The sequence below is a fragment of the Arthrobacter sp. SAFR-044 genome (assembly GCF_059414985.1).
This window is the reverse complement of the sequence record NZ_JBPFDN010000004.1, coordinates 357,212-400,041: the sequence shown is the minus strand read 5'-3', so window position 1 is coordinate 400,041 and position 42,830 is coordinate 357,212. Positions and strand designations below refer to the sequence as shown.

Genomic DNA, 42,830 nt, shown 5'->3' with positions numbered 1-42,830 from the left:
GCAAGATGCAACCGCCGAATAAGCGCCCAATCCTCCACTGTGATCACCCACCCAATCGTTTGGAACAGGTGGCTCAGTTTTCAACCGTCACAATGGCTCAGTTTTCGACCGTCACCGACAAAGCCGCGAATCTTTTGATCACCAGTGGGAAGACGCTAGGCCCTGGCTTTTCGGCATAGCCACAAATTTGCTTCGTCGTCACCATCGCACCGAGGCCAGAAGGCTCAAAGCCTTCGCCAAAGCGGTCGGCCGTGACAGCTACAACGATGGAACAGACCGAGTAGCAGAACGGCTGCCGCCGGCGTAGTTGGGTGCCCACATCATCGCCGAACCCGGCGCCCCCGAGTGCACGGCATCCGCGACCCGGCTGAACGCGGCCTTGTACTCGGTCGGCTGTTGGGACCAGGGGTACCAGGAGCCGTTCATTTCGTGCGCGAAGCGGACGATCACGGGGACGCCCTGGTTGTTGATGGAGACCAGGTCGCTGACCAGCCCGGCGACGACCTGCCCGGAGATCGCGGCCAGGCCCTGCTTGGGTTCAAGGGTCAGCAGCATCATCTGACCGCTCTCCCGGATCTGGGCGGCCGCTTGCAGGAGATGTTTCTGTTCCTGCGGCGTGCAGGGGAAGTCCGCGAAGGAGACGCTGACCGCCGGCTTGTGCCCGAGGTCAGCTGCGTACCCGGAGAGGGGTTTGGCGTCCAGGTTCAGGTTGACCCCGAACAGCGCCCCCGTGGCCGGGACGAGGTCCTTCCGGGAAACCAGCTCGCAGACCGGGATCGCGGCAGCGCTTTGGTTCGCCGCTGCCTCCTTGCTGGCGCGGTCACGCCCGGCCAACCCTCCCGAGATGCTCGCCGCGCCAAACCCGGCCGCCACCACGGCCACAACCACCGGAAGCGCCCACGCCTTGAATCGGCTCCAGACCAGCTCGCGCCGGCTCGGCTCCAGGTCCTCCGATACATCATCAGGCAAAGCGGTACCCCCTGTTGGCCTGCGGTTTTACTCCTCATCCTAGATGTAGCGCCACAAGGGCTTCCATCGGTCACCACCGGCCACTTGCTTGACCCCTGTAGCCTCAAATAGGCCAAATAAGACAGCTCGGGTCTGAGCGATGCGGTGCCCGGCTAGGGATCCTGCTGAGTTCATGTTCTGCCAGTGCGACGAAGACATGGAAGATCAGTCGGCCGTACTGCTGCGCTCGAGCGGGAATTGCGGTGCGTCGCGAACCTCTACTACATCGAGGCTGTGGCCCGCAGCTCCAGCCTCGCGGCCGCGAGGGGTTGTGTTGAGAGGGCGAAAGGTTCGGTACTCGTGGCGGACATGAACAGGTTGATGAATCAAACGTTGAAGGCAGGGCCACGTATAACCGTCGCTGCCCGGTGAACTACGAAGTGTGTAGCCCGGAATGGCCGTTCTACTCTGCCACCCAACCTGTCATAGTCAAACCATGGCAGAGATTCGGAGAGACACGTACAAGGACGGAACGCTGATGGGCGAAGGCATGATCCTTGACGGAAAGAAGCACGGCAAGTGGCGCAATTGGTACCGCAACGGCCAACTCAAGGCCGAAGGCGCCTTTGTTCACGGCGAGTTTGACGGAAGCTGGACGTGGTGGCGAGAAAACGGGGAGCTGCTCCAAAAGGGCAATTTTGTGGACGGCAAGCAGGATGGACGGTGGCAACGCTGGCACGACAACGGTGCTCTTATGGATGAGGGCATTTGGTGCGCTGGTAAGCGCAGAGGCGACTGGGTGTTCCACAACTCTGACGGATCCATCAGGAAGCGCCAAACATTCAGGTAGCCGGAGTATTCGCAAAGTGGAAGGCTCCGCCCAGAAGCCGATTCCAGAAGTCGCGGACCATTCCTGCATTGGGTCATCGGGTCTCCTGCCCCTGGAGGGACCTCCGACGTCAAGAACAGGGGTTCAGAAGGCGTCATCGCCGAGCGAAGCTTGTCCACGCTGGCCCGAGCCAACGTACAGGGCCGCCCAAAACGGGCAAGTGAACAACGACCTCGGAGCCGTCCCGTGAAGGATCCCCAACCGGGCGGCAGTGAGTAGTGCTGCGCTACGTTCCTACAGTTCCTTCTGTGCACCCCAGAAAGCGCGAAAGTCGTCGCCAACCCCATACTCCTGTACATGCTTCATTTGAAGCATGCTGTCCGGTCGACGATCAGGTGAGGGCATCGGCGCCGGGTCCGCGACTCGTCTGCGCCTGGTGCGAGCCAAATTCCTTGGTGCCCCCTCCCGCACATACACGGCAGCAGCGGCGCAAGCCTTCGCCATCATCATGCTTCCTCCCGAGGGCCGGCTCGGACCGCTGTACAGGAGCCACTCGGCCGCAGAGCACACCCTCACGAGTTCATCCTCCGAACACGTCAAGATCCAATCAGCAGTTTCGTCTTCGCCATACTCGCGTAAGTCCCGGGACATGTACGCCACTGGCGCATTCAACATACCGAAACGGTATCGGCGTACGTCGTCCAATTAGCAATCGAGGGATCAGCTGCCCTGCCCGTAACGGGATCGGCTTGTGCGACCCGGTACGCTTCACATCATGACGCCGGAGATCCCCCTAGCCTTCTGTACAGTGCTCGGCGTCCTTGCCGTGTTCCAGTTGCTGCTCATCATCGGGCTTCCCTTCGGCCGGTTCGCGTGGGGAGGCCAAAACCCGGTGCTTTCGGCGAGGCAGCGTGTCGGAAGTGCAGTCTCAATCGTGGTCTACGCGGCTTTTGCACTAGTTGCTCTGGAGCGTGGCGCGTTGATTTCGATCTTCCCGGCCCCCCTTGTTGCTGTGGTTGCGATGTGGGTGATTGCGGCCTATCTGTTGCTCAGCGTGCTGCCGAACCTGGCGTCAAAGAGCAAGTACGAACGGCGAGTTATGGTCCCGGTGTCGCTTGTGCTGGCTGGCCTCGCATTCGTTGTCGCCTTGAGTTGAGCTGGCCGCGACCCGCCTGAGGACTTCCCGCGGCGTTGGCATACGGATCCTCGCCGCCACACCGCCCTGGCAGGCCGGTCTTGGCGAATCGCCTTGCCGAACCAACCACATCAAAAGGCTTCGTAATGTTCCTCTGAGGATCCCTCACCGGACAACTCACGACTCCGTGTCGCCCTCCGCATGAGTTTGCAATGAGGGGGTCGGCCCGCCCGTCTGCTCCGGCACGTCGCTTCGGGCTTGACCGTCCTGAACGAAGGTGATCTGAATTTGGCTTCCCCGCGCAAGGACCGACCCTGCCGGAGGATCTTGGGAGATCACCCAGAATAGCCCTGGCCACGTGCGCGAGCGAAGGCCTGGACCATCAGGGTCCCCGGCTGCGAGACCGAACCCAAGGTTCGCCGCAGTCTCCTGTGCGATATGTACAGGCTGCCCAACCAGATCGGGAACATTTAGCATCTGGCGTTCGACCACCTCGGCATCTCCTTTTGCGCCCGAAAACTGGTACGGCAAACTGAACCGTCTATTCATCAGATTAACGCCGGTGTTCGGTGCGTCCCGTAAGGGATCCTTTAGCGGGCGGTGCAGTCAACCAGCCTTAGCCTGAGGGCGTCAACAAAAACGGGGTTATTCCCCTCATGTTGCTGTGGACTGGCTGGTGTCGGCGTGGTCGGTGGTCAGCGGCGTTGGCTTGAAACCTTTGACGATCAGCCAGATACCTAGGGACAATTCGAACACGGCGACGGGCAGTGCGGCAAGAACGGCGATCGGGGACACCGCGCCGTAGGCGTCGAAGTAGATTGCGATGTCAGAGGCCAGGAGCAGCGGGGCGCCGATGAATGCGATGATCGGCAGGATCCGGGGCACCAGGGCGGAGCGGTAGAGTACGTAGCCCAGGAGCAGGTCGCAGGCCACGGGCATCAGGCTTTGGGAGAGCAGGAATGTCCAGTTGTAGGTTGCCATGAGGCTATGACTGACTGTGACGAGCGAGGCGGAGTCCGTCCCGGCGGTCCCGGCAACGTCGTTCCGCAGGGTGAGGATCGTGAGCAGGCTGACGACGCTGACGAAAATGAGGCAGGTTTCCACGAGTCGAGCGGCCACGAACCCCAGGGCCGCGGTTTGGCTGACCCGCTTGGCCACCGGATAGAGCACCACGGCGGTGCCGATGCCGGCCAGACCGACAATGACCTCGGACAGGGCGCCCCACTGCACCCCGGCGGTGCTGCCGGCTCCCAGGACGAAAGCACCTGCGTCATCCTTCACCGCTTTGTAGAGGGCGAGGGTGGGGATGGAGACGAACGTGAGCACGTACAGGATGCCGGCGGCCAGGGAGATCCGCCTCGTCGGGTGCATGCGGCGCCGCGGGATGGGTGCTTTGATCGGCGGAGTGATGTGGGTGTTGGCGGCCATGGCGTGCTCCTTGGAAGGTGGATGGATCATTAGGTGCGTTGTGCCGGGCGGCAGGGATGGAACCGCATCGGATTTCTTGGCTGTAGATCCCGGCCGGGCCGGGTGGGCTATCCGCGGTGGCGGTTCGTTCTCTCCCAGATCGAGGTGGAACGGTGGGTAGAAACCGGCGGCGGTTTGTCTGCTCGTTTCCGGAGGGGCGGACAGTGCAAGGGGCTGTTAGGGCGTTACGGCGTATGGCTTGAGTTGCCCTCGAGGTGAGGGGGAGTTGAAGCCCTTGGCGATCAACCAGACCGGCAAGAGCACGACCTCGAAGAGTCCGCCGGGGAGCAGTATCAACTGTCCCGGTCCGGCATTCATGTCAACAACGCCGAGGAGGTCAAGGAGGACGCCCAGAGAGAGCAGAAGGTATCCGAAGAGGCCAGTGACAGCGATGCGTCGCGGAACCAGCCGGGAGACGTAGAGCAGGTAGCACAGGACCAGACCGCCGAGGCCCGTTGGAATGTAGACCCAGAGCATCTGGTTGGGGACTACGTGCAGCTGGGTCAAGAGGTAGATACCGCCCACGGTCGAGACGATGAACTCGACGATCCTCAGGATCGGGTACCAAAGGGCCAGTTCCCTGTTGACCGTTTTCAGGACCGGATACATCAGCAGCCCGATGCCGACCACGGCAAGGCCTGAACACAGCATGAGCAGCACGCCGATCGTTGGCGGTGCCGTTGCGGTACCGCCGTCCCCGAAGCTTTGTATCAAAGAATTTCCGATCACCGCAGTGATCATTTGAACGACAAACAAGGCCCCTACGATGATTGCGACCATCCTTCGCGACATGGCATTTACTTCCCTTTGGTTGGTTGACCCGGAGATCGATTGGTTATTCCGGGGATCCGGCGTGCGCCGGTCTTTGTCGCGATCAGGGTATTGGTGAGGGCGAGGCGCCCCGCTGGAGCGGTCTGGAGGGCGCGGCGCAGACGTGTTCAGCCTGATGTTCGCGGTGTTGTCCAGGATTGGATCCTGTGGCGTGCTGCCGTCGACGGACTCGTTCCGGTCGTTCTGGAGAAACCCAACCGGTGGACCATCGATCGTGACTGCTCGCTCTGGGGCATGGATAGAGGCGAGATCGACTCCTTCTGTGCCGCTGACCTTTACCGCAGCTACCTTGAGTCGGGTCAGGAGGGCCGTGTTCATTGCTTGGAAGCCCGCCTCGGTCCTCTGCAGGAGTTTCCCGGTGAAGGGGATGAGGGCTCCGGAAAAGGTCTCCGCTTGCACCAGGCGGGTGCGGCCTTGTTCGAGCGGAATCAGTGTGAATGAGTGCCGGCCGTCGAAGAGTCCGGGGATGCCCATGGTTCCGAGCCACTCCAGGCGCTGATCGGGCTGGACAATAGTGACCCGCGGCTTGAACGTCAACGCTCTGCCCCCTGCCGGGGCGATGCGCACCTGGAGACGTTCTCCGACCGCGAGGACCCCGGACATGGAGGTAATGAAGGGGTTCCAGCTTGCCATCGATGCTGTGTCTATCAGTTGTTTCCAGACCACCGACGGTTCTGCCGGAAGGTCAATCCTTGCCTCTATGTGTTCCATGGCTACTCCTGGACGGTGCTGTTAGTGAGCTGGTTCAGGTTCGGATGAGAGCCCGGCAGCTGTGGTGCGGGGCGTCTTCACGCCGCGGATGAGTAGATAGGCCAACAGCGAGACCTCGCAAATGATCTCCGGCAGGATGAAGATGGCAGCTGATGTGTCCGCTAATGAGGGGGGAGGAACGTGTCAGGGCGTCGACGATGTAGCAAACGGTGGCGAGCATGAGCACGAATGAAAGCCATTTGGGGAACAGGCCGGATCGGTAACCGAGCAGGCCAAGAGCGAATAGCCACAGCCAAGTGAATTGGGCGATCAGGTAGCCGTAGTGTTGTAGGTCCATCAGGAGCAGGACCAGCGCGTGGGAGCCGTCCGCTCCCAAAGCGGTGAGGTAGGAGGTCTGCGTCGCGACGAGCAGTGCCCCAAGCTGATGTCCCCTGGCGCGTACAGATTCACTCGCACAACCTGTACGAACGCACCGAGGATCGCGACCACAAGGTAAAGCAGACCCGCCATCCGCGCCAGCCGCACAGGCGACGCCGGTGGCCCGGATGTTGGCTGGAGGAAGCGTTCGGTGGTAGTCATGGGGTGCTCCGTGTGTACTTGCGGTGATGAGTTCGGATCAGTGGCGCGCGACGTACTCCGGGCGTTGGGTACCGGCGTCATGGGATGACCGGTGCGGGCATCATTGGGGCGTCGTCAGAGGCGATAGCGGATGGTGGTGGTTCACTGCTGCCCAGGTCGAGGCGCAGCGGCGGGTATTGGTCGGTCATCAGCGCTGCGTAGGCGGTCACGCGGAACACCCAGCGGTTCATGCCCATGAGGAGGTCGAACACCCCGCGGGGGTAGCGGCCGGCAAACAGCAGGACGAGACCGGCGATGCAGACCAGCAGGCCGATCAGTCCGCTGCCGTAGGCCCAGGCGTTGCCATCACGCACCTGGTTATAGCCGGCGAAGGCGGCTCCAGTGAACACACCAATGATCAGGTAATGCGGGAGCGCGAGCAGCCACCATTTCACCAGCACGAGTCCGCGGGAAAGCGACTGCGGGTATTCAACGGACAGCCGTGCCGGATAGCCCGGATCGTCGGCCAGCGTGAACGGCGGATAGACGTCGGTGCCCAGGGCGCTGTAGGAGTAGAAGCTGACCCGCCACGTCCAGCGCAGCACGCCGACGTTGAAGTCAAAAATTGCACGCGGATACCTTCCGGTGAACAGGATTGCGAAGAACGCCACCACCGAGAGCACCAGGAAAGCGATCCACAGGAAGAACAGAACAATGATATGCGGGATGATCAGCAGCCATTTGACGAGCCACAGCCAACGGCTCAGCTTTGGGGATTGCCCGCCGTCGAGAGCGAGCGGGTATGAAGTTTGTTGTCCCATGAGAAGCCCTTCCTTGAGCTGTAAACGCTTGCCCAATCGGGGCGTTGGCGTTACAGCGGCGGGCGGGGTCTCTCCAGTTCGGCCAGGTCCGCGAGTCTGTCGGCGGTAGGAGATTCTGCGCCGATACCTGCAACGGTAGGCCGTTATGCCGGACAGGTCAATGAATACATGTCTTTAATGACAGTATAATTGGAGGCATGGCTGAATGGAGTTTCCTGACTAATCACCTGCACGCGCTCTACTGCGTCGCGCGCCACCCCGGGATTCGCATACGTGAGATCGCCGAAAGCGTGGGGGTCCAAGAGCGGGCGGCGCACCGTATCGTTTCGGATCTGGTCGAGGGCGGTTACTTGACCCGCCGTCGGGTCGGGAGCCGCAACTTCTATGAGCTGCATCCGAACCAGCCGATCCGACGGGAAGGTCTGGACGAGGTCGCGGTCGGTGAGATCCTCGACGTACTCCTCAGACGGGAGTAAGAAGCGGCCCACACCGAACGCCTGCCTACAACGCGTCCCGTTGGACGGCAGCGTTGCTCAACTGCGGACTGATCTCTTTGTGGCGTCATTCTGTGATCACGTTATTTTGCACCGGCGCCCGTAAGCCGGTCCTTCAGCGTACATAGGGGAGGCAACAGACAAACCCGGGTGTGACTTCAGCGATAAATGGCTGCTTTTTCGCAGCTCTATTTGGCACACACCCGCAAGGGGAAACCTGAACGCGTGTGATTTCTGGACAACCCTGGATGCGTGCTCATTCCTCATGCTGTTACCGCCTCCGATGCAGCAAGCTGCAGCGGAGGCGGTCCAGAATCGATGGGCACGGACAGATGGTCCTCAGGGCGTGTCTCCTAAAGCTGTCAGACAGATGCTGATGGCCCGAAGGACTGCTCCGCCGCGGTAGGTGAGTGCGAGTTTGTCGCAGCGTGTGGCCAGGGCTCGCCATTGCTTGAAGGTGTTGAAGTTCCGTTCGACGACGTTGCGGCCCTTGTAATCTTCCCTGTCAAAGGCCGGAGGTCGGCCGCCGGTGGAGCCTCGTCGTTTTCGATGACCGATCTGATCGGATGGTTGCGGGATGACTTGCGACGATGCCGCGGTCGCGCAGGTGAGTTCGGATTGCTCTGGAGGAGTATGCCTTGTCACCGCGGACACGGTCCGGGCGGGTTCGCGGTCTGCCCGGGGGGACCGGCGCGGTTGATCTTCAGCTGCCCCATCAGGTGGGTGAACATCGGCGCGTCCCCACCCTGGCCGGGAGCAACGAGCAGGACCAGCGGCCTGCCTTTACCGTCCACCAGGGCGTGGATCTTGGTGCTTAGCCCGCCGCGGGAGCGCCCAATGGCGTGGTCGTCGGGCTCAAGAAACAGATTCATGTAATTCGAGCAGGCCCCCTGTGGTGCGGGGAAGGTTGGTGCCGTGCTGGTGGGCACGGTTCACCGTAGAGTCGACCGAAACCGACCAATCCACTTCACCGCGGGCATCGGCGGTCGTCAGCAGCGCCGCCAGGATGGGTCCCACGTGCCGTCTCCACTGTAGCGGCGGTGCCGCTTCCAGATGGTCTGCCAGGGACCAAACTCCGCAGGGCACATCCCGCCAGGCGATCCCGCACCGATACCGGTAAATGATGCCCTCGACCACGCGGCGGTCGTCGCGGAAAGGACGACCCCGGCGGCCAACTGAGGACGGCAACAACGGCTGAATGCGGGACCATTGCCCGTCAGCCAAAACAGAAGTACGAGACACCCATCCAGCATTCCGGCTAAAGGGTCCCGGGTTTAGGAGACACGCCCTAGGCGTGAAGTGGCCTGGATTTCATTGGGGCAAAGGGAACAGGCGTGGGCGCACATCACCCCCGCGGCCAATTCCAGTTTTTCGATTCGCTGTCCGCGCTGCGGGGCTTACCCGGTTCTGAGGCGCGGTTTTTTAGGCGGTCAGTTTACGAGGATTTCCCTGACTGGTGTTCCCCGGCGTGCGGCCGGGTACGGGCAGCGGCAAGTGCATCAGAAAGCCGCATGGCGTCCAGTAGCAGCATGCTGTCGGCCGGCGGCGCGCTGCCGGCCTCGCTGGTGCAGATAACCAGTGCAGCGGTGACCTCCGCGATCAACTCCGGGTCACGACTGCGCCGGTACTCCTGTGCGAGGTCTCCTGTGTCTTCAAGTTCTCCGGCGACGAAGATCGCGACCTCGGTCCTGTGTGCCATCTCAAATTTCATCAGCACGGATGAGACCATGTTCTTCACGGTCTTTTCGGCCAGAAACATTTCCTGTCCGATCTGGCTGTTGGTCAACCCTCGGGCAACCCTGACCGCTACCTTCATTTCCTGCTTTGAGAGCATCCCGAACCGTCCGTTGGGCCCGTTCTTCCCGTCGGCCTGGATGGGAGCCAGGATGCCGGTCTGGAAACGACGGCTATAAGCGGTGTACCCACGCATTGCGCGCCGGATCAGCCTGAGCAGCTCCTGGTTGTCATCCTGTTGGGACAAGCACCCCCAGGCACCGGCCAAGATAGCCCCAATCAGCACCGCTTCGTCGGTTTCACCTGTCATCAGCACACATCGAATGGTGGCATCAGCAGCTGCGATTGTCCGACACAGCCCGTCACCGGAACCATCGGGAAGATCATCATCAATGATGGCCAAGTCCGGACGTAGCGCAGGGATCCGCCGGGTCGCCTGGCGAACAGACGCGGACTCCCCGGAAACGCTGAACCCGTCAGCCTCCAGCAATCCCCGCAGCCCCTGCCTGACGAGCTCTTCGCCACTCACGATGTACACGCTCCGAGAGGAGGACGCCCACCCGGGGCTAGCATCAGCCGCCATATTCGTTTCCGTTCATCCGCCCCTGAAACCCTGATGGCGTTTGCTGGTTTCCCGCTGCCAATCTGGCCCCACCCTGAAAAGGAGAACAGATACCCAATCCCCTATATATGGGTATCTGTTGAAAACACGAATGAAAATGCAGCCTCACTTACGAGGCTAGCCCTATATGCAGGTTCCCGACACCCCAACGCCTAGTAAAACCTGACGCATGCCGGATTTCAGCGCAGGATTCCCGACCACATCGCTTTGCCGATTTCAGACCGTCGGGACCCAGGTCACCGATACGACGCCGGTTGGAGGATTCCATATGCTGCGTTCGTTCGACCCACCAACCTTCGTAAACTGCGAAGATGGGAGTGTGCGTGCCGGGCCGCTGTATGACGTCTTGCGTCACGGTCACACCGGTCAACCGCGGCCCTGCTGCCGGAAGTGACATCGGCGAACACATCACGCTTCTGAACCCCGGCCGGCCCGGGATGAAGAAGCTCCTCGAATACGCGGAGCAGGGCGACACCGTCGTGGTGTGGCGAGTCGACCGGCTGGGCCGGTCGCTGATCGACGTCCTCAAGACCGTTAACCTGCTGCGGGAACGAGGGATCCACGTGCGGTCCATCTCTGACGGAATTGATCCGGCAACATCAACCGGCCGGTTGATGTTGAATATGCTCGCGCCCTTGCGGAGTATGAACGTGAGCTGATCGTTGAGCGCGTCAATGCCGGCATTGTCGCGGCGAGACAGAACGGACGCGCTTTGGCAGGCCGGCTTCGGATCCGATTGTTATCGCAGACAAGCTGGCCGTCGCGCAGGACGCCAGAGCGAAGGGGCGCACGGCCGAAGACGCGGCACGCCTGGTGGGCTGGAGTCGGGCGACGTTGTACCGGCATCAGCAGGCTCTCGCCACCCGCCAAAGTACCCCACATAGGCCTGCTGGTGAGCGGCGAAGAACGCTGGAAGATCCTACGACTTCACGTCGAGGACCAGATTCCACTCGCCACTCTCGCCCGCGACACAGGCATCAGTGCCCGAACCCTTGTCCTTGTCGCCGAGTCTACGTGGGCATGTGCGTTCCGGGCCTCTGCTGTCCTGCGCTCCGGGAACCCCGGCTTGGTAATCTGTCCCACATGCCCATCAAACTCGAGAATGTTGGTATCGCCGTCAGCGACCTGGAAGCGGCCATCGCGTTCTTTACCGACCTCGGGCTGACCGTCCTGGGCCGCCAGACGGTCAGCGGGGAGTGGGCGGACACCGCCGTCGGACTTGACGGCAATCACGCCAAAATCGCCATGCTGCAAACGCCGGACGGCCGCGGCCGCCTCGAACTCTTCGAATACATCCACCCCGACGCGATCGAGACAGAGCCCACCCTGCCTAACGAGATCGGCATGCACCGTGTCGCCTTCTCCGTTGACGATATCGACGACGCCCTTGAGATTGCAGCGAAACACGGCTGCCACCCGCTACGGGGCGTCGCAACCTACGAAGACGTTTACAAACTCACCTATGTCCGAGGCCCCAGCGGGATCATCGTGATGCTCGCCCAGGAACTGAACAAGAGCTGATACCCGTCCTGCCATATACTCCGAACATGCCAGTCTCGCACCCAGCCATTCTTGCCCGACCGACCGTCCGCAAGCGCGGGGGCCACCTATGAGCGGCGGACTCGTAGCCCTGCTGGATGACGTTGCAGCCCTGGCCCGCATCGCGGCGGCATCCGTGGATGACGTCGCAGCCGGCGCCGCCAAGGCAGGGGCCAAGGCCGCCGGGGTAGTCGTCGATGATGCCGCCGTCACCCCGCAGTACGTGTCCGGCGCCGACCCGTCACGAGAACTGCCGATGATCAAGAAGATCTTCTGGGGCTCCATCCGGAACAAGCTCCTGATCATCCTGCCCGCTCTGCTGCTCATCAGCGCCTTCATCCCCTGGATCATTCCGTTCATCCTCATGCTCGGCGGCACCTACCTCTGCTACGAGGGCGCCGAGAAGGTTTGGCACAAGCTCCGCGGCGGCCACCACGAGGAGGAAGAAGCCCCCGCGGTGGAACGCGGGCATGATGCGGAGGCCAAGGTAGTCAAAGGCGCGATCACCACCGACTTCATTCTGTCCTGCGAGATCATGGTCATCTCCATGAACGAGGTGGCCACAGAGTCCATCTGGGTCCGGGCGTTCATCCTGGTCCTGGTGGCATTCGCCATCACCGTACTCGTGTACGGCGCCGTCGCACTCATCGTCAAGATGGATGACATCGGCGTGCACCTTGCCGCCAAGGACTCTCCCCGCTCCAAGCGCTTCGGGAGGTTGCTGGTCACGGGAATGCCCGCCGTGCTTGCCACCATCACCTTCGTCGGAACGATCGCCATGCTCTGGGTTGGTGGCCACATCATGCTGCAGGGCGCCCATGACCTCGGCTGGCATGCACCCTATGACCTTGTCCACGCGATTGAGCACCCGGTGGCCGGGGTCGCGGTTGTCGGCGGTCTTTTGTCCTGGCTCGTCGACACGCTGTGCTCCACGGTCGTCGGGCTCGCCTGGGGCCTCGTTGTCATGGCCGTCGTTGGCCCCCTGCTGAAGGTACTGCCGTTCGGCAAGGCGAAAGGCGGGCACAACGAGGCCACCGCTCAGGCCGGAAATGGCGGCCACGGGCCCGACCAGCACAAAGACTGACAGATGCCGGGACCGCTGCGCATTTCAGAACGCGTAGCGGATGCGGCAGTAGGGCGCGATCTCCTCAATGAGCGCGGTCAACTGCCGCACATACCCGGCCTTGGCCCGTGATCTGTAGCGGACGTTGTTGAAACCGTTGGACGAGGTCTTCGACTCCTGGAGGTCGGGTCGCCAGAGGACCTTCTCAGCCTGCGGATGCCAGCCCAGGTTGACCTCGTGCAGCTGCTCGTTGTGGGTGAGGAAAATGACTTCCGCCGCGAGCTGCTCCTTGGCGGCCGGTGTCAGCGTGGCATCGAGCTGGCGCAGCAGTGCCTCCCAGTCGTCGAGCCAGGTGTCGGTGATGATGACGGGGGAGAAGTTCACATGCACTTCGTAGCCGGCATCCACGAATTCATTGATGGCTGCCATCCGCTCCGCCACGGGCGACGTCCGGACGTCAATGGACTTCGCCAGGTCCGCGGGCATGAGGGAAAATCGGACCCTGGTGTGGCCGCCGTGGTCCCACGCCAGCATCTCCCGGTTGACGAACTTGGTGGCGAAGGACAGCTTGGCGTTCGGCAGTTCCCGGTAGAGCGCCACAAGCTCCTCCACGTTGGGGCTGATCAGCGCATCCACCGAACAGTCGCTGTTCTCGCCGATGTCGTAGACCCACAGTTCCGGGTCGCACTGGTTGGGCTCCAGCTTGAGCCCCTGGCGTCTAGCGTGCCGCTCGAGCGTCGCAGCTATCTGGTCGATATTGGCGAACACCGTAATTGGATTGCTGTAGCCCTTGTGCCTCGGAACGTAGCAGTAGGCGCACGCCATGGCGCAGCCGTTCGCAGTGGAAGGTGCAATGAAGTCCGCCGAGCGGCCATTGGGTTTGACGGTCAGGGACTTCTTGACGCCAAGCACCAGCGCCTCCGTCTTGATCCGAGACCAGCGCGGCACGTTGGTTTCGTCACCGTGCAGGTCCGGGATGTTCCAATGGCTGTCCACCAGGACGACGTCGGCCCCCGGCCAGCGTGCGACGATCTGCCGGCCACGGGGCAGCTCCAGGGCGGCAGGCTGGGCGTAGATGCGCCGGATCTGGAGCAGCCGATCGAATTCCATCACCCCATTCTGCTTGAACCTCCCCGGCGCACCCGGCAGTTAAGCCCACGGCGCCAACACCGGAATGCCGGAAGTTTCTGCTGCTGAAACTGGCTTGGTCCGGCGGACGGTAGACTGGATTGTGCCGTTCTCCGGCCACTCTGCCCCAGCGTCCCCTCGCACACAGTGCACGGACCGTGGCGTTCCCTGTTGTGAAAGGCCTTACCTGCTGTGATTACTGTCCAGGATCTTGAACTGCGCGCCGGTGCCCGGCTCCTCATGGACCAGGTGAGCTTCCGCATCGACAAAGGGGACAAGATCGGCCTGGTGGGCCGGAACGGCGCGGGCAAGACCACGCTGACCCGTGTCCTCGCGGGCGAAGGCCTGCCCGCCGCCGGCAAGGTGAGCCGCAGCGGCGAAATCGGGTACCTGCCCCAGGACCCGCGGACCCCCGACATGGAACAGTTGGCGCGGGACCGCATCCTTTCCGCCCGCGGCCTGGACATCGTCGTCGGCAAACTGCGCAAGGCGCACGACGAAATGGCGAGCGAGGACGCCGACGTCCAGCGCAAAGCCATGAACCGGTACGACCGGCTGGAATCCGAGTTCCTCGCCGCGGGCGGTTATGCGGCCGAGGCCGAAGCGGCGTCGATCTGTTCGAACCTTGCCCTCCCTGACCGGCTGCTGAACCAGCCGCTCAAGACGCTCTCCGGCGGTCAGCGGCGCCGCGTGGAGCTTGCCCGCATCCTGTACTCGGATGCCGAGACCATGCTCCTGGACGAACCCACCAACCACCTCGACGCCGATTCCATCGCCTGGCTGCGTGACTTCCTGAAGAACCACCAGGGCGGCCTGATTGTGATCAGCCACGACACCGACCTGCTGGAAGCCACGGTCAACAAGGTGTTCCTGCTGGACGCCAACCGCGCGCAGATCGACTTCTACAACATGGACTGGAAGCGCTACCTCCTGCAGCGGGAAACGGACGAGCGTGCCCGGAAGCGTGAACGGGCCAACGCCGAAAAGAAGGCACAGGTCCTCATGGACCAGGCCAACAAGATGCGGGCCAAGGCAACCAAGGCTGTTGCCGCCCAGAACATGGCCAAGCGCGCCGAGCGGCTGCTCAGCGGGCTGGAAGCTGTCCGCGAGCAGGACCGCGTGGCAGCCCTGCGGTTCCCGGACCCCTCACCCTGCGGCAAGACCCCCCTCACCGCGGACGGGCTCAGCAAGTCTTACGGGTCGCTGGAGATTTTCACCGACGTGGACCTGGCCATCGACCGTGGCTCCAAGGTGGTCATCCTGGGCCTCAACGGTGCCGGCAAGACCACCCTGCTACGCATGCTCGCCGGCGTGGATACCCCCGACACCGGCGAGGTCATCCCCGGCCACGGCCTCAAAGTGGGCTACTACGCCCAGGAACACGAAACCCTGGACCACAACCGCACCGTGCTGGAGAACATGCGCTCCTCCGCGCCGGACATGAAGGACGCCGAGGTCCGCGGCATCCTGGGCTCTTTCCTCTTCTCCGGCGACGACGTCGACAAACCCGCCGGCGTGCTCTCCGGCGGTGAGAAGACCCGGCTGGCCCTCGCCACCATCGTGGCCTCAAGCGCCAACGTTCTCCTCCTCGACGAGCCCACCAACAACCTGGACCCTGCCAGCCGCGCGGAGATCCTCGGCGCCCTCCGCAACTACACCGGCGCCGTCGTCCTGGTCAGCCACGATGAAGGTGCTGTCGAAGCGCTGAACCCCGAACGGGTGGTCATGCTTCCCGACGGCGTGGAAGACCTCTGGAACGAGGACTACCTGGACCTGATCACCCTGGCCTAGCGCACCGCCAGTTCCAGGGCCCCGGTTATGCGGAGCAGCTCCTGGTAGGTGATGCTGAACATCGAGTTGTGGTCACCCGCTCCAGCCCACAGCAGCCCGTGGGCCTGCAGGGTTTGGTCCAGCAGGGTCCGGATTCTCTGCGGGTGGCCCACAGGGGCGACCCCGCCCACTTCCTGCCCGGTATGGTCCAGGACGAAAGCGGGGGAGGCGCGGCGGATTTTCCCGGTGCCGAGCTGGGCCGCCACCAGCGCAGTGTCCACCCTGGCCGCTCCGCTGGCGAGGATCAGCAGGGGTTCGCCGCCGACGTCGAAGATAAGGCTGTTGGTGACGGCGGCCAGATCGCATTCCAGCGCCTGCGCTGCTGCCGCCGCCGTGGGGACCCCGGCCGGAAAGGTCCGCACAGTATCGCCGACACCGGCCTCAACCAGGGCCGTGCGCACCAGGGCGACCGGGCCGCCGTTGTACGTTGCCATGCTTTAGTACCCCTGCGCGTCCAGCAGGGCGTCTTCTTCTTCCTCTGCCGTCGCCTTCCTGCGTTTGCGCGGCGGTGCCGGCTGGCGGCGGGCCGCAGGGACAGCCGAGTGGACCGCCCCGTCCAGGACCGTCTCGTCCTGGTCCTCGGCATCAATCTCTGCGTTGCGCGCCTGCTGCCGGGCGGCATAGCCGAAGCCGACGAACATCAGGACACCGAAGGCGAACCACTGGAGCGAGTAGGACAGGTGGGTCCCCTCATCCGTGGACGGCTTGGGGAAGGCCACCGGCATTTCCGCCGGCGTCGGTGTTTCCGAGGCCAGCTGGCCATACGCGCCAGTCATCAGGGGATAGCCCAGCTGCGCGGAGTAGGTGGGAAGGTCGATGGATGCGAGCTGCCCTTCAGGCGCCCCGCGCTGCAGTTCCGGCTCACCATGCTTCAAACGTACGACGGCGGTCACGTCGCCGGAGGGAGGGGCCGGCACGGAGTCCGGACTGCCCGGGTTCTTGTTGCCGATGGGCAGCCAGCCGCGGTCGATGACAACGGTTTCGCCGCTGGTGAGGCGGAAGGGGACCACCACTTCGTACCCGGGCTGCCCGTTGAGCGGCCGGTTGCGGACAACCCGCTGCCCGGCGGCGTCGTAGGAGCCCTTCAGCTCAACCTGGGTCCACTCCTTGGCGGGGTCCAACTGGGCGAACTGGTCCCGTGCCTGGGCAAAGGGAGTAGGAGTCGCCGAGTAGTTGCTGACCACGCGGTTGATCTCGGCCAGGGTCTCGGCACGCCGGTCCATCTGCCAGCGGCCCAGGAAAACGCAGGCGGTGGCAAAGATGGCGGCCAGCAGGAGATAGCCCAGCCACTTGCTGGAAAAGAGGAAACGGTACATTCAGATGTCCTGCTCCAGTGCGGCGTCGCCGGCAGCTTCCAGCGGGAGCGTTTCCTTCCACAGGCCACGCGTCTGCAGGTAGTCCTCCAGCCAGTCCCGGTGGTCCCCGCAGGCCAGCCAGGTCTTGCGGCGCTCGGGGGCATGGATTTTCGGGTTGTTCCAGAGAAGCTGCCAGGACGCCTGGGCCCTGCACGCCTTCCGTGAGCAGACGGCGCCGGCCTCCGATGCCACGTCCGATCCTGCTGCGAAATCGAAAATACTCATGATGCCTGCCGCTCCTCCCCGTGCTCCGGGTCCTCGTCCTTCACCAGTTCGCCCTGCAGTACGGCGCTTCCCGGTTCATCGTCCTCCACTTGAGCGGCAGGGCTTTCCAGCTCGGCCAGCGGCGCGGAATCCAACAACAGGTCACTGGGCGTCTCGGCTTTGTCGCTGCCGTTGGCGATCACCACCGCAATCCAGGGCAGGAACACTGCTCCCGCCACCGCAATGATCTTGAACCAGCCGTCCACCACGAATATCAGGATCAGGCAGACCATGCGGATGCCCATGGCCAAGGCGTACTTGATCATCCGCTGGCGCATATCCTCCGAATGCGCGGCGGCGGCATCCGTAATGCTGTGGACTTCGCTGTCGCCGGAGAACCGGCCCGGTTCTTCGGGCGCGGAGTGTCCCGCATGGTTTTCAAGGGTCACAGTGAATGATCACGCTCCAAAGGCTTCCCTTAATTCTCGCACCATCGGCAGTGCTGCCCAAACCCGCTGGGAGCCTGCCGCTAAGATCGGAGGCAGCCTAAACCACACCCCACTACCGCGGCGCAGCCTGCCGCAGAATTCCGGAGCCCCTTTATGACTGAAACAGCTTCCGCACCCCGCAGCGTCCTGGTGACCGGCGGCAACCGCGGTATCGGCCTGGCCATCGCCCAGGCGTTCCTCGCCAACGGCGACAAGGTGGCTGTGACCTACCGCAGCGAAACGCAGCTGCCGGAGGGCATCCTCGGCGTCAAGGCAGACGTCACCGATGAGGCTTCCGTGGACGCTGCCTTCAAGGAAGTGGAAGCTGCCCACGGTCCGGTGGAAGTCCTGGTGGCCAACGCCGGCATCACCAAGGACACCCTGCTGCTGCGCATGAGCGAAGATGACTTCACCTCAGTGATCGACACCAACCTCACCGGCGCCTTCCGCGTGATCAAGCGGGCGTCCAAGGGCATGATCCGGCTGCGCAAGGGCCGCGTGGTCCTCATCTCCTCGGTCTCGGGCCTGTACGGCGCGCCGGGGCAGATCAACTACTCCGCCTCCAAGGCCGGACTGGTGGGCATCGCCCGCTCCCTCACCCGCGAACTCGGGTCCCGCGGCATCACCGCCAACGTGGTGGCGCCCGGGTTCATCAACACGGACATGACGGCCGAGCTCCCCGAGGCCACCCAGAAGGATTACCTGGCCAGCATCCCGGCAGGGCGTTTCGCCGAAGCTGCCGAGGTGGCCAACGTGGTCCGCTGGATCGCAAGCGACGAGGCCGCCTACATCTCCGGTGCGGTTATCCCGGTGGACGGCGGCCTGGGCATGGGCCACTGACCCCCTCGGCCTCCCGCCGCTGCAGGAAACTACCCCCGGGGTCGTTATTTGTCGAAGTCAGACAACGGATCTTGGCATTGGCCGCTGGCATGATGGACTGCAGGCCACAACGATTTAGATGTTTCGAACAAAGGAAGCTCGTATGGGACTGCTGGACAACAAAACGGCGATCGTCACCGGATCATCGCGGGGCATTGGCGCCGACGTAGCCAAGATCCTCGCGTCGGAGGGCGCCGCCGTCGTGGTCAACTACCGCCAGAAGGCGCCCCGCGCCAACAAAGTGGTGCAGGGCATTGAAGCCGAGGGCGGCCGGGCCGTCGCCATCGGCGCGGACCTGACCACCCAGGAAGGTGTGCAGGCCCTGGCCAGCGCCGCCATGGAGAACTTCGGCTCCCTGGACATCCTGGTCCTGAACGCCTCCGGCGGCATGGAAACCGGGATGGGGGAGGACTACGCCCTCAAGCTGAACCGCGACGCCCAGGTGAACATGCTCAACGCGGCAGTGCCCCTGATGAAGGAAGGCTCCCGGGTGGTCTTCGTGACGAGCCACCAGGCCCACTTCATCAACACCGTCCCCACCATGCCGGCCTACGAGCCGGTGGCCCGCAGCAAGCGTGCCGGCGAGGACGCACTCCGGGACCTGATCCCCAACCTCGCGGAGAAAGGCATCTCCCTGGTGGTGGTCTCCGGCGACATGATCGAAGGGACCGTCACCGCCACGCTCCTGGACCGCTCCACCCCGGGCGCCATCGAGGCCCGCCGCGCCGAAGCCGGCAAGCTGTACTCGGTGGAGGAATTCGCGCAGGTTGTTGCAGGGATGGCAACGGCCGACGTCGAGTCGGGCCACACCGAGTACGCCGGCGGAGCGGATTACTTCGGCAAGGGCGCAGGGCAGGCTTCCAGCTAAAACGCCCTTTACGCGAGATGGCAGGTCGCGGCAATGTTCACGTTGGACACTGCCGCGACCTGCCATCTCGCGTTGGGGTGGAGAGGGATCAGACCCCGGCGATGTGGCGGACGGCGTCCAGGTAGGGCATGTTCAGGGCTGCGTCGGCCACGGCGCGGACGGCCGGCTTGGCGTTGAAGGCCACCCCGATGCCGGCGGCGCCGAGCATGTCAAGGTCGTTGGCGCCGTCGCCCACGGCAATGGTGTGCTCCAGCGCGATGTCTTCGGCGGCGGCCCACTCGCGCAGATACTTTTCCTTGGCCGCCCGGTCAACCACCGCGCCCAGCACCTTGCCGGTCAGCGCGCCGTCGACGATTTCCAGTTCGTTGGCCTGCCAGTAGTCCAGGCCCAGGTCTGCGGCGATCGGCTCAAGGATCTGGTTGAAGCCGCCGGATACGACAGCCACCGTGTGGCCGGCAGCTTGGAAAGCGGCCACGAGCTGATCGGCACCTTCGCTGAGCTTCACTTCCTTGCGCACGGAATGGACGACGTCGGCGGGCAGCCCCGCGAGCACCGCCACCCGTGCGTGGAGGCTTTGGGCGAAGTCGAGTTCGCCGCGCATGGCAGCTTCCGTCACAGCCGCCACCTCCTCGCGCTTGCCTGCATACGCCGCCAGGAGTTCGATGACCTCCTGCTGGATCAGGGTGGAGTCCACGTCCATGATCAGCAGCTTTCGGGCCGCAGAGCGGAGCCCGGCAGGCACCAGGGCCGTGTCAAAACCATTGATGGCGGCGTCCGCCACGGCGCGGCGGAGGGATGACAGGCCGGCCGCGGTCGAATCAGGAAGGGCCAGGTCATGGACCTGCACCTGGTACCGGCTGTCACCGGCGGAGGACTCGGACAGCACGTCGGCGCCGTCGAGGGCAAGGACGGAACGCAGCTGCTCCAGCCCGGCGGGGGTCATATTCAGGCCATAGCTGACCGCAGTCACGTTCGAAGTCATGCCTGCAATCTTAGCCAGCGGGGACCGGGCGGCTGAATTCGTTGCGGGGCGCCGGAGGCGAACCTTTAGGGTGCCTTCACACCGGTTATCAGTCGTCTTCTGTTTTGTCCTAGTGTCTACTCCTATGAGTGATGTTCTGGAACTGGACTCCGTCAGCGTTGTCCGAGGTAAGAAGACCCTGCTGGACAAGGTCGACTGGCAGGTCAACGAGGGCGAACGCTGGGTCATCCTGGGACCCAACGGGGCCGGGAAGACCACCCTTCTCCAGATCGCCGCCGCCCGCCTGCACCCCAGCAGCGGCACTGCCGGAATCCTCGACGAAACGTTGGGCCGCACCGACGTCTTCGAACTCCGCCCCCGCATCGGGCTTTCCTCGGCTGCGCTGGCCACCCAGATCCCGGAGCATGAGAACGTCCTCAACGTGGTGGTCACCGCCGCGTACGGCGTGACCGGCCGCTGGCGCGAAGGCTACGAGCGCGACGACGAACGGCGCGCCTTCCGGCTCCTGAACGACTGGGGCATGGGACCGCTGCTGAACCGGACGTTCGCCACCCTGTCCGAGGGCGAGCGCAAGCGGGTCCAGATCGCCCGGGCGCTCATGACGGACCCCGAGCTGCTGCTCCTGGATGAGCCGGGCGCCGGGCTGGACCTGGGCGGCCGGGAGGAACTGGTCCACAAGCTGGGCGAGCTGGCCCAGGATGAGTCGGCTCCGGCCATGGTCCTGGTCACGCATCACCTTGAAGAAGTCCCGCCCGGCTTCACGCACGCCATGCTGCTGCGCGATGGCGGCGTGGTGGCCGCCGGACCCATCACCGAGGTCCTGACGGAAGAGCACCTGAGCACCACCTTCGGGCTGCCTTTGGATGTCTCCGAGAACGCGGGACGCTACACTGCAACAGCACGCCGCTAGAACAGGCCTGCGCTAACTACCTTGGAACTCTTCAGCAGCATCATTGTGTTCATCGCCGGCCTGTGGGCCGGCACCATCAACGCGGTGGTGGGCTCCGGCACCCTTGTCACCTTCCCGGTGCTCATCGCCCTCGGTGTTGCACCCGTAACCGCCTCCATGAGCAATGCCATGGGCCTGGTCTTCGGCACGGGCGCCGGGGCCTTCGGCTACCGCCGGGAGCTGGCCGGCCGGGGACGGCAGGTGCTCCGTCTCCTTCCCGCCTCGGTCCTGGGCGGCGTCACCGGCGCCTGGCTCCTGCTGCACCTGCCGGAGAAAGTCTTCCACTACGTCGCCCCTGTCCTCCTGGTCCTTGCCCTGCTGATGGTGGTGTTCCAGCCCCGGCTCCAGGACTGGGTCCGCAACCGCGAGGCCAACCCCGAACACGCAGTCCGGGACAAGCGCCACGGGTTCCTCCTGGTGGTCTTGGTCTACCTGGCCGGCGTCTATGGTGGCTACTTTGTCGCGGCGCAGGGAATCCTGCTGGTGGGCATCCTGGGCGTGTTCCTCACCGGCACCATCCAGAACGCCAACGCCATGAAGAACATCCTGGTCCTCGGCGTGAACATGGTGGCCGCGATCTCCTACCTGCTGTTCGCCTTCGACCGGATCAACTGGCTGGTGGTCCTGCTGATCGCCATCAGCTCCACCATCGGCGGCCTCCTGGGCTCAAAGGTAGGGCGGAAGCTCTCGCCCCGCGTCCTGCGCGCCGTGATCTTCAGCCTCGGCATCGTGGCCCTCGGCGTCATGATCGCCAACCTGCTGAAATAATCACCCGGTGACCTTCCACCACCTCGAATCCGCCGATGACCCGCGCGTCAGCGACTACACCACCCTGACCGACGTGCACCTGCGCAAGCTCCGTGAACCCGCAGAGGGGATGTACATCGCCGAGTCCTCGCGGGTGCTTCGCCGGGCCCTTGCGGCCGGCCACCAGCCCCGGTCATTCTTCCTGGCTGAGAAGTGGATGGCGGACCTCGACGACGTCTTCAAGGCGTACCCGGACGTTCCGGTGTTCGTCGGCTCGGCTGCCCTGCTGGAGGAGATCACCGGGTTCCACCTGCACCGCGGCGCCATGGCGGCCATGCAGCGGCCGGCTCCGGTCCCGCTGCCGGACCTCCTCGCCGGAGCGAGGCGCGTGGCCGTGCTGGAGGACATCGTGGACCACACGAACGTGGGCGCCATTTTCCGTTCCGCGGCGGCGCTGGACATCGACGCCGTGCTGGTCTCGCCACGCTGCGGCGACCCGCTGTACCGCCGCAGCGTGCGGGTCAGCATGGGCACCGTATTCCAGGTTCCCTGGGCACGCCTGCAGGACTGGCCTTCGGACCTCCAGGTCCTCAAGGACCACGGCTTCACCGTCGCGGCCCTGGAACTGACACCCGATGCAGAGGATGTCGACGCCGTCGCCTCGCGTAACGTGGACAAACTTGCCCTGGTGCTCGGCACCGAAGGCGCAGGCATGAGCCGGGAGACTCTCGCCGCCGTCGACCTCGCTGTCAAAATCCCCATGCGCAACGGCGTGGATTCACTGAACGTGGCCGCTGCCTCTGCCGTCGCCTTTTGGGAGTTGCGCGCCCGGGACTGACCTGCGGCGTCACCCTGTGCCGCCAGGGGAGCCGGTTCGTCAGCCCCACCGGCATCGGCTATGATTGATAGCTGGTTGTCCTGCTTTTTCAGCTTCGGCTGATCCGACAGATCCCAGCCATCCCATTCATACCTGGCAGCTGGCAAAATCCAGTTGCGCGAACAAAGGTCCCATTATGAAGTCTGATACCCACCCGAAGTACGAAGCTGTTGTCTTCAACGACCTGGCCTCCGGCACCAAGTTCCTGACCCGCTCCACCGTGTCTTCCTCGAAGACCATCGAGTGGGAAGACGGCAACACCTACCCGGTCATCGACGTCGAAATCTCTTCCGAGTCCCACCCGTTCTACACGGGCAAGCAGCGCATCATGGACTCTGCAGGCCGCGTCGAGCGCTTCAACGCTCGCTTCAAGGGCTTCGGCGGCAAGAAGTAATTCCTTCGCCAAGCTTGTTTGCAGAAGGCCCGCACCGGAAACGGTGCGGGCCTTCCGCGTTAACCGCACACCTGCTTTCTGGGGCAGGATGGGACGCATGACCCAGTCTGTATTTCCTGCCAATAACGCCGCCAGCAACCAGCGCCTGCATGGGGAGTACAAGGTTCCCGGCGGCAAGCTGGTGGTGGTGGACCTGGCGGTGGTGGACGGCGCATTGGCAGACGTCTCCGTCAGCGGCGACTTCTTCCTGGAGCCGGACGAGGCCCTGACGGACATCAACCGCGCGCTGACCGGGCGTCCGGACACTACGCCTGCCGCAGACCTCGCGGCCGCCGTCACAGCAGCCCTGCCTGCCGGAGCCGTGCTGTTCGGCTTCTCTGCGGACGCCGTGGCCGTGACCGTCCGGCGGGCCCTGGCCAAAGCCACCTCCTGGGCAGACCACGAATGGAACGTCATCGCGCCCACCGTGCTACCCACGGAAATCAACGTTGCCCTTGATGAGGTGCTCACCGAGGCCGTGGGTGCGGGGGAGCGCACGCCCACCCTCCGGTTCTGGGACTGGCAGGAACCGTCGGTGGTCATCGGCAGCTTCCAGTCCGTTCAGAACGAGGTGGATCCCGAGGGCGTCGCCAGGCACGGCATCAATGTGGTCCGCCGGATCAGCGGTGGCGGCGCGATGTTCATGGAGGCCGGCAACTGCATCACCTACTCGCTCTACCTGCCCCAGACCCTGGTGGACGGGCTGAGCTTCGCCGACTCCTACCCGTTCCTTGACGCCTGGGTGATGGCCGCGCTGGAAAAACTCGGCATCAACGCCTTCTACATCCCGTTGAACGACATCGCCACAGACCAGGGAAAGATCGGCGGCGCAGCACAGAAGCGCCTTGCCAATGGCGGCATGCTGCACCACGTCACCATGAGCTACGACATCGACGCCGACAAGATGGTCGAGGTCCTCCGGATCGGCAAGGAGAAGCTGTCGGACAAGGGCACCCGCAGCGCCAAGAAGCGGGTGGATCCGCTGCGCCGCCAGACAGGCCTTGCCCGCACGGCCATCATCGAGGCAATGATCGAAGTGTTCAGCGAGCGTTACGGGGCCACGCCCTCAGAACTGGCCGTTCACGAGCTGGCGGCTGCCGAGGACCGGGTGGCGGCCAAGTTCGGCACCGAGGAGTGGCTCCACCGCGTCCCCTAGTGCCATCCATTGCTCCGTAATTGTCGTTTTGGCGCCCCAAAACGACAATTACCCAGCAACCGATGAGTGGGCCCACGCCGGCAGGGTACCCTAGCCGAGCGCAGCGATGTTAGGGGGCCGGTGGGGAACGACGGCGGCCTGTGCGGTGAGTGCCCGCAGCAGGTGGCTGCGCTGCTCGATGATGATCCGGCGCAGCGCGTGCGGCGCGTCCCGGTTGGCGTCCAGCCAGGCATCCGTCCGACGGACCACGGGGTGGTCTTTGGGCTCCACGCCGTCCGCGAGGTCCTGGGCGGCGGGGTAGAGGCCGCGGACAATCCGGCTGGCGATCTCGATACTCCGCGCGTCCCAAACAGCGCGCAGGCAGTCGAAATAGGGCTCCACGTAGGGCTCGAGCATGTCCGGGGACGCGGTGATGAAGCCGCTGATGGTAGCAGTCAGGAGCTGGTTGGACAGCCCGGTCCCGTGGACGGCCGCATCCCAGGCAGCAACCTTGACGTCGCGGTCGGGACGGGACGCCATGGCTGTTGCGTGCCCCGCCCGGCCGGAGGCAGTGGTGTCGCGCGCCAGCTCGGCGTCGAGCTCGGCTGCGGAGGCCTGGCCATTGGCTGCCAGGGCATGCCAGAGGTGCCAGCGCAGGTCCGCGTCCACCGCCAGCCCCTCCACCGGTGAGCTGCCTTCGAGCAGGCCACGGAGGCGGGGGAGGAGGGCGCCGTCATGCCTGCTGAGCGTGCCGACGGTGCGGGCCCAGGCGAGCTGCTGGTCCGACCCCGGGGCGGCGTGGTCCAGCTGGCCAGCGGCAGCTGTAAGGAAGGACGCGCGCACCCTGCCACGGGCGCCGGCGGGCGTATAGCGTTCGACGGCGGTGGCAGCGTTCTCGAGGATGTTCAGCAGGACGCCGATCCCCGTCTCAGCCGGGGCGAAGGCGGTAACGGCGTCAACGTACAAAGAGGCGGGGCTTTCGCCGTCCCGGGCTGAGTTCCACAACGCCGTCCAGCACAGGGCCCGGGCCATGGGATCGGTGATCCGGTCCAGCGAGGAACGGACCGTCGCCAGTGAGGCCGGATCCAGCCGCACCTTGGCGTAGGTGAGGTCGTCATCATTGACCAGCAGGAGCGCGGGCCGCGGCTTGCCTGCAAGCTGGGGGAGTTCCGTCCAGGCACCGGCCACGTCGGTTTCGATGGTTCCGGTCCGCACCAGGGCACCGTCGGCGTCAAAGTCGTAGGAACCCACGCGGAGGCGGTGCGGGCGCAGCTCCTCCCGTCCCGTGACCGGGTCCACCGCCTCCTGGACGATCGTCACCTGTCCCAGCAGGCCGTCGTCGCCTGTTGCCCCACCCTGCAAGCCGGGGTCCTTGGACGAACCGTCCGTGGAAGAAATGTCGAGCGACAGCGTGGAAATACCGGACGTCTGCAGCCACCGCCTGGCCCAGCCGGACAGTTCCCGTCCGGATGCGGCGTCAAGGGCAGCCAGCAGGTCTGCCAACGACGTGTTCCCGTACGCGTGTTTGCGGAAGTACTCCCGCGAACCCGCGATGAAGGAGTCAAAACCCACGTACGCCACCAGCTGTTTGAGGACCGAGGCGCCCTTGGCGTAGGTGATGCCGTCGAAGTTCTGCTTCGCCGCTTCAAGATCGGGGATGTCAGCCACGATGGGATGCGTAGTGGGCAGCTGGTCCTGCACGTAGGCCCATGCTTTGCGTTTGTTGGCGAAGTTGACCCAGGCGGTGTCCCAGTCCGTCGCCCGGTCAACGCCAAGGGTTCCCATGTAGTCGGCGAAGGATTCCTTGAGCCAGAGATCGTCCCACCACTGCATGGTCACCAGGTCGCCGAACCACATGTGCGCCATCTCGTGCATCAGGGTGTTGGCCCGCGCCTGGTACTGGGCGTCGGTGGCGCGGGAGGTGAACACGTAGCTCTCGGTGAACGTGACCAGTCCCGGATTCTCCATGGCACCCAGGTTGTACTCGGGCACGAACGCCTGGTCGTACTTGCCCCACGGGTACGGGTAGTCGAAGAGGCGGTTGAAGAAGTCCAGGCCTTTCTTGGTCAGGCCGAAGAGATGGCCAGTGTCAAAGGAGTCCGCCATGGAGGCGCGGCAGTAGAGGGCAAGCGGGACGTCCAGGCGGGCGCCGTCGTCGAGCGTTGCCTGCCAGCGGTCCTCGGCCCTGAAGTAGGGCCCGGCCAGGATGCCGGTGATGTAGGTGGACATCGGCAGGGTGGGGGCGAAGTCCCAGCGCGCGGTGGCAGGATCGCTGGTCAACAGGGTGCGGTTCACCTCTGCGCCGTTCGAGGCCACGTTCCACTCCGCCGGAGCCATCACGTGGAACGTGTAGGTTGCCTTGAGGTCGGGCTGTTCGAAGTTGGCGAAGACCCGGCGCGCGTCAGCCGGCTCGTACTGGGTGTAGAGGTAGCACTGGCCATCGGCGGGGTCCACGAACCGGTGCATGCCCTCGCCGGAGCGGCTGTACAGCGCGGTGCCGGTCACCGTCACCTGGTTCTCCGCTCGCAGGTTGTCCAGCATGATCCGTGCGCCGTCCACCACGTCCCCCACGGGCAGGCTCTTGCCGTTGAGGATCACGCTGTGGACGCTGCTGCCGATGAAGTCCAGGAAGGTGCCGGTGCCGGGAACGGCCGTGAAGGTGATGACACTGCGGCTGGTGTAGCCGGGAACGGCTGGATCTGCTGCCTGCCGCACATCGAGCGAGACGTCGTAACTGGTGGTGCTGATCAGGGCTGACCGTTCGGCGGCTTCGCTGCGCTGCAGATTCTCATGTGACACCCGGCTATCTAATCACGCTGCCGGCGCGTCCGCTCAGCCCGCGATCAGGAAGGCAGCTGCCAGGCCCAGGACGGCAATCAGGAGCCAGGATGCCAGGGCCGCCAGGAGCGCCTGCCCGCCGGTATGGAGCAGCGTCCGGATCCTCACGGCCGAGCCCAGCCCGAACAGGGCCGCGCCCAGGAGGATGTCCTGCAGTGTGGCACCGGCGTCGAGCCAGGCCGGGGCCAGCCAGCCGGTGGAGCGCAGGGCCACCATGGCCACGAAGCCCACCACGAACAACGGCACCACCGGCGGCATTTTCGATGTGGTGCCGTTGGCGGCGCCCAGGGCGCGCGCACCGTTCCGGTGGTGCGCGCCGGCCGCGGCAACAACAGGCGCCAGCAGCAGCACCCGGGTGAGTTTGACGACGACGGCGATCGCCAGGGCAGCGGACCCGGCAGTCTGCGCCGTGGCCACCACCTGGCCGACGTCGTGCACGGACGCCCCGGTCCAGGCGCCGAACACCGTGGCCGTCAGGCCCAGGGGGTGGGCGAGGAGGGGCAGTACGCCGATGGCGAGCGTTCCGCAGAGCGTCACGAGGGCTACCGGCAGGACGGTTTCCGCGTGCCGGATGCGGCGGACGGCGGCCATGGCGCCGATGGCCGATGCGCCGCAGATGGAGAAGCCGGTGGCTACCAGGAGCGAGGTCACCGGCGGGAGGCGGAACAGCCGCGAGATTGCATAGGTGCCGCCGAAGCTGGCCGCCACGACGCCCACGATCAAGACCAGGGCCGGCCACCCCAGGTCGAGGACATCCATGACGCTGACTTTCAGGCCCAGGAGCACGATCCCGCCGCGCATCAGGTGCTTGCCCGCGAAGTCCAGTCCGGGCCGGGCCCGGCCCCCGGTCCAGCTGCCGGCGCCGGGCAGGTTGGCCGCAAGCACGCCCAGGACCACTGCCATGGTCATCGCCGGCAGCGCCGGTACCAGGCCGTGCACCATGAAGGCCACGGCCACAGCGGCCGCTGCCGTCAACAGGCCCGGAACCAACCGCGCCACACGGCGCCGGAAACTGCCATGGCCCGGCACTGGGAGGCTTCTGCTGCTTGGCACTCACCTACTCTGCCCGACGAGGCCAGTAAAGTACGAACCGGGCTGCCGGCGACAACACGCCAGAATGGATGGCAGTAATGAACTCGAAACAAAAAGATGGTTGGCTATTGGACATGTCAGACCTATTCCAGGATTACTCCGAGGCCGCCGGCCGCACCGGAGCCTACGACGAGATGTTTGCCCCCGGGCAACAGGCCAGGGACTCGTACGGGCAGGTGGCGGAGGCGCTCCGGAAGCTCTCCCTGGCGGACGTCAGCGCACGCGCCGACTCCATGGCCCGCACCTTCCTGGACCGCGGGGTAACGTTCGACTACGCGGGCGAGGAACGGCCCTTCCCCCTCGACATCGTGCCCCGTGTTATCCCCGCGGCTGAGTGGGATGTCCTGGAACGCGGTGTGGCGCAGCGCGTCCGCGCCCTGGAAGCGTTCCTGAACGACGTCTACGACAAAATGACGGTGGTCTCCGACGGCGTGATTCCCCGCCAGCTCGTGACCACCAGCGCCCACTTCCACCGGCAAGTCCACGGCTTTGAACCTGCGGGCGGGGTCCGGGTCCACATCTCCGGAATCGACGTGGTCCGCGACGCCGCAGGCACTTTCCGCGTCCTGGAGGACAACGTCCGCGTCCCCTCCGGCGTGAGCTACGTCCTGGAAAACCGGCGCGCCATGGCCAAGGGCCTGCCCGAGGCATTCGGCCAGCAGCTCATCCGGCCCGTGGAGGAGTACCCGCGCCGGTTGCTCTCGGCCCTTCGCAAAACCGCACCGGCCGGCGTGGACGATCCCACCGTCGTGGTCCTCACCCCCGGCGTCTTCAACAGCGCCTACTTCGAGCACACCCTCCTGGCCGGCCTCATGGGCGTGGAACTGGTGGAGGGCCGCGACTTGATCTGCCGCGGCAACCGCGTCTACATGCGCACCACGGCGGGCGAACAGCGCGTGGACGTGATCTACAAGCGGATCGACGACGACTTCCTGGACCCGCTGCAGTTCCGCTCGGACTCCATGCTCGGCTGCCCCGGGCTGGTCAATGCTGCCCGCGCCGGCGGCGTGACGATCGCCAACGCCGTGGGCAATGGCGTGGCCGACGACAAACTGGTTTACAGTTACGTGCCTGACCTGATCCGCTACTACCTCAGCGAGGAGCCCATCATCGCCAACGTGGACACCTTCCGCCTCGAGGAAAAAGAAGCCCGGGAGTACACCCTGGACAACCTGGCGGAGCTGGTGGTCAAGCCGGTGGACGGCTCCGGCGGCAAGGGCCTGGTCATCGGTCCCGATGCCTCCAAGGACGAGCTCGACGCCCTCCGCCAGCGGATCATTTCCGATCCCCGCGGCTGGATCGCCCAGCCGGTGCTGCAGCTCTCCACCGTTCCCACCCTGGGCGGTGACAAGTTCGGTCCCCGCCACGTGGACCTGCGGCCCTTTGCGGTCAACGACGGCGACGACGTCTGGGTCCTCCCGGGCGGCCTGACCCGCGTTGCGCTGAAGGAAGGGTCGCTGATCGTGAACTCCAGCCAGGGCGGCGGATCCAAGGACACCTGGGTCCTTGCCGACTCACCCCAGATGCCCGTGGAAACCGTTCCACGCCAGTCCGTCACGGTCCGTGAACGCGTCTCGGTGTGGCCCGTGGAAAGCAACTGGCGCGACCGCCAGTCGGAGCAGCAGCAGTGAGCCGGGCACTCGGACACGTGGCCGCCGTCGGGCGTTTCTTTTTGACCATTCCGGGCGCGCAGGAGGTAGCCGCGAATGCTTAGCCGTATTGCCGAGTCCCTTTTTTGGATCGGCCGCTACGTGGAGCGGGCTGACGGTACCGCCCGCATCCTGGACGTCCACCTGGAACGCCTGAACCACCTCCCCATGGAGGAGCGGAAGAGCGTGGCCCAGGAGCTCCTGGCTGTCATGGGCGCCAAGCCGCAAAGCGAGGATTTCGGCCTGCCGGAACTGCTCCATGCGCTGGCGTATGACAAGACCAGTGCCACGTCCATTGCCGGTTCGTTGGGTGCTGCCCGGGAGAACGCCCGCCGCGCACGCGAGACCGTGTCCTCGGGGCTGTGGGAGAGCCTGAACACCACCTACTATGGGCTGAGCCAGCACCGCAAGGACGTGGTGGGCACGTACCGGTTCTGCAACTGGACCTTGGAGCGCACGGCCATGGTCAGCGGCCTTGCCGACACTACGGTGAGCCATGACGAAAGCTGGCTCTTCCTGGTCCTGGGCCGTTCGCTGGAGCGAGCGGACATGACGGCGCGGATGCTCTCCACGCGTGACGTCCTCTCCGCAGGCATGTCCTGGGTGAACATGCTGCGCTGTGCCGGCGCCTACGAGTCCTTCCTCCGCACCCGCCGCGCTGCGTTTGGAGACCAGCACGCTGCTGAGTTCCTGCTCCTGGACCGGCTGTTCCCGCGGTCCATTGTCTACGCGCTGCGGGACGCCGACGAGTGCCTGGCCAAGCTGGACCCATCCGCACAGCGCGTCGGCTTCATCAACGACGCCCGGCGGATCGTGGGCCAGGCCCGGACCTTCCTTGAGTTCCACCGCACGGACGACCTCATGTCCGAACTGCCCGAGCACATGGAACGTGTGCAGAAGGCGGTGTCGCAGGCTTCGGACGCCATTTCCCGTAAGTACTTCAATCAGGCGGACGAACTCGCCTGGGTGGGAGAAGTGTCATGACCCGGTTGAGCATCGTCCACAGGACGGCGTACAAGTACAACAAGCGGGTGACGCTGTCCTACAACGAGGCCCGGATGACGCCGCTGACGGACTCGCAGCAGGTGGTGCTGGAGTCCGTGGTGAAAGTTTCCCCGTCGCAGGCGGCGGTCAGCACCTACCGTGACTACTGGGGGACCAGGGTTACGGCCTTCGACATGCAGATGCCGCACGAAAACCTCGAGGTGGTCTCCAACATCACGGTGGAGGTGCACAGGGCGGAAAAGATCCCCGCGGAAGCGGACATCGTGGGCTGGGATGAGCTGGCGTCGGCGGAGACCCTCGACGCGTTCAGCGACTGGCTGCCGCAGTCCCGGCTCAGCGGCCCGGGCGACGAGGTCCTGGGCATCATCCCCGGCGTCGTGGCCGGAAAGAATCCGCATGAGGCCGCCATGGCTGTCTTCGCCTGGATGCGCGGGGAGATGACCTACATGTCCGGCTCCACTGCCGTCACCACCAACGCCGAGGAAGCCTGGGGCCAGCGCCAGGGTGTGTGCCAGGACCTGGCGCACCTGGCCATCGGTGCGCTGCGCAGCTGCGGCATTCCGGCGCGCTACGTCTCCGGCTACCTGCACCCGCGCTCCAGCGCCGGGATCGGCGAGACGGTGGCCGGGCAGTCGCACGCATGGCTGGAATGGTGGGACGGGGACTGGCGCAGCTGGGACCCCACCAACCACAAACCGGCCGGTGACTTCCACGTCACCGTGGCCAGGGGCCGCGATTACCGGGACGTGCCCCCGCTGAAGGGCATCCTGTCAGGCGGCGGCGGCTCCGCCCTGAAGGTCAGCGTGGAGATCACCCAGCTCGCCTGACGCGCAGGGTTCCCCGGCCTTCATGGCCGGGGAACCCGCCGTCGGCCTATTCCTGCGAAGCCTTGGCGGAGCCGCTGATCTGTGTCCACCATGTCATTGGATCGGTGACCTTGAAGCGGCGGCCCGTGACACTGTCCGGGGTGATGCGGACGAAAGCGTCCTTCCGCCCGGCCTGCCAAGGGAAGAGATACAGGCGGGAAGTCTCCAGCACTTCCTCCGTGCTTTTGACCAGGGCGGCCGTGCCCTTGATGACCACGCTCCACGCCAGGCCGGTATCGGGGTCCACACCGTCCGCTTCCACTGCCACGGGGGCATCGCCTGAGGCTGCCGACAATTTGGTGCCCTGGCTGGTGCGGAAGACCAGCGTGCCGCCGTCCACAGTGAAGTTGACCGGGAAAATGTCCGGCCGGCCATCAACGAGGACCGCCAGCCTGCCCACGGACACCGTCCGCAGCAGTGCCCAGCATTCGTGGTGTTCGAGATTCTGCACTTGGGTGGATGACTCGTTGCTCATGCCGTGAGCATACCCGCTCACCAGGGGCTGGGCTTGTAATCCTTCAGGAAGACGCCGTACTGGTCCTCGCCCTTTTCACCCATGACAATCGGGTCGTAGACCCGGGCCGCGCCGTCCACCAGGTCCAGGGGCGCGTGGAAGCCTTCCTCCATGAGCCGGACCTTGGTGAAATGCGGACGCTCGTCCGTGATCCAGCCGGTGTCCACGGCCGTCATCAGGATGCCGTCCGTATCCAGCATCTCCTGCGCGCTGGTGCGCGTCATCATGTTGAGCGCGGCCTTGGCCATGTTGGTGTGCGGGTGTCCAGGGCCCTTGTAGGCGCGGGAGAACTGTCCTTCCATGGCGGAGACGTTCACGATGTATTTGCGCCGCGCGGTGGACCTCTTCATGGCGCCCCGGAGCCGGCTGACCAGCAGGAACGGCGCGGTGACGTTGCAGAGCTGCACTTCGAGCATCTCCAGGGGATCCACTTCGTCCACCACCTGCGTCCAGCTGTTGATGGTTGCGAGGTCCGGGACCAGGCCGCCGGCGTCGATGGCGGTCCCTGTGGCGATGCGCTCCAGCGAGGCAGAGCCGGTGGAGAGGGCCAGCGAGGTGATCGCATCGCCGGCCAGGACCGGGTGTTCGGTGACGCTGCCTGCGAGGGCGAGCGGGTGCTTGTCGTGGGCATGGCCGAACGTCAGCAGTTCCGGGCCGCCGTTGGCCGGCTCCAGCGATGCCGGGAGCGGCTCGTCCTCGGCATCCACCAGCGGCTTGTAGGCGTTGCCTGAACGGCGCACGGTCTGGGCCGCGTTGTTGATGATGATGTCCAGGGGGCCGGCCTCGTTGAGCGAATCGGTCAGGGCCATGACCTGGGCGGGATCGCGCAGGTCGATGCCCACGATACGGAGCCGGTGCAGCCATTCGCCGCTGTCTTCCATGGCTGCGAACCGGCGTGCGGCGTCTTTGGGGAACCTGGTGGTGATGGTGGTGTGGGCTCCGTCGCGCAGCAGCCTTAGCGCGATGTACATCCCGATCTTGGCCCGTCCTCCGGTGAGCAGGGCGCGCCGTCCGGTCAGGTCAGTCCGGGCATCGCGTTTGCTGTGGCTGAAGGCCGCGCATTCCGGGCACAGCTGGTGGTAGAAGGCATCCACCTGGGTGTAGTGCTGCTTGCAGATGTAGCAGGGCCGGGACCGGAGGAGGTGCCCCGCGACCTTGCCGGCGGCCGATGGTGCCAGCTTGTTGCCACGGGTTTCGTCATCGATGCGGTCCGGGGCGGCGGTGGCGGTCTGGGCGATCACGGCACGGTCGGCATCGGCGATGGAATCACGTTTGGTGACCCTGCGGTGGCGCTTGACGGCCTTGAACATCTTCCCCGTGGCGCGGCGCACCGAGATGTAGTCCGGGTGCTCCTCGTCGTACGCATGGATGGTGTTCAGGACCTTGAGGCAGGCCTGGATGTCCTCAGGGGTCAGATCGGGGGAGCTCATTAGGAAAATTTTACAGCGTACGCCGCAGGCCGCGGCACCACCGGTGGTGCCGCGGCCTGCGGATGCCTTGGAGAGTGCGGTGCCCGGGTCAGGAGACCCGCGCGCCGGGTGCGGCCTCCGCCGCTGCGGCAGCGTGCGTGCCTGCCACCTTGTCCGCCGCCTCACGCATATCGGGATACTGCTCCGCTGCCGCCTTCACGGCACTGGGCAGCTCTCCCAGGTGCCGTGCGGCGAGCTGGCGTTCTTCGTCCGTGGGCTCCGGGACTTCCTGGCCTTTGGAGAGGACAGTGATGCCGGATTCGGTGACCTTGAAGCCGCGTGCACGGTCAAGGTCGGGGTCCAGCCCGATGGCGGCACCGGCGGGGACCTTGACGTTCTTGTCCAGGATGGCGCGTTTGATCACGGCACCTTCGCCCACCTGCACCTTGTCCATCAGGACCGAGTCGATGACCCGGCTGCTGGTGGCCACGTAGACGTCGTTGGACAGCACCGAGCCCTCCACCACGCCGCCGGAGATCACTACTCCGTTGGCAACGATGGAGTCCAGGGCCGTGCCCACGGTGTTGTTCTTGCCCCGGACGAACTTGGCCGGCGGCGAGATGCTCTGCCGCGTGTAGATGGGCCACTCGGAGTTGTAGAGGTTGAACACCGGCAGCGGGGAGATGAGGTCCATGTGGGCGTCATAGAAGGAATCGATGGTGCCTACGTCGCGCCAGTAGGTGCGGTCGCGCTCCGTGGAGCCGGGAATGTCGTTAAGCGTGAAGTCGTAGACCCCCGCCTCCCCGCGGTTGACGAAGTAGGGAATGATGTCCCCGCCCATGTCGTGTTTGGTGTCCAGGCGCTCAGCGTCCACGTGCAGCGCCGCGACCAGGGCGTCGGCGTTGAAGACGTAGTTGCCCATGGAGGCAAGGAACTGTGACGGGTCGGCTGCAAGCCCGGGGGTGCTCGAGGGCTTCTCCACGAAGGCCGCGATCTTCTGCGGATCGTTCTGGTCCACCTCGATGACGCCGAACTGGTCGGCCATGTGCAGCGGCTGCCGCACCGCAGCCACGGTGGCTTTGGCCCCGCTGAGTACGTGTTGCTCCACCATCTGGGCGAAGTCCATACGGTACACGTGGTCTGCGCCAACAACGACGACGATGTCGGGGTTGGCGTCGTGGATCAGGTTCAGGGACTGGTAAATGGCATTTGCGCTGCCCAGGAACCAGCTCTTGCCTACACGCTGCTGTGCGGGAACGGAGGCGACATAGTTTCCCAGCTGGGTGGACATCCGCCACGCTTCGGATATATGCCGGTCGAGGCTGTGGGACTTGTATTGCGTGAGGACCACGATTTGCAGATAGCGTGAATTCACCAGGTTGGAAATGGCGAAATCGATAAGGCGGTAACTGCCGGCAAAAGGCACGGCAGGCTTGGCCCGGTCTGCCGTCAGTGGCATCAGTCTGTTTCCCTCGCCACCTGCGAGGACAATGGCCAGGACTTTTTTGGTCAACGGCATAATGGTCGCTCCTGTACGCCTTCGTAACTCCCCAAGACAGTCCGGTAGGCCCGGACTCCTTCACACTAGAACAGTTATCCGTGAACGACTACCTTGGGTCTTGTGCGAATAGACATTGTGACTAAAGAGTTCCCGCCGGAGATCTATGGTGGCGCCGGGGTACACGTGGCCGAATTGAGCAGGGTGCTTAGTAAGCACGTTGACCTGCAGGTTCGTGCTTTCGGCGCTCCCCGCGACGCCGACTACCACGGCGCCACCGTGACGTCGTACCAGGTACCCGAAGACCTGGGCGGGGCCAACGCGGCGGTTCAGACCCTGGGTGTGGACCTGCGCATTGTGCCGGATGTGCAGGGGGCCGACCTGGTCCATTCGCATACCTGGTACGCCAACATGGCCGGGCATCTGGCCTCGCTGCTGCACGGAATCCCGCACGTTCTCAGCGCCCACAGCCTCGAGCCGCTGCGGCCGTGGAAGGCTGAGCAACTGGGCGGCGGCTACGCCCTTTCCTCCTGGGTGGAGAAGACGGCTTATGAAGCGGCGGCGGCGATCATCGCCGTTTCCGAGGGCATGCGGCAGGACATCCTGCGCAGCTACCCCAACGTTGACCCGGAAAAAGTACGGGTGGTCCACAACGGCATCGACGTGGAGCTGTGGCAGCGTGACGAAAACGACGACGCCGTCCGTGCCCTGGGCATCGATCCCGCCAAGCCAAGCGTCGTCTTTGTGGGGAGAAACACACGCCAGAAGGGCGTTCCCTACCTCCTCCGGGCGGCAGCGAAACTTCCGGCCGATGTCCAGTTGGTGCTGTGCCTGGGCGCGGCCGACACTCCGGAACTGGCTGCGGAAACCGCAGCGCTGATCGAGGAGCTGCAGAAGCAGCGCACGGGCGTGGTGCTCATTGAACGAATGCTGCCGCGCCACGAGCTGATCCAGGTGCTCAGCCACGCCACCGCCTTCGCGTGCCCCTCGATCTATGAGCCGCTGGGCATCGTCAACCTCGAAGCCATGGCGTGCGGCGCCGCAGTGGTGGCCAGCGCCACCGGCGGTATCCCGGAGGTGGTCGAGCATGGCCGGACCGGGCTGCTGGTGGACCTGGAACAGGTCACCGACGGTACCGGCACACCGCTGGACCCGGAGAAGTTCGTCAGCGAGTTCGCCGCCGCACTCACCGAGGTGGTGTCAGATCCCGACCGCGCCCGCGCCATGGGACAGGCCGGACGGGAGCGCGCAGAAAAGCACTTCTCCTGGGAATCGATCACTGAGACCACCCTTGAGGTCTACCGCTCGGTGCTGCCGGCGCAGAGCTAGCCCCGCTCAGGCAAGAACAGACGACGGCGCCGCGCCCCTCGCAAGGGGAGCGGCGCCGTCGTTGGTTTCCCGCTTTGCAGTGCTTGCCTGGCTATGCCTTCCGGGCCGCCGTCCTGGCAATCAGCACCTTCTCGTCCACCGGGGCCTGCCCGCTGGCCCGCTGGCTGCGGAAGTGGGCACGGGCTTCGTCCTGGCGGGCCCGCTCGGCGCCGGTGGCGACGGCCGCCCGGACGTGTTCCTCGCCGTACCCGAAGGCGTCCACGAGATCCAGGGCATGCGGGCGGATCTTCTCCAGCAGCCTGTTGATGTACCCGCCAACGGTGCGTGCCCGCTGCATGGAGAGGCGGCCGTTCATGAGGTACCAGGAGAGGTTCTTCTCGATCAAGGACAGGCCGAAGAGGTCACGGAGCCAGGTGAGGACCTTCCTGGTTCCGGGATCCTCGACATGCTGCAGGGCGTCCGTGAACGCTTCCCACTGCAGCAGCTCCGCGTGGGCCTGGGCGGCGTCGATGAGTTCATTCTGGTGCCGGTTGAACAGGGCGGCACCCTTGTCCTGGGGGAGCCGTTTGCTGCCCTTCAAAGCGGTGCCGGCTTCAGCCACCATGGTCTGGACCCGGTCCGTGAGCAGGGCGCGCTGGCCTTCCTCGTCACGGAGGGCGATCGCGGCCTTCTGGACCGAACCGGTGTCAGCCATGAACTGGGCCACCTGGCGCAGGCCCGTGCGGTGGACGGCAGCGCCGGCGGCCTGGTTGACCACGTACCGGGCCAGCACGCCGAAGTCCACGTTACGGAATTCCTTTGCGTAGTCGGCCAGCAGGCGCTTGGCTACCAACTGCAGCAGCACGGTGTTGTCGCCTTCAAACGTGGCGTAGACGTCCAGGTCGGCGCGCAACGAGGCGAACCGGTTTTCGATCAGGAAACCGGCGCCGCCGCAGGCTTCCCGGCATTCCTGCAGGGTGTCCAGGGCGTGCCAGGTGCTAAGCGGCTTCAGGGCTGCCGCCAGGGTCTCCAGGTCCTGGCGGTCTGCGTCGGTGTCGTGGGCGCCGGAGAAGACGTCGTCGAACTTCTGCAGCAGCTGCTCGTGGGCGAAGCCTGCCGCGTAAGTAGCGGCCAGCCGGGTGAACAGGCGCCGCTGGTGCCGCTGGTAGTCCAGCAGGACTTCCTCGTCCGTGTGGGAGGAAGCGTTGAACTGGCGGCGTTCGGTGGCGTACTGGATGGCGGCTTTCAGGGCCACCTTGGAGGCGGCCACGGCGGCGCCGTCCAGTGACACGCGGCCCTGGACCAGCGTTCCCAGCATGGTGAAGAAGCGCCGGCCGGGGCTGGCAATCGGCGAGGTGTAGGTGCCGTCCGCGTCAACGTTTCCGTACCGGTTCAGGAGGTTGGTCCGTGGGATGCGGACGCTGTCAAAGTGCAGCCGGCCGTTGTCGATGCCGTTCAGGCCGCCTTTGACGCCGTCGTCCTCACCGCCGATTCCGGGCAGGAACTCCTTTGTTTCCGGATCCCGCAGGTCCACGTAGAAGGCGTGGACGCCGTGGTTCACGCCCCGGGTGACCAGCTGGGCGAACACGACGGCGCCGAGGCCGTCATTGGCCGCGTTGCCGATGTAGTCCTTCCAGGCGGCGCGGAACGGGGTGTGGATGATGAACTCTTCGGTGGCCGGTTCATAGGTTGCGGTGGTGGCGATGCTGGCCACATCCGAGCCGTGGCCCGTCTCCGTCATGGCGAAGCAGCCGGGGATTTCCAGGCTCATGATTCCCGGCAGCCACTTGGTGTGGTGTTCCGCGGTCCCCAGGTGCATCACGGCGGACCCGAAAAGCCCCCATTGGACCCCCGCCTTTATCTGCAGGGACGGGTCGGCCACCACCAGTTCCTCGAAACCGGCAATGTTGCCGCCGTGGTCGTCAGAGCCGCCCAGTTCCGAAGGGAAGGCGCGGTGCACGGCTTCATTGTCCACGAGGTATTTGAGTTGGCCGAACACGCGGGCACGGTGTTCCGTGTGCGTCAGGCCTTCGATTTTGTGCAGTTCGGGCCTGGCGGCAAGATCCCGTGCCTGGAGCCTTACTCCGGCCCACTTGCCCAGGAGCTGCCTGCCCAGTGCCGCGACGTCGACGGCGGGCGTGGGGCTTTCGTCCAGGGGCTTGGCTGCCGGGGTTCCGGCGGGGCGGAGCCCCTTGCGCGCGGGGCGGTCCACTACGTCAGTCATGTCACAGTCCTTCTTTGGCGGATAACTTGGTGGTCGGTGAAGCGGGGGTGAGTTCGGGGACTATGCCCACGCACAGCCAAGCCGTGATCTGGCGGGCCATGGCCTCCTGGTCTGGTTTGGTGGGGGAGTCCGGGGTGCTGAGCCACTGTTCGCCGGCGTTCCGTACGAGGCCGATCGCCGCCTTTGGCCAGTAGCCGATGACGGTTTCCCTGACGTCGCCCAGATGGGACCGCATGGGGGTGGCGATCATCTCCGCGATGGCGTCGAAGAAGGGGCCCAGCGGGCCGCCGGCCGCAGCGGGGTGCGCCGGGCCGGCAGCGTCCCCCGGAGCGTAGCTGGTGACGAAGGTGTAGACGTTGGGGCTGGTATCGGCCATCTGAAGGTAGGCCGAGACCATGGCCAGCAAACCTTCGCGGGGCGTGAGGGCACTCTGTGCGGCTTCCTGGATGCGCTGCTGCATCTGGCTGAGGACCACTTCGCCCACCGCCTGCTGCAGCCCCGCTTTGTCCCCGAAGTACCGGTAGAAGACGGACTTCGATGTTCCAGCGGCAGTTGCAATGTCCTCCATGGAGGCGTCGCTGCCCAGCACGTGCACCGCGCGGCGGGCCAGTTTGATGAGTTCCCTGCGCCGCTCCTCCCGGTGGCTCTGCCAGCGCGACGAACGCCCGTCCGGGCTGGCCGGCGACGGCAGTTCGATGGTCAAGGGGGAGTGCGTGTCCTGGTGGTTCACGATACCCAGCGTATCAGGTACGCTGGGTATCGGTAACCACTTGTGACCAGAGGAGCCCTCCATGTCCACAGAAGGACAGTCCACCCGCGCAGGCGCATCCGGCGTCCCTGCAGTCCCGGAAACCCGCAGGGCGGTGATCGTCGGCGGCAACAGGATCCCATTCGCCCGGGCCGGGGGAGCCTACGCGAAGTCCTCAAACCAGGACATGTTGACGGCGGCCCTCGATGGCCTGATCGCACGGTTCGGCCTCCAGGACGAACGGATCGGCCAGGTCGCGGCGGGCGCGGTCCTCAAGCACTCGCGTGACTTCAACCTCACCAGGGAGGCAGTGCTGGGATCGGCGCTCTCGGCGGAAACGCCCGTGTACGACCTCCAGCAGGCGTGTGCCACGGGTCTGGAGACTGTGGTGGGACTGGCGAACAAGATCAAGCTGGGACAGATCGACTCCGCCATCGCCGGGGGCGTGGATTCGGCGTCCGATGCACCGGTGGTGGTCAGCGAAGGACTCCGCGAGGTCGTCCTGGACCTTCACCGGGCCAGGACCCTTCCCCAGCGGCTCCAGATCCTCAGCCGGCTCCGGCCAAAGGACCTGGCTCCTTTGGCCCCGGGCACAGCGGAGCCGCGTACCGGCCTGTCCATGGGCGAGCACCAGGCCCTGACCACTGCCCAGTGGAAGATCTCCCGGGACGCACAGGACGAGCTGGCACTGAACAGCCACCACAACCTGGCCGCCGCCTACGACTCCGGGTTCTTCGACGACCTGATGACCCCTTACCGGGGACTAACGCGTGACGGCAACCTGCGGGCTGACACGTCGCTGGAGAAGCTCGCGTCGCTGAAGCCGGTCTTCGGCCGCAACCTCGGCGCCGATGCCACCATGACGGCGGGTAATTCCACCCCTTTGACGGACGGTGCCTCCACGGTGCTGCTGGCGTCCGACGAATGGGCTGATGCCCGCGACCTGCCCAAGCTGGCAGCCGTGGTGGACGCCGAAGCTGCCGCAGTTGATTTTGTCCACGGCAAGGACGGGCTGTTGATGGCTCCGGTGTTTGCGGTGCCCCGGCTCCTGGCCCGGCAAAACCTGACACTGGCGGACTTTGATTACTTCGAAATCCATGAAGCCTTCGCTGCCACCGTCCTCAGCACGCTGGCAGCTTGGGAAGACGACGAGTTCGGCCGCACCCGGCTCGGCCTGCACGGCGCGTTCGGCAGCATTGACCGTTCCCGCCTCAACGTCAACGGCTCCTCGCTCGCAGCAGGCCACCCCTTTGCCGCCACCGGTGGCCGCATCGTGGGCACGCTCGCCAAGATGCTCCACGCCAAGTCTGCTTCCACCGGGCGTCCGGCCCGGGGCCTGGTGTCAGTGTGCGCGGCCGGCGGCCAGGGCGTCGTCGCGATCCTGGAATCCCTGTAGGGGACGGCCGTGGCGGATACATACTCACAACTGGTCAACAGCGGCGTGGGCCGCAACCTGGCAAAGAAGCTCGGCCTTCCGCAACCGGCGGTCCTTCGCCGCTACCAGCCCGGGCAGCCACTGGTGACCGGACCCGTCGTCGTCCTCGGTGATACTCCGGGGGCGGACAAGCTCGCTGCAGAACTGCTGTCCTGGGACCTCGACGTCCGGCGGCATGCCGTCCCGGCCGAAAAGCTGGGGGCCATCATCCTGGTCCTTGATGAGCTCGGACATCCGGCAGACCTGGAAAAGCCGGTGCTGGCAGCGGCGGGTTCCCTCCGGGACCTGCGGGCCGGCGGCCGGGTCATCACCCTGTCCCGCCCGGCGTCGGAAGCGTCCTCGCCCGAGGCCGCAGCAGCACGGCAGGGGGTGGATGGCTTCCTGCGGTCCCTGGCCAAGGAACTGCGGGCCGGCGCCACCGGCAACGGCGTCGTCCTTGCCAACGGCACCACCGCCACCAGTCCCAGTGCACTGGGCGCCCTGAGGTTCTTCCTGTCCGGCCGGTCAGCGTTCGTGGACGGACAGTTCCTCACGGTCTCATCGGAGGATGGCAGTCTTCCCGCCGACCCGGAGCAGCCCCTGGCAGGCAAGGTGGCCGTCGTCACCGGCGCGGCCCGCGGCATCGGTGCCCAGATCGCCAGGACGCTGCACCGCGATGGCGCCACCTTGATCCTGGTGGACATTCCTGCGGCGGGCGACCAACTGGCGGCAGTGGCCAACGGGGTGCGGGCCACCGCACTGCAGCTCGACATCACCGCCCCCGACGCGGGCCAGCGAATTATCGACCACGCGGTCCAGCGGCACGGCCGGCTGGATATCGTGGTGCACAACGCGGGTGTCACGCGGGACAAGCTGCTGGCCAACATGGACCAGGGAAAATGGAATTCGGTGATTAACATCAACATCGCCGCCCAGCTCCGCATCAACGAGGCACTCCTGGCCTCCGAGCACTTCCGGCCGTCACCGCGTATTGTTGCAGTTGCCTCCACCAGCGGCATTGCCGGGAACAAGGGACAAACCAATTACGCCGCGTCCAAGGGGGGAGTCATGGGAATGGTGCGTGCCACCGCCCCCCTGCTCGCCTCCCGCGGCGGCACGATCAATGCCGTGGCCCCCGGATTCATTGAAACGGAGATGACGGCGCGCATCCCCTTTGCCGTCCGCGAGGTGGCGCGCCGGCTGAACTCCCTGCAGCAGGGCGGCCTGCCGTCCGATGTTGCGGAGACCATCGCGTTCCTGGCCAGCGATGCCGCCGGCGGGATCAACGGGGAGGTGCTGCGGGTATGCGGGCAGAACCTGGTGGGGGCATGACGGCCCAGCAGCCGGTGGTCCTGGCGGAGATGCCATCGTTGTCCAAGCTGTATGTCAATGCAGCCGCGCAGGCGGCTCGGCGCAGGCTCCTGGGAACCCATGACTCCGCAGTCCTCCCGGCGGAAAGCCATGAAGTCCGGGGCGTCACGGTGGGGGTGGAAAATCTTACTGCCTACCAGCACCTGATCGGCGAGACGGCCAGCGACGTCCTCCCTGCCGGCTTCATCCACGCCATCGCGTTCCCTTTGGCCATGAGCGTCATGAACCGGGACGACTTTCCGCTGCCCCTGCTGGGGATGATCCATC

At 65.1% G+C, this 42,830-nt stretch carries 40 protein-coding genes and 2 pseudogenes (1 of these 42 cut by a window edge); 21 read left to right on the top strand and 21 right to left on the bottom strand.

What is annotated here, in order from left to right; genetic code table 11:
* Positions 1–258: 258 nt before the first annotated feature.
* Complete coding sequence (locus tag ACR65J_RS09220) at positions 259–969, bottom strand: glycosyl hydrolase (RefSeq protein ID WP_440167991.1); 711 nt, start codon at positions 967–969, stop codon at positions 259–261.
* A 475-nt stretch (positions 970–1,444) separates the two neighbouring features.
* On the opposite strand from ACR65J_RS09220, the gene ACR65J_RS09215 reads away from it, so the two are divergent.
* Positions 1,445–1,798 carry a toxin-antitoxin system YwqK family antitoxin gene (locus tag ACR65J_RS09215; protein ID WP_440167989.1) on the top strand — a complete coding sequence of 118 codons (354 nt, stop codon included), beginning with the start codon at positions 1,445–1,447 and terminating at the stop codon, positions 1,796–1,798.
* 754 nt (positions 1,799–2,552) lie between these two features.
* Positions 2,553–2,933, top strand: a complete 381-nt coding sequence (locus ACR65J_RS09210) for a hypothetical protein (protein ID WP_440167988.1) — start codon at positions 2,553–2,555, stop codon at positions 2,931–2,933.
* A gap of 156 nt (positions 2,934–3,089) precedes the next feature.
* Here the strand turns inward: ACR65J_RS09210 and ACR65J_RS09205 are convergent, their stop codons facing one another.
* From ACR65J_RS09205 to ACR65J_RS09185, 5 genes are all read right to left on the bottom strand, one after another.
* Positions 3,090–3,389, bottom strand: a complete 300-nt coding sequence (locus tag ACR65J_RS09205; RefSeq protein ID WP_440168022.1) for a PASTA domain-containing protein — start codon at positions 3,387–3,389, stop codon at positions 3,090–3,092.
* Between the two features lie 177 nt (positions 3,390–3,566).
* Positions 3,567–4,340 (bottom strand): DUF4386 domain-containing protein, encoded by a 774-nt coding sequence (locus ACR65J_RS09200; RefSeq protein ID WP_440167986.1) that lies wholly within the window; start codon positions 4,338–4,340, stop codon positions 3,567–3,569.
* 216 nt (positions 4,341–4,556) lie between these two features.
* On the bottom strand, positions 4,557–5,921 hold the full coding sequence (locus ACR65J_RS09195; RefSeq protein ID WP_440167985.1) for a DUF4386 family protein: 1,365 nt from the start codon (positions 5,919–5,921) through the stop codon (positions 4,557–4,559).
* Between the two features lie 34 nt (positions 5,922–5,955).
* Positions 5,956–6,333: a DUF4386 domain-containing protein gene (locus ACR65J_RS09190; RefSeq protein ID WP_440168020.1), complete on the bottom strand. Its 378-nt coding sequence runs from the start codon at positions 6,331–6,333 to the stop codon at positions 5,956–5,958.
* A gap of 244 nt (positions 6,334–6,577) precedes the next feature.
* Positions 6,578–7,300: a DUF4389 domain-containing protein gene (locus tag ACR65J_RS09185; RefSeq protein ID WP_440167984.1), complete on the bottom strand. Its 723-nt coding sequence runs from the start codon at positions 7,298–7,300 to the stop codon at positions 6,578–6,580.
* 197 nt (positions 7,301–7,497) lie between these two features.
* Here ACR65J_RS09185 and ACR65J_RS09180 point away from each other — a divergent pair, with 197 nt between their 5' ends.
* Positions 7,498–7,776, top strand: a complete 279-nt coding sequence (locus ACR65J_RS09180; protein WP_307424833.1) for a helix-turn-helix transcriptional regulator — start codon at positions 7,498–7,500, stop codon at positions 7,774–7,776.
* Between the two features lie 357 nt (positions 7,777–8,133).
* Here ACR65J_RS09180 and ACR65J_RS09175 read toward each other — a convergent pair.
* Both ACR65J_RS09175 and ACR65J_RS09170 read right to left on the bottom strand, forming a co-directional pair.
* Positions 8,134–9,036: pseudogene (locus ACR65J_RS09175) on the bottom strand (IS5 family transposase).
* Between the two features lie 193 nt (positions 9,037–9,229).
* Positions 9,230–10,057, bottom strand: a complete 828-nt coding sequence (locus tag ACR65J_RS09170; protein ID WP_440167982.1) for a response regulator — start codon at positions 10,055–10,057, stop codon at positions 9,230–9,232.
* A 521-nt stretch (positions 10,058–10,578) separates the two neighbouring features.
* On the opposite strand from ACR65J_RS09170, the pseudogene ACR65J_RS09165 reads away from it, so the two are divergent.
* The 3 genes and pseudogenes from ACR65J_RS09165 to ACR65J_RS09155 all read left to right on the top strand — a co-directional run.
* Positions 10,579–11,014, top strand: a pseudogene (locus ACR65J_RS09165) (recombinase family protein); the annotation flags it as partial.
* Between the two features lie 219 nt (positions 11,015–11,233).
* Positions 11,234–11,671 (top strand): VOC family protein, encoded by a 438-nt coding sequence (locus tag ACR65J_RS09160; protein ID WP_440168019.1) that lies wholly within the window; start codon positions 11,234–11,236, stop codon positions 11,669–11,671.
* Positions 11,672–11,759: 88 nt separating this feature from the next.
* Positions 11,760–12,773: a DUF808 domain-containing protein gene (locus ACR65J_RS09155; RefSeq protein ID WP_440167980.1), complete on the top strand. Its 1,014-nt coding sequence runs from the start codon at positions 11,760–11,762 to the stop codon at positions 12,771–12,773.
* 24 nt (positions 12,774–12,797) lie between these two features.
* On the opposite strand, the gene ACR65J_RS09150 is transcribed toward ACR65J_RS09155, so the two are convergent.
* Positions 12,798–13,862: a spore photoproduct lyase family protein gene (locus ACR65J_RS09150; protein ID WP_440167978.1), complete on the bottom strand. Its 1,065-nt coding sequence runs from the start codon at positions 13,860–13,862 to the stop codon at positions 12,798–12,800.
* A gap of 210 nt (positions 13,863–14,072) precedes the next feature.
* On the opposite strand from ACR65J_RS09150, the gene ACR65J_RS09145 reads away from it, so the two are divergent.
* Positions 14,073–15,671 carry an ABC-F family ATP-binding cassette domain-containing protein gene (locus ACR65J_RS09145; protein ID WP_440167977.1) on the top strand — a complete coding sequence of 533 codons (1,599 nt, stop codon included), beginning with the start codon at positions 14,073–14,075 and terminating at the stop codon, positions 15,669–15,671.
* Here the strand turns inward: ACR65J_RS09145 and ACR65J_RS09140 are convergent.
* The 4 genes from ACR65J_RS09140 to ACR65J_RS09125 are packed head-to-tail and all read right to left on the bottom strand — an operon-like array spanning position 15,668 to position 17,718.
* Positions 15,668–16,144 (bottom strand): YbaK/EbsC family protein, encoded by a 477-nt coding sequence (locus tag ACR65J_RS09140; protein ID WP_440167975.1) that lies wholly within the window; start codon positions 16,142–16,144, stop codon positions 15,668–15,670. The genes ACR65J_RS09145 and ACR65J_RS09140 overlap by 4 nt on opposite strands.
* Positions 16,145–16,147: 3 nt before the next feature.
* Positions 16,148–17,026 (bottom strand): SURF1 family cytochrome oxidase biogenesis protein, encoded by an 879-nt coding sequence (locus ACR65J_RS09135; protein WP_440167973.1) that lies wholly within the window; start codon positions 17,024–17,026, stop codon positions 16,148–16,150.
* Positions 17,027–17,290 carry a hypothetical protein gene (locus tag ACR65J_RS09130; RefSeq protein ID WP_440167971.1) on the bottom strand — a complete coding sequence of 88 codons (264 nt, stop codon included), beginning with the start codon at positions 17,288–17,290 and terminating at the stop codon, positions 17,027–17,029.
* Positions 17,287–17,718, bottom strand: a complete 432-nt coding sequence (locus ACR65J_RS09125; RefSeq protein WP_440167970.1) for a DUF3099 domain-containing protein — start codon at positions 17,716–17,718, stop codon at positions 17,287–17,289. The genes ACR65J_RS09130 and ACR65J_RS09125 overlap by 4 nt, the downstream gene beginning before the upstream one ends.
* Before the next feature lie 153 nt (positions 17,719–17,871).
* Here ACR65J_RS09125 and ACR65J_RS09120 point away from each other — a divergent pair, with 153 nt between their 5' ends.
* A complete protein-coding gene (locus ACR65J_RS09120; RefSeq protein WP_141160471.1) occupies positions 17,872–18,597 on the top strand; it encodes a beta-ketoacyl-ACP reductase in 726 nt (241 codons plus the stop codon).
* Between the two features lie 142 nt (positions 18,598–18,739).
* Positions 18,740–19,504, top strand: a complete 765-nt coding sequence (locus tag ACR65J_RS09115; RefSeq protein WP_440167967.1) for an SDR family oxidoreductase — start codon at positions 18,740–18,742, stop codon at positions 19,502–19,504.
* An 88-nt stretch (positions 19,505–19,592) separates the two neighbouring features.
* On the opposite strand, the gene serB is transcribed toward ACR65J_RS09115, so the two are convergent.
* A complete protein-coding gene (gene serB, locus ACR65J_RS09110) occupies positions 19,593–20,486 on the bottom strand; it encodes a phosphoserine phosphatase SerB (RefSeq protein WP_440167966.1) in 894 nt (297 codons plus the stop codon).
* A 124-nt stretch (positions 20,487–20,610) separates the two neighbouring features.
* Between serB and ACR65J_RS09105 the strand changes: the two genes are divergently transcribed.
* From ACR65J_RS09105 to lplAB, 5 genes are all read left to right on the top strand, one after another.
* Entirely contained in the window at positions 20,611–21,396 is a 786-nt protein-coding gene (locus tag ACR65J_RS09105; RefSeq protein ID WP_440167964.1) for an ABC transporter ATP-binding protein, read from the top strand.
* Positions 21,397–21,417: 21 nt separating this feature from the next.
* Entirely contained in the window at positions 21,418–22,203 is a 786-nt protein-coding gene (locus ACR65J_RS09100; protein ID WP_440167962.1) for a sulfite exporter TauE/SafE family protein, read from the top strand.
* Between the two features lie 7 nt (positions 22,204–22,210).
* A complete protein-coding gene (locus ACR65J_RS09095; RefSeq protein ID WP_440167960.1) occupies positions 22,211–23,020 on the top strand; it encodes a TrmH family RNA methyltransferase in 810 nt (269 codons plus the stop codon).
* A 175-nt stretch (positions 23,021–23,195) separates the two neighbouring features.
* The gene (locus tag ACR65J_RS09090; protein ID WP_018761303.1) at positions 23,196–23,453 is read left to right on the top strand and encodes a type B 50S ribosomal protein L31; all 258 of its coding nucleotides are present in this window, start codon (positions 23,196–23,198) and stop codon (positions 23,451–23,453) included.
* An 88-nt stretch (positions 23,454–23,541) separates the two neighbouring features.
* A complete protein-coding gene (gene lplAB / locus ACR65J_RS09085) occupies positions 23,542–24,648 on the top strand; it encodes a lipoate-protein ligase LplAB (RefSeq protein ID WP_440167959.1) in 1,107 nt (368 codons plus the stop codon).
* A 90-nt stretch (positions 24,649–24,738) separates the two neighbouring features.
* On the opposite strand, the gene pepN is transcribed toward lplAB, so the two are convergent.
* The gene (pepN, locus tag ACR65J_RS09080; protein WP_440167957.1) at positions 24,739–27,426 is read right to left on the bottom strand and encodes an aminopeptidase N; all 2,688 of its coding nucleotides are present in this window, start codon (positions 27,424–27,426) and stop codon (positions 24,739–24,741) included.
* 33 nt (positions 27,427–27,459) lie between these two features.
* The gene (locus tag ACR65J_RS09075; protein WP_440167955.1) at positions 27,460–28,518 is read right to left on the bottom strand and encodes a YeiH family protein; all 1,059 of its coding nucleotides are present in this window, start codon (positions 28,516–28,518) and stop codon (positions 27,460–27,462) included.
* A 113-nt stretch (positions 28,519–28,631) separates the two neighbouring features.
* On the opposite strand from ACR65J_RS09075, the gene ACR65J_RS09070 reads away from it, so the two are divergent.
* From ACR65J_RS09070 to ACR65J_RS09060, 3 genes are all read left to right on the top strand, one after another.
* On the top strand, positions 28,632–30,188 hold the full coding sequence (locus ACR65J_RS09070; protein WP_255172209.1) for a circularly permuted type 2 ATP-grasp protein: 1,557 nt from the start codon (positions 28,632–28,634) through the stop codon (positions 30,186–30,188).
* A 75-nt stretch (positions 30,189–30,263) separates the two neighbouring features.
* A complete protein-coding gene (locus ACR65J_RS09065) occupies positions 30,264–31,190 on the top strand; it encodes an alpha-E domain-containing protein (protein ID WP_141160461.1) in 927 nt (308 codons plus the stop codon).
* Positions 31,187–32,038: a transglutaminase family protein gene (locus ACR65J_RS09060; protein ID WP_440167952.1), complete on the top strand. Its 852-nt coding sequence runs from the start codon at positions 31,187–31,189 to the stop codon at positions 32,036–32,038. Before ACR65J_RS09065 ends, ACR65J_RS09060 begins: the two co-directional genes overlap by 4 nt.
* A 46-nt stretch (positions 32,039–32,084) precedes the next feature.
* On the opposite strand, the gene ACR65J_RS09055 is transcribed toward ACR65J_RS09060, so the two are convergent.
* From ACR65J_RS09055 to glgC, 3 genes are all read right to left on the bottom strand, one after another.
* On the bottom strand, positions 32,085–32,552 hold the full coding sequence (locus ACR65J_RS09055; protein WP_440167951.1) for a pyridoxamine 5'-phosphate oxidase family protein: 468 nt from the start codon (positions 32,550–32,552) through the stop codon (positions 32,085–32,087).
* 17 nt (positions 32,553–32,569) lie between these two features.
* Positions 32,570–34,021 carry an SDR family NAD(P)-dependent oxidoreductase gene (locus tag ACR65J_RS09050; RefSeq protein ID WP_440167950.1) on the bottom strand — a complete coding sequence of 484 codons (1,452 nt, stop codon included), beginning with the start codon at positions 34,019–34,021 and terminating at the stop codon, positions 32,570–32,572.
* Positions 34,022–34,109: 88 nt separating this feature from the next.
* Complete coding sequence (gene glgC / locus ACR65J_RS09045) at positions 34,110–35,519, bottom strand: glucose-1-phosphate adenylyltransferase (protein WP_440167949.1); 1,410 nt, start codon at positions 35,517–35,519, stop codon at positions 34,110–34,112.
* 102 nt (positions 35,520–35,621) lie between these two features.
* Between glgC and glgA the strand changes: the two genes are divergently transcribed.
* Positions 35,622–36,827: a glycogen synthase gene (glgA, locus tag ACR65J_RS09040; RefSeq protein WP_440167947.1), complete on the top strand. Its 1,206-nt coding sequence runs from the start codon at positions 35,622–35,624 to the stop codon at positions 36,825–36,827.
* Positions 36,828–36,918: 91 nt separating this feature from the next.
* Here glgA and ACR65J_RS09035 read toward each other — a convergent pair whose 3' ends face one another.
* Positions 36,919–39,030 carry an acyl-CoA dehydrogenase family protein gene (locus tag ACR65J_RS09035; protein ID WP_440167945.1) on the bottom strand — a complete coding sequence of 704 codons (2,112 nt, stop codon included), beginning with the start codon at positions 39,028–39,030 and terminating at the stop codon, positions 36,919–36,921.
* Position 39,031: 1 nt separating this feature from the next.
* Positions 39,032–39,760: a TetR/AcrR family transcriptional regulator gene (locus tag ACR65J_RS09030; protein WP_440167944.1), complete on the bottom strand. Its 729-nt coding sequence runs from the start codon at positions 39,758–39,760 to the stop codon at positions 39,032–39,034.
* Between the two features lie 61 nt (positions 39,761–39,821).
* Here ACR65J_RS09030 and ACR65J_RS09025 point away from each other — a divergent pair, with 61 nt between their 5' ends.
* The 3 genes in view from ACR65J_RS09025 to ACR65J_RS09015 are tightly spaced (at most 9 nt apart) and all read left to right on the top strand, a layout consistent with a single transcriptional unit that may run on beyond the window.
* Positions 39,822–41,174 carry an acetyl-CoA C-acetyltransferase gene (locus ACR65J_RS09025; RefSeq protein WP_440167943.1) on the top strand — a complete coding sequence of 451 codons (1,353 nt, stop codon included), beginning with the start codon at positions 39,822–39,824 and terminating at the stop codon, positions 41,172–41,174.
* A 9-nt stretch (positions 41,175–41,183) separates the two neighbouring features.
* A complete protein-coding gene (locus ACR65J_RS09020) occupies positions 41,184–42,524 on the top strand; it encodes a 3-oxoacyl-ACP reductase (protein ID WP_440167941.1) in 1,341 nt (446 codons plus the stop codon).
* A protein-coding gene (locus tag ACR65J_RS09015) for a MaoC family dehydratase (RefSeq protein ID WP_440167940.1) crosses the window boundary here: on the top strand, positions 42,521–42,830 show its beginning. Its footprint extends 602 nt past the window's final position; 310 of the gene's 912 nt are visible here — the first part of the coding sequence; it begins with the start codon at positions 42,521–42,523; its stop codon lies off the right edge, out of view. The genes ACR65J_RS09020 and ACR65J_RS09015 overlap by 4 nt, the downstream gene beginning before the upstream one ends.

Excerpts from the sequence above, each read along its gene's own strand:
- ACR65J_RS09070 (WP_255172209.1), top strand. The coding sequence starts at position 28,632 with ATGTCAGACCTATTCCAGGATTACTCCGAGGCCGCCGGCCGCACCGGA.
- ACR65J_RS09050 (WP_440167950.1), bottom strand. The coding sequence starts at position 34,021 with ATGAGCTCCCCCGATCTGACCCCTGAGGACATCCAGGCCTGCCTCAAG.
- lplAB (WP_440167959.1), top strand. The coding sequence starts at position 23,542 with ATGGGACGCATGACCCAGTCTGTATTTCCTGCCAATAACGCCGCCAGC.
- glgC (WP_440167949.1), bottom strand. The coding sequence starts at position 35,519 with ATGCCGTTGACCAAAAAAGTCCTGGCCATTGTCCTCGCAGGTGGCGAG.
- ACR65J_RS09115 (WP_440167967.1), top strand. The coding sequence starts at position 18,740 with ATGGGACTGCTGGACAACAAAACGGCGATCGTCACCGGATCATCGCGG.
- ACR65J_RS09150 (WP_440167978.1), bottom strand. The coding sequence starts at position 13,862 with ATGGAATTCGATCGGCTGCTCCAGATCCGGCGCATCTACGCCCAGCCT.
- ACR65J_RS09065 (WP_141160461.1), top strand. The coding sequence starts at position 30,264 with ATGCTTAGCCGTATTGCCGAGTCCCTTTTTTGGATCGGCCGCTACGTG.
- ACR65J_RS09155 (WP_440167980.1), top strand. The coding sequence starts at position 11,760 with ATGAGCGGCGGACTCGTAGCCCTGCTGGATGACGTTGCAGCCCTGGCC.
- ACR65J_RS09130 (WP_440167971.1), bottom strand. The coding sequence starts at position 17,290 with ATGAGTATTTTCGATTTCGCAGCAGGATCGGACGTGGCATCGGAGGCC.
- ACR65J_RS09025 (WP_440167943.1), top strand. The coding sequence starts at position 39,822 with ATGTCCACAGAAGGACAGTCCACCCGCGCAGGCGCATCCGGCGTCCCT.
- ACR65J_RS09215 (WP_440167989.1), top strand. The coding sequence starts at position 1,445 with ATGGCAGAGATTCGGAGAGACACGTACAAGGACGGAACGCTGATGGGC.
- ACR65J_RS09205 (WP_440168022.1), bottom strand. The coding sequence starts at position 3,389 with ATGCTAAATGTTCCCGATCTGGTTGGGCAGCCTGTACATATCGCACAG.
- ACR65J_RS09060 (WP_440167952.1), top strand. The coding sequence starts at position 31,187 with ATGACCCGGTTGAGCATCGTCCACAGGACGGCGTACAAGTACAACAAG.
- ACR65J_RS09200 (WP_440167986.1), bottom strand. The coding sequence starts at position 4,340 with ATGGCCGCCAACACCCACATCACTCCGCCGATCAAAGCACCCATCCCG.
- ACR65J_RS09210 (WP_440167988.1), top strand. The coding sequence starts at position 2,553 with ATGACGCCGGAGATCCCCCTAGCCTTCTGTACAGTGCTCGGCGTCCTT.
- ACR65J_RS09140 (WP_440167975.1), bottom strand. The coding sequence starts at position 16,144 with ATGGCAACGTACAACGGCGGCCCGGTCGCCCTGGTGCGCACGGCCCTG.
- ACR65J_RS09180 (WP_307424833.1), top strand. The coding sequence starts at position 7,498 with ATGGCTGAATGGAGTTTCCTGACTAATCACCTGCACGCGCTCTACTGC.
- ACR65J_RS09055 (WP_440167951.1), bottom strand. The coding sequence starts at position 32,552 with ATGAGCAACGAGTCATCCACCCAAGTGCAGAATCTCGAACACCACGAA.
- ACR65J_RS09135 (WP_440167973.1), bottom strand. The coding sequence starts at position 17,026 with ATGTACCGTTTCCTCTTTTCCAGCAAGTGGCTGGGCTATCTCCTGCTG.
- ACR65J_RS09105 (WP_440167964.1), top strand. The coding sequence starts at position 20,611 with ATGAGTGATGTTCTGGAACTGGACTCCGTCAGCGTTGTCCGAGGTAAG.
- ACR65J_RS09185 (WP_440167984.1), bottom strand. The coding sequence starts at position 7,300 with ATGGGACAACAAACTTCATACCCGCTCGCTCTCGACGGCGGGCAATCC.
- ACR65J_RS09160 (WP_440168019.1), top strand. The coding sequence starts at position 11,234 with ATGCCCATCAAACTCGAGAATGTTGGTATCGCCGTCAGCGACCTGGAA.
- ACR65J_RS09120 (WP_141160471.1), top strand. The coding sequence starts at position 17,872 with ATGACTGAAACAGCTTCCGCACCCCGCAGCGTCCTGGTGACCGGCGGC.
- ACR65J_RS09090 (WP_018761303.1), top strand. The coding sequence starts at position 23,196 with ATGAAGTCTGATACCCACCCGAAGTACGAAGCTGTTGTCTTCAACGAC.
- serB (WP_440167966.1), bottom strand. The coding sequence starts at position 20,486 with ATGACTTCGAACGTGACTGCGGTCAGCTATGGCCTGAATATGACCCCC.
- ACR65J_RS09035 (WP_440167945.1), bottom strand. The coding sequence starts at position 39,030 with ATGACTGACGTAGTGGACCGCCCCGCGCGCAAGGGGCTCCGCCCCGCC.
- ACR65J_RS09195 (WP_440167985.1), bottom strand. The coding sequence starts at position 5,921 with ATGGAACACATAGAGGCAAGGATTGACCTTCCGGCAGAACCGTCGGTG.